57 protein-coding genes and 1 tRNA gene (1 of these 58 running past the window's edge) are annotated in these 57,671 nt (G+C 36.9%); 26 read left to right on the forward strand and 32 right to left on the reverse strand.

Features of this window, described 5'->3' with window-relative positions:
- Positions 1–211 precede the first annotated feature (211 nt).
- From AC3RVG_RS14785 to AC3RVG_RS14810, 6 genes are all read left to right on the forward strand, one after another.
- The gene (locus AC3RVG_RS14785; RefSeq protein ID WP_489692251.1) at positions 212–1,018 is read left to right on the forward strand and encodes a motile sperm domain-containing protein; all 807 of its coding nucleotides are present in this window, start codon (positions 212–214) and stop codon (positions 1,016–1,018) included.
- A gap of 9 nt (positions 1,019–1,027) precedes the next feature.
- Entirely contained in the window at positions 1,028–3,826 is a 2,799-nt protein-coding gene (locus tag AC3RVG_RS14790) for a hypothetical protein (protein WP_489692252.1), read from the forward strand.
- Positions 3,827–3,839: 13 nt separating this feature from the next.
- Positions 3,840–5,240: a hypothetical protein gene (locus AC3RVG_RS14795; RefSeq protein WP_489692253.1), complete on the forward strand. Its 1,401-nt coding sequence runs from the start codon at positions 3,840–3,842 to the stop codon at positions 5,238–5,240.
- A gap of 31 nt (positions 5,241–5,271) precedes the next feature.
- Positions 5,272–8,052, forward strand: coding sequence for a response regulator (locus tag AC3RVG_RS14800; RefSeq protein WP_489692254.1), 2,781 nt, complete (start codon positions 5,272–5,274; stop codon positions 8,050–8,052).
- Between the two features lie 69 nt (positions 8,053–8,121).
- A complete protein-coding gene (locus AC3RVG_RS14805; RefSeq protein WP_489692255.1) occupies positions 8,122–8,856 on the forward strand; it encodes a sensor histidine kinase in 735 nt (244 codons plus the stop codon).
- A 6-nt stretch (positions 8,857–8,862) separates the two neighbouring features.
- The gene (locus AC3RVG_RS14810) at positions 8,863–9,498 is read left to right on the forward strand and encodes a response regulator transcription factor (RefSeq protein WP_489692256.1); all 636 of its coding nucleotides are present in this window, start codon (positions 8,863–8,865) and stop codon (positions 9,496–9,498) included.
- A gap of 312 nt (positions 9,499–9,810) precedes the next feature.
- On the opposite strand, the gene AC3RVG_RS14815 is transcribed toward AC3RVG_RS14810, so the two are convergent.
- The 7 genes from AC3RVG_RS14815 to AC3RVG_RS14845 form a co-directional block, all read right to left on the reverse strand.
- Positions 9,811–9,884, reverse strand: a tRNA-Asp gene (locus AC3RVG_RS14815).
- A 161-nt stretch (positions 9,885–10,045) separates the two neighbouring features.
- A complete protein-coding gene (locus AC3RVG_RS14820; RefSeq protein ID WP_489692257.1) occupies positions 10,046–10,975 on the reverse strand; it encodes a DUF58 domain-containing protein in 930 nt (309 codons plus the stop codon).
- Positions 10,976–10,987: 12 nt separating this feature from the next.
- Complete coding sequence (locus tag AC3RVG_RS14825) at positions 10,988–11,446, reverse strand: copper resistance protein NlpE (protein WP_489692258.1); 459 nt, start codon at positions 11,444–11,446, stop codon at positions 10,988–10,990.
- Positions 11,447–11,451: 5 nt separating this feature from the next.
- On the reverse strand, positions 11,452–11,997 hold the full coding sequence (locus tag AC3RVG_RS14830; RefSeq protein ID WP_489692259.1) for a ClpP family protease: 546 nt from the start codon (positions 11,995–11,997) through the stop codon (positions 11,452–11,454).
- A 185-nt stretch (positions 11,998–12,182) separates the two neighbouring features.
- Complete coding sequence (gene trxA, locus AC3RVG_RS14835) at positions 12,183–12,500, reverse strand: thioredoxin (protein WP_111879009.1); 318 nt, start codon at positions 12,498–12,500, stop codon at positions 12,183–12,185.
- Positions 12,501–12,652: 152 nt separating this feature from the next.
- Positions 12,653–17,083, reverse strand: coding sequence for a DNA polymerase III subunit alpha (dnaE, locus tag AC3RVG_RS14840; RefSeq protein WP_489692260.1), 4,431 nt, complete (start codon positions 17,081–17,083; stop codon positions 12,653–12,655).
- A 214-nt stretch (positions 17,084–17,297) separates the two neighbouring features.
- Complete coding sequence (locus tag AC3RVG_RS14845) at positions 17,298–18,092, reverse strand: DUF6252 domain-containing protein (RefSeq protein WP_489692261.1); 795 nt, start codon at positions 18,090–18,092, stop codon at positions 17,298–17,300.
- Between the two features lie 136 nt (positions 18,093–18,228).
- On the opposite strand from AC3RVG_RS14845, the gene AC3RVG_RS14850 reads away from it, so the two are divergent.
- The 5 genes from AC3RVG_RS14850 (at position 18,229) to AC3RVG_RS14870 (ending at position 22,256) form a co-directional block, all read left to right on the forward strand.
- On the forward strand, positions 18,229–18,816 hold the full coding sequence (locus AC3RVG_RS14850) for a 30S ribosomal protein S16 (protein ID WP_489692262.1): 588 nt from the start codon (positions 18,229–18,231) through the stop codon (positions 18,814–18,816).
- 11 nt (positions 18,817–18,827) lie between these two features.
- The gene (gene rimM, locus AC3RVG_RS14855) at positions 18,828–19,352 is read left to right on the forward strand and encodes a ribosome maturation factor RimM (RefSeq protein WP_489692263.1); all 525 of its coding nucleotides are present in this window, start codon (positions 18,828–18,830) and stop codon (positions 19,350–19,352) included.
- Positions 19,353–19,448: 96 nt separating this feature from the next.
- Positions 19,449–20,159, forward strand: coding sequence for a tRNA1(Val) (adenine(37)-N6)-methyltransferase (locus tag AC3RVG_RS14860; protein WP_489692264.1), 711 nt, complete (start codon positions 19,449–19,451; stop codon positions 20,157–20,159).
- Between the two features lie 50 nt (positions 20,160–20,209).
- Entirely contained in the window at positions 20,210–21,388 is a 1,179-nt protein-coding gene (locus AC3RVG_RS14865; protein WP_489692265.1) for an acyl-CoA dehydrogenase family protein, read from the forward strand.
- 175 nt (positions 21,389–21,563) lie between these two features.
- Positions 21,564–22,256: an SGNH/GDSL hydrolase family protein gene (locus tag AC3RVG_RS14870; RefSeq protein WP_489692266.1), complete on the forward strand. Its 693-nt coding sequence runs from the start codon at positions 21,564–21,566 to the stop codon at positions 22,254–22,256.
- Here AC3RVG_RS14870 and AC3RVG_RS14875 read toward each other — a convergent pair.
- The 7 genes from AC3RVG_RS14875 to trmB form a co-directional block, all read right to left on the reverse strand.
- A complete protein-coding gene (locus AC3RVG_RS14875) occupies positions 22,253–22,582 on the reverse strand; it encodes a 2Fe-2S iron-sulfur cluster-binding family protein (protein WP_489692267.1) in 330 nt (109 codons plus the stop codon). The two genes, AC3RVG_RS14870 and AC3RVG_RS14875, sit on opposite strands and share 4 nt — an antisense overlap.
- Position 22,583: 1 nt before the next feature.
- Entirely contained in the window at positions 22,584–23,636 is a 1,053-nt protein-coding gene (locus tag AC3RVG_RS14880; RefSeq protein WP_489692268.1) for an NAD(P)/FAD-dependent oxidoreductase, read from the reverse strand.
- A gap of 64 nt (positions 23,637–23,700) precedes the next feature.
- The gene (locus tag AC3RVG_RS14885) at positions 23,701–23,946 is read right to left on the reverse strand and encodes a NifU family protein (protein WP_489692269.1); all 246 of its coding nucleotides are present in this window, start codon (positions 23,944–23,946) and stop codon (positions 23,701–23,703) included.
- Position 23,947: 1 nt separating this feature from the next.
- Positions 23,948–25,087, reverse strand: a complete 1,140-nt coding sequence (locus AC3RVG_RS14890; protein WP_489692270.1) for an Mrp/NBP35 family ATP-binding protein — start codon at positions 25,085–25,087, stop codon at positions 23,948–23,950.
- A gap of 222 nt (positions 25,088–25,309) precedes the next feature.
- The gene (locus AC3RVG_RS14895) at positions 25,310–25,636 is read right to left on the reverse strand and encodes an MGMT family protein (protein WP_489692271.1); all 327 of its coding nucleotides are present in this window, start codon (positions 25,634–25,636) and stop codon (positions 25,310–25,312) included.
- 1 nt (position 25,637) lies between these two features.
- A complete protein-coding gene (locus tag AC3RVG_RS14900; protein WP_489692272.1) occupies positions 25,638–26,264 on the reverse strand; it encodes a LysE family translocator in 627 nt (208 codons plus the stop codon).
- Between the two features lie 38 nt (positions 26,265–26,302).
- Positions 26,303–26,977, reverse strand: a complete 675-nt coding sequence (trmB, locus tag AC3RVG_RS14905) for a tRNA (guanosine(46)-N7)-methyltransferase TrmB (protein ID WP_489692273.1) — start codon at positions 26,975–26,977, stop codon at positions 26,303–26,305.
- Positions 26,978–27,044: 67 nt separating this feature from the next.
- On the opposite strand from trmB, the gene AC3RVG_RS14910 reads away from it, so the two are divergent.
- Positions 27,045–28,112, forward strand: a complete 1,068-nt coding sequence (locus tag AC3RVG_RS14910; protein WP_489692274.1) for a glycosyltransferase — start codon at positions 27,045–27,047, stop codon at positions 28,110–28,112.
- On the opposite strand, the gene AC3RVG_RS14915 is transcribed toward AC3RVG_RS14910, so the two are convergent.
- Together AC3RVG_RS14915 and AC3RVG_RS14920 are read right to left on the reverse strand one after the other, a co-directional pair.
- Positions 28,086–29,123, reverse strand: a complete 1,038-nt coding sequence (locus AC3RVG_RS14915) for a sensor histidine kinase (protein WP_489692275.1) — start codon at positions 29,121–29,123, stop codon at positions 28,086–28,088. The two genes, AC3RVG_RS14910 and AC3RVG_RS14915, sit on opposite strands and share 27 nt — an antisense overlap.
- Before the next feature lie 5 nt (positions 29,124–29,128).
- Positions 29,129–29,809: a response regulator transcription factor gene (locus AC3RVG_RS14920; protein WP_489692276.1), complete on the reverse strand. Its 681-nt coding sequence runs from the start codon at positions 29,807–29,809 to the stop codon at positions 29,129–29,131.
- A gap of 242 nt (positions 29,810–30,051) precedes the next feature.
- Between AC3RVG_RS14920 and AC3RVG_RS14925 the strand changes: the two genes are divergently transcribed.
- Positions 30,052–31,026 (forward strand): T9SS type A sorting domain-containing protein, encoded by a 975-nt coding sequence (locus AC3RVG_RS14925; RefSeq protein WP_489692277.1) that lies wholly within the window; start codon positions 30,052–30,054, stop codon positions 31,024–31,026.
- A gap of 90 nt (positions 31,027–31,116) precedes the next feature.
- Entirely contained in the window at positions 31,117–32,091 is a 975-nt protein-coding gene (locus AC3RVG_RS14930; RefSeq protein ID WP_489692278.1) for a LuxE/PaaK family acyltransferase, read from the forward strand.
- Between the two features lie 152 nt (positions 32,092–32,243).
- Here the strand turns inward: AC3RVG_RS14930 and AC3RVG_RS14935 are convergent, their stop codons facing one another.
- Genes AC3RVG_RS14935 through tyrS form a run of 3 tightly spaced genes read right to left on the reverse strand, consistent with a single transcriptional unit; the run spans position 32,244 to position 34,114 of the window.
- Positions 32,244–32,549 carry a type II toxin-antitoxin system RelE/ParE family toxin gene (locus tag AC3RVG_RS14935; protein ID WP_489692279.1) on the reverse strand — a complete coding sequence of 102 codons (306 nt, stop codon included), beginning with the start codon at positions 32,547–32,549 and terminating at the stop codon, positions 32,244–32,246.
- Entirely contained in the window at positions 32,550–32,783 is a 234-nt protein-coding gene (locus tag AC3RVG_RS14940; RefSeq protein WP_489692280.1) for a hypothetical protein, read from the reverse strand. It abuts the gene before it with no gap.
- Positions 32,784–32,815: 32 nt separating this feature from the next.
- The gene (gene tyrS, locus AC3RVG_RS14945; RefSeq protein ID WP_489692281.1) at positions 32,816–34,114 is read right to left on the reverse strand and encodes a tyrosine--tRNA ligase; all 1,299 of its coding nucleotides are present in this window, start codon (positions 34,112–34,114) and stop codon (positions 32,816–32,818) included.
- Between the two features lie 172 nt (positions 34,115–34,286).
- Between tyrS and AC3RVG_RS14950 the strand changes: the two genes are divergently transcribed.
- The gene (locus tag AC3RVG_RS14950) at positions 34,287–35,282 is read left to right on the forward strand and encodes an NAD-dependent epimerase/dehydratase family protein (RefSeq protein ID WP_489692282.1); all 996 of its coding nucleotides are present in this window, start codon (positions 34,287–34,289) and stop codon (positions 35,280–35,282) included.
- Positions 35,283–35,288: 6 nt separating this feature from the next.
- On the opposite strand, the gene AC3RVG_RS14955 is transcribed toward AC3RVG_RS14950, so the two are convergent.
- The 3 genes from AC3RVG_RS14955 to AC3RVG_RS14965 all read right to left on the reverse strand — a co-directional run bounded on the left by AC3RVG_RS14955 (position 35,289) and on the right by AC3RVG_RS14965 (position 37,881).
- Complete coding sequence (locus AC3RVG_RS14955; protein ID WP_489692283.1) at positions 35,289–35,723, reverse strand: DUF4296 domain-containing protein; 435 nt, start codon at positions 35,721–35,723, stop codon at positions 35,289–35,291.
- Entirely contained in the window at positions 35,720–37,060 is a 1,341-nt protein-coding gene (locus AC3RVG_RS14960; protein ID WP_489692377.1) for a dihydroorotase, read from the reverse strand. The genes AC3RVG_RS14955 and AC3RVG_RS14960 overlap by 4 nt, the downstream gene beginning before the upstream one ends.
- 71 nt (positions 37,061–37,131) lie before the next feature.
- Complete coding sequence (locus tag AC3RVG_RS14965) at positions 37,132–37,881, reverse strand: polyprenol monophosphomannose synthase (protein ID WP_489692284.1); 750 nt, start codon at positions 37,879–37,881, stop codon at positions 37,132–37,134.
- A 115-nt stretch (positions 37,882–37,996) separates the two neighbouring features.
- Here AC3RVG_RS14965 and AC3RVG_RS14970 point away from each other — a divergent pair, with 115 nt between their 5' ends.
- Positions 37,997–38,650 carry a DUF4271 domain-containing protein gene (locus AC3RVG_RS14970; RefSeq protein ID WP_489692285.1) on the forward strand — a complete coding sequence of 218 codons (654 nt, stop codon included), beginning with the start codon at positions 37,997–37,999 and terminating at the stop codon, positions 38,648–38,650.
- A gap of 30 nt (positions 38,651–38,680) precedes the next feature.
- A complete protein-coding gene (locus AC3RVG_RS14975) occupies positions 38,681–39,430 on the forward strand; it encodes a uroporphyrinogen-III synthase (protein WP_489692286.1) in 750 nt (249 codons plus the stop codon).
- A gap of 71 nt (positions 39,431–39,501) precedes the next feature.
- Here AC3RVG_RS14975 and pckA read toward each other — a convergent pair whose 3' ends face one another.
- Entirely contained in the window at positions 39,502–41,103 is a 1,602-nt protein-coding gene (gene pckA / locus AC3RVG_RS14980) for a phosphoenolpyruvate carboxykinase (ATP) (RefSeq protein WP_489692287.1), read from the reverse strand.
- 69 nt (positions 41,104–41,172) lie between these two features.
- Entirely contained in the window at positions 41,173–41,571 is a 399-nt protein-coding gene (locus tag AC3RVG_RS14985; RefSeq protein ID WP_489692288.1) for a DUF423 domain-containing protein, read from the reverse strand.
- Between the two features lie 69 nt (positions 41,572–41,640).
- Between AC3RVG_RS14985 and AC3RVG_RS14990 the strand changes: the two genes are divergently transcribed.
- Positions 41,641–43,014 carry a saccharopine dehydrogenase family protein gene (locus AC3RVG_RS14990; RefSeq protein WP_489692289.1) on the forward strand — a complete coding sequence of 458 codons (1,374 nt, stop codon included), beginning with the start codon at positions 41,641–41,643 and terminating at the stop codon, positions 43,012–43,014.
- Positions 43,015–43,090: 76 nt separating this feature from the next.
- Here the strand turns inward: AC3RVG_RS14990 and AC3RVG_RS14995 are convergent, their stop codons facing one another.
- Both AC3RVG_RS14995 and AC3RVG_RS15000 read right to left on the reverse strand, forming a co-directional pair.
- The gene (locus AC3RVG_RS14995) at positions 43,091–43,786 is read right to left on the reverse strand and encodes a zinc metallopeptidase (RefSeq protein WP_489692290.1); all 696 of its coding nucleotides are present in this window, start codon (positions 43,784–43,786) and stop codon (positions 43,091–43,093) included.
- Between the two features lie 166 nt (positions 43,787–43,952).
- Positions 43,953–47,003: a leucine--tRNA ligase gene (locus tag AC3RVG_RS15000; protein ID WP_489692291.1), complete on the reverse strand. Its 3,051-nt coding sequence runs from the start codon at positions 47,001–47,003 to the stop codon at positions 43,953–43,955.
- Between the two features lie 120 nt (positions 47,004–47,123).
- Between AC3RVG_RS15000 and AC3RVG_RS15005 the strand changes: the two genes are divergently transcribed.
- The 6 genes from AC3RVG_RS15005 (at position 47,124) to AC3RVG_RS15030 (ending at position 51,222) form a co-directional block, all read left to right on the forward strand.
- On the forward strand, positions 47,124–48,002 hold the full coding sequence (locus AC3RVG_RS15005) for a cell division protein FtsX (protein WP_489692292.1): 879 nt from the start codon (positions 47,124–47,126) through the stop codon (positions 48,000–48,002).
- 58 nt (positions 48,003–48,060) lie between these two features.
- Complete coding sequence (locus AC3RVG_RS15010) at positions 48,061–48,324, forward strand: DUF3098 domain-containing protein (RefSeq protein WP_489692293.1); 264 nt, start codon at positions 48,061–48,063, stop codon at positions 48,322–48,324.
- Positions 48,324–49,118 (forward strand): undecaprenyl-diphosphate phosphatase, encoded by a 795-nt coding sequence (locus AC3RVG_RS15015; RefSeq protein WP_489692294.1) that lies wholly within the window; start codon positions 48,324–48,326, stop codon positions 49,116–49,118. Before AC3RVG_RS15010 ends, AC3RVG_RS15015 begins: the two co-directional genes overlap by 1 nt.
- Positions 49,118–49,807 carry a tRNA pseudouridine(55) synthase TruB gene (truB, locus tag AC3RVG_RS15020; protein WP_489692295.1) on the forward strand — a complete coding sequence of 230 codons (690 nt, stop codon included), beginning with the start codon at positions 49,118–49,120 and terminating at the stop codon, positions 49,805–49,807. Before AC3RVG_RS15015 ends, truB begins: the two co-directional genes overlap by 1 nt.
- 71 nt (positions 49,808–49,878) lie before the next feature.
- Positions 49,879–50,598 (forward strand): hypothetical protein, encoded by a 720-nt coding sequence (locus tag AC3RVG_RS15025; protein WP_489692296.1) that lies wholly within the window; start codon positions 49,879–49,881, stop codon positions 50,596–50,598.
- Positions 50,599–50,652: 54 nt separating this feature from the next.
- Entirely contained in the window at positions 50,653–51,222 is a 570-nt protein-coding gene (locus tag AC3RVG_RS15030) for a DNA-3-methyladenine glycosylase I (RefSeq protein ID WP_489692297.1), read from the forward strand.
- On the opposite strand, the gene AC3RVG_RS15035 is transcribed toward AC3RVG_RS15030, so the two are convergent.
- The 5 genes from AC3RVG_RS15035 to AC3RVG_RS15055 form a co-directional block, all read right to left on the reverse strand.
- On the reverse strand, positions 51,223–51,570 hold the full coding sequence (locus tag AC3RVG_RS15035) for a hypothetical protein (RefSeq protein WP_489692298.1): 348 nt from the start codon (positions 51,568–51,570) through the stop codon (positions 51,223–51,225). It lies immediately after the preceding gene.
- Positions 51,571–51,748: 178 nt separating this feature from the next.
- On the reverse strand, positions 51,749–53,497 hold the full coding sequence (locus tag AC3RVG_RS15040) for an agmatine deiminase family protein (RefSeq protein WP_489692299.1): 1,749 nt from the start codon (positions 53,495–53,497) through the stop codon (positions 51,749–51,751).
- A 127-nt stretch (positions 53,498–53,624) separates the two neighbouring features.
- Positions 53,625–54,266 (reverse strand): leucyl/phenylalanyl-tRNA--protein transferase, encoded by a 642-nt coding sequence (gene aat, locus AC3RVG_RS15045; protein WP_489692378.1) that lies wholly within the window; start codon positions 54,264–54,266, stop codon positions 53,625–53,627.
- Between the two features lie 97 nt (positions 54,267–54,363).
- The gene (locus AC3RVG_RS15050) at positions 54,364–54,741 is read right to left on the reverse strand and encodes a DUF3127 domain-containing protein (RefSeq protein WP_489692300.1); all 378 of its coding nucleotides are present in this window, start codon (positions 54,739–54,741) and stop codon (positions 54,364–54,366) included.
- Positions 54,742–54,812: 71 nt separating this feature from the next.
- A complete protein-coding gene (locus AC3RVG_RS15055) occupies positions 54,813–55,688 on the reverse strand; it encodes a flavin reductase family protein (protein WP_489692301.1) in 876 nt (291 codons plus the stop codon).
- A 119-nt stretch (positions 55,689–55,807) separates the two neighbouring features.
- Between AC3RVG_RS15055 and AC3RVG_RS15060 the strand changes: the two genes are divergently transcribed.
- Positions 55,808–56,962, forward strand: coding sequence for a sensor histidine kinase (locus tag AC3RVG_RS15060; RefSeq protein WP_489692302.1), 1,155 nt, complete (start codon positions 55,808–55,810; stop codon positions 56,960–56,962).
- A gap of 2 nt (positions 56,963–56,964) precedes the next feature.
- Positions 56,965–57,309 (forward strand): hypothetical protein, encoded by a 345-nt coding sequence (locus AC3RVG_RS15065; RefSeq protein WP_489692303.1) that lies wholly within the window; start codon positions 56,965–56,967, stop codon positions 57,307–57,309.
- Here the strand turns inward: AC3RVG_RS15065 and AC3RVG_RS15070 are convergent.
- A protein-coding gene (locus AC3RVG_RS15070; RefSeq protein ID WP_489692304.1) for an HIT family protein crosses the window boundary here: on the reverse strand, positions 57,306–57,671 show its 3' portion. Its footprint extends 30 nt past the window's final position; 366 of the gene's 396 nt are visible here — the last part of the coding sequence; its start codon lies beyond the right edge, outside the window; the stop codon is at positions 57,306–57,308. The two genes, AC3RVG_RS15065 and AC3RVG_RS15070, sit on opposite strands and share 4 nt — an antisense overlap.

Genomic DNA, 57,671 nt, shown 5'->3' on the forward strand with positions numbered 1-57,671 from the left:
CGCATTGACACTTGATTTAAACTACAAAATTCCTGCAGCTAAATCATCATCAACAGATATCTTAGGAAAACCAGCTGCTGCATATACACAAGATGTAATTTATACTGCAACTGCTCTATAAACTTCGGTTTTAACTCTTAAAGATTCCCTAAGTTACTTTTTTAACGTAATTTTGGGAATCTTTTTTAATTCTAAACCCATACAACCTACTATGCATACCTCCTGGCTTTATTTTCTAGTATTAATAGTTTCTACTTGCTTCGGTCTTTCTGCGTTTGGTCAAGGTATATCAATGTCGCCAACAAGACTTTTTTTTACTGGTGAGCCTGGAGCAGTTGTAAGTCAAACCATTACTATTAGCAATAGTTCTGATGCTGAATACGTATTTAATATAAATACCAAGGATTGGAAAAGAGAAGAGAATGGTAATAAAATTTATTTTAACGCTGGAAGTATAGAAAACTCAAATGCATTTTGGATCTCTACGTCAGAATCATCTATAAGTATTCCTGCAAAGATGACCAAGGATGTTGTAGTTACTATGGAGATACCTAAAAACGGTTCAACTTCGGTAGTTACAAATAGCATGCTATTCTTTACTCAAATTGGTAAGCAACAAGATAAAGCCGCTCAGCAAACGGGTATTGGTATTATTACTTTATTTGAATTTGGTATACACGTTTATCATACGCCAGAAGGCAATGAAAAACAGAGCTTAGACATTGTGAATTTTGAAGATGAAACTGATGACAAAACGAATCTTCAAAAAGTGGCTATTGGTATTTTAAATGATGGCAATCTAATAAATGATGCTACTGTAGAACTGGAGTTTACAAATACTAATACGGGCGAGGAAATTAAATTGGAGCCAATTAATATCTCCATGCTTCCTGGCGCTAAACAAGTTGTAAAATTTCAATTGCCCGAAGGCCTGTCAGGTAATTATCTTGGAGTTACTATTGTAAAAATGGCCGGTATTAACGACCTGCGAGTCGGAGAGAAAGACTTCGAGTTTTAAATTAATAAATTGATATTCCCAATCCGCATAACGTTACCTACATTAAAAAACACAATGCCACTTTTGGTGCTTGCGCTTCTTGGTGTTTTCAATAGTTACGGACAGCAAGTAAACAAACTAGATTTCTATTTTGAATCAGATTCTCTTTCGGTTAAACAGGGAAACAGTTTTATCAATTTTATTGTTCTAAAAAATAATAGCAATAAAGAAATAACTATTGAAAATATAGCGCCAAAAGAAATCTATCCAGGATTGCTTCTTTCTCCAAAAGGTACTTATATACTATCAAGTGGTGAGCAAAAAAGATTGCCTATCAAATTTTTAGTTAATACAGATTTTATGAAAATAAAATCGCAAAAAATAAACTATCAACTGTCTTGCACGACTGAAGGTAAAACAGAAAATTTAGAGGCTTCGTTTTTTATAGATAGAAATGAAGAGAAACATATCGCATTATATTCCTTCACACGCGAAAACTATATTGATCCTTCGCAAACAGAATCAACACTATCATTATATGTTGAGAATAGAGGGTTTTCTCAGCGCTCAATAAAACTTACTTTTCAAGCGGAGCCAGATGGTTTGATAATAAAACCTAGAGAAATTATACTTTCCTTAGAAGGACAAGAAAAAAGATTGGTTGAATTTCAAGTAGCATTACGACCTCAAGGTAATTTTTATCCCGATTATAATATTAATGTAAGAGCTACAGATTTAATTGACAATGAAAAAGTAGGGAATACCTATTTAAAATTAATCATCTTATCTAACAATCGCCAGTTAACACGGGGACCGGGAGCGGAAATGGGTAAAAATTTTGTTGAATTAGGCTATAATGAACAAAGTAGTGGACTTCAATATTCACAGTTAAAAGCGAACTCCACATTTGCATTAGGCAGCGATACGCAAGCAACTTTCAATTTAGCAGCAGATTATTATCTTTCTGAAAACCAATACAATATTAACGATACTTGGTTTGAGTTGGAGAAAAAAAATTCTTTGTACCGAATAGGTAATGTTAATGCGAATGATTACGATTACTCTGTGTCGGGAAGAGGGGTGTTGATTAATACCAACTTCGGAGAAAATAAATCTGTGGAAGGTTTTGCATTAGAGAATAATTATAATTTATACGGTACTTATTTTCCCGAGAATGAGGGTTCAAAATTAGCCGGGGCTAAATACAGCTTTGTAAGTACAAAAGGTTTTAACGGCAAAGTTTCTTATGTTTTTGCCCATAATCCGCGATTAGAGATAGATACTCAGGTTGCAAACTTTGCTAGTTCATTTGCATTAGATTCAATTCATAACTTTAGAGTAGAAACGGGGCTAAGTCATGAAAAAGGTCTAATAAATAATGACGAAAATATAGGAGTAAGAGCTAGTATAAATTATCAAACCAAATTTGGTAATTGGGAATTTAATTCTTTAAACGACGTAGGTAGTAGAAATTATGCGGGATTCAATCGGGGTTCTTTAAACTTCACACAGAATCTAGGATATAGAGTTGCTAATTTTGGACGCTTGTTTTTACAATATCAAAATACCCAATCGCAGCCAGAATATTTAAGTTATCAAGAATCTGAATATAGTATTAACCCAAGGTATTATCCGTATTATTTTTATAGCACACAATCTGTAAAAACAGGAACTCAATTTGCACTTTCCAACTGGAATTTTACAATCTCGCCACAAATAGAGAAACAAAAAAGTACAAGTAATTTGTTTGCTCACGCATTACTTTCATATCGTTTTCACACTAGTGTTGGAACAACCTTTCGTGGACACGGGATTAATCTTTCATCGGAATATTCATATTCTACTCCCTTAAACAATCAATGGTTTCATAGCTTAAAAGCTAATCTTTCATATAGATATGGAAGCTTTTCACTTAATGGTTCTGCCCAAATTAATCCTAGTACTATAACAGACTTAAATAATTTTGAAGCAAACAGCGAGAATTTTATCAATTATAGTGGTTACGCTTCCTACAATTTTCAGACTATAAACAATACCTTGACAGGCGCAATTGCGGCAGGAATTAATTTTTCCGAACTTTACAGCAACACAAATAAAACAATCAATGGAACTGTAGAATATAAATTCTCAAGAAGTTGGTCTGCAACAAGCTATGTTAATTACACCCAATATAATTCAACAATGAATTCTGGGTTTAGGGGAGATAATTATCAGTTGAGAGTAGGTATTAAAAAATATTTTATAAAAGCGACTGCTATAGGCAATCATAATATTAACTTACAATTATTTCACGATAAAAATTTTAATGGAGTTTTAGATTCAGATGAAGTCCCTTTAGCAAGCGAAACAGTTCAATTAGATGGTTTTGTAGCTATAACAGATTCAAAAGGTAAAGTTCGCTTTTCTAATGTACCTAAAGGAAAATATACTTTAAGAGTTAATGAATCTGCTGGCTTACGAATGGCTGCCGACCCAATTATTATTGTAGATAGCAATATTAAATTGAAAGTTGGTTTGGTGAAAAAGAATAAAGTAGTTGGAAAATTAGTTGAAGTTATACAGCAATACGATAAGCTAGCCACCTCGGTGCGGGGTGTTGTAGTTTATGCTAAAGATAGTAATGGCCAAGTTATAAGTACGGTAGTAGATCAAAACGATACATTCGAATTTTATTTAGATAATGGTGCTTTCGAAATTTATATTCAAAACAATAAGTACGATTATTTAAATGCTTCGCAAAAGGTTAATCTTGAGAACGAATCGCTTCCAAAAACCTTAACTTTTGAATTCAAAAAGAAGAATACAGAAATAAAGGTGAAGAAATTTTAAAACGGAAAAAAGGATGAAATTAATAAGCTACATTTTTTTATGTTTTCTTTTATTGGGAAGTACATTTGTAATGAAAGCACAGGATGTTATTTTTACGCTGCCATCTGATGATATTTTTGCCCGTAGAGAAGTTTCAAAACAATTAACGGTAATGATTTCAAATGGTTGGAAATTTAGTGGAGACCCTACGTTTAATGCCATTAGTAGTTCTGTTTTTTACAATACTAATGCTGGAGCCTCGTTATCAAGTAATTTACTACTCTGGCAACTTTATAAAATTGGTAATGATTTCCCGCTTTTTAATCCTAGTAAAGATTATATGCCTGGTTTTTTATCTTTTACGCAAAGTGCACAAGCGTGGTATTATCCACATAATTCAACCTGGGCGCCTAGTGGCAATGTAGTTTTTGCTTTTAAAATGCCAGCCACAGCTTTTTCAAGCAATGCTTTCTATTCAGGAGATTATAAATTGGAAGTTAATCAAAACTCCAATAACGGTTTCACTCCCTCTGCTTTTAATGTACTAATTTCAGTTCCTAAAGCAATTAAATGGATAACAGCTGGCACCTCTATTACGCAATCAATTACATCTCTTGATAATTACAGACTGGCAGCTGCACAAGTAGAAACTAGTTTGGGCAGTTTTACTCTTGGCAATACTGTTAATTATAAATTGAATGCCAAAAGTTCTTCTGCCACAATTCAGTTTACATCTTCAAAAGGAGTACAAGGCACACGAAATGTTTCTTTAGTAAAATTAGGAGGGAGCGATCCCAAAATCACTTCATTATCACTTACGTCAAGCTATCAGGATTTTACTCCGGGAAATAACTTTACCGTTACAACCGGTAATAGAAATAGTTTTCAGCTAAAAACCTTAATATCCAAAGACGATTTTAAGGCATACTTTTTTGAGGCTGGGACCTATAAATTTCAATTAAATCTGAATGCAAAAAGCACTGATAACACGACCTCTGCAATTCACAATTTAGATTATACTATTAATGTGGCGCCGCTTTCCGAAATTATAATGCCTACTTCTGGGAACGAGGTAAATTTTATGTTCAATACGGCATCACATTACCAAAATGGACAAACAAAAACCGTTGCCAATCAGTTAAAGATTTCTAATAACGAGACGTACGAACTCAATGTTAAAACAGATGCGGCGTTCTTTAAAAAAGCGGGCGTACAGTCTGATGTGCCTTCAAATATATTGCAGGTTGGTGTAGATGGTATGTCGCAAGTAGCTTTATCTACAACTTCACAAAAAATTATTACCAACGGAACTCCCGTATTAGATAGAAATTTAAATATTAAATACACCATATCACCCACAGCAGCACAAACGTTAGTTTCTAAAGAAAGAAATACCTACACTATTAACGTTATTTACAGTTTCACCGCCCTTTAAGGGTAAGCCCCCAAATTAATAAATCAAGAAGATGACAGTAATTAATCCAAAAGAAAATCCAGAACAAGATCAATCAATTATAAAACTTAACGTACTCAACAAGCGCTACGTAGATGTGTTTGATTTTGTAATTTTTTCAGTTTCAAAAATGATGGACATGGCAACATGCACTATCACCTTATTTGATGAAGACGAATCTTTTGTAGTTGCAAGCAGCGATGATTCCATCGAAAAAATATGGCCACTTAGTTCTGCACAAAAAAATAACTTAGAGAAAAATAAGAAAAACACAGAATTTAATCTGGCGCCTCATACCATAGAAAAATTTGAAGTAAAGTTTTATGAATCTCTTCCCGTTTTAGAATCTAAGGGAACCGTTTTGGGAAGCCTGAACATCTTTGATAACAAGGAAAGAGTTCTAACAGATTTCGAAAATGAATTCTTGCAAAAATCTGTTCAGCAGATAAAAAGATGGTTAGTAAGTAAAGGAAAAGAACTTCGATTAGAAAAACACGATAATTTATTTCAACTCTCTAATGATTTAATTGGAATTTGCACTTTTGAAGGTAGTTTCGTTAAGCTTAATCCCGCATTTTCTAATACCTTAGGATGGACCAGTGAAGAATTCATGGATACTCCTTTTATTAATTTCATTCACGAAGATGACGTGAAAGCAACTACACTCGTGATGCAGAAGCTTATTAGAGGTAGATCGGTTGTTAATTTCACAAACAGGTATAATACTAAAAACAAAGGAATCAAGTGGATAGAATGGACTTGCACTCCTGAAGTTGAAACAGGGCTGATATTCGTAATTGGTCGTGATGTTACGGAATTTGTTGAAAGGGAAGCACTAATCAAAAAGAGCGAACAGAAATTCCACAATTTATTCGATAACGTACAAGGCATATTAAGTATTCACGACTTAAAAGGTAATTTCATAGATGTGAATCAAGCGGGATTGAACGCTACTGGATATTCTAAGGAAGAAATGCAAAATGCCACCCTTTATCATCTAATAGATCCTGAAAGACACGATGAAATAAATGAATACTTAGCCGCCGTTCAGGAATTTGGAAAGGTTTCGGGTGAATTGTCGATCAATAAAAAATCTGGCGAAAAGGCCGTTTGGTACTTTATGAGTACGCTGGATGAAAATTCGACAGGAAAACAACAAATTATAACGAATGTTCTTGACATCACGGAGCGGAAAAAATTGAGTAACGAACTAAAGCAGGCCAAGATTGAAGCCGAAGAAGCATTTAAAGCCAAGTCTGAGTTTGTGGCAAATATGAGTCATGAAATTCGCACGCCATTAAATGGGATTATTGGTTTTACAGAACTCGCACTAGCAACAAACTTAGACGAAACCCAGAAGCAATATTTAAATATTATAAACCAGTCTGGCGTATCTCTTTACAGTATTATAAACGATATCCTCGATTTTTCCAAAATGGAAAGCAACCAGATGAAGTTGGCGATTGACCGAATTGAAGTTGAGGAAGTAGTTTCAGAAGCATTCAATATTGTTTCCTACGGAATAAATAAAAAAGGCTTGGAAATGTTGATGGATATTGATCACGAAATTCCAAGGTTTATCTGGGCAGACGCAATGCGCCTAAAACAAATTTTGGTGAATTTATTAGGTAACGCCTTAAAATTCACGGAGCAAGGTGAAATTAAACTATACGCAACAATTTTAGAAGACTACGGTAACGGAAAAATGCGCCTTCGTTTTGGTGTTAGCGATACAGGAATAGGGATTCACAAAGACAAACAGGTAGAAATTTTCAACGCATTTTCGCAAGAAGACGGAAGCATTACCAAACGCTATGGCGGAACAGGACTGGGATTGTCTATTTCGAATAAATTATTGGCATTGGCAAACAGCAAGCTGCAATTAGAAAGCGAACAAGGAAAAGGAAGTGATTTCTTCTTCGATCTTGACTTTAAAGTAGAAACTGAAGAATTAGAAAATGGATTGCAGGAAATAAAAAAAGTGCTAATTGTTGATGACAATGAAAACAACAGAAAAATCCTGCGACGCATGCTAGAAATTAAGGACATTAAAGTGGAAGAGGCAGATAGCGGCTTAAAAGCTTTACTAGTTATGCTAGACAACCCTGAATTTGATGTGATAATTATGGATTACCACATGCCTATAATGGATGGCATTGAAACCATTCGGAAAATAAAGGGACTAAAACCTTCCGAAACCCACGAGCAGCCTTTTATCGTGCTGTATAGCTCTTCTGATGACGACCAACTTCAAACGGCTTGCGATGAGTTAGAAATTGAAAGTAGGCTTGTAAAACCAATCCGAATGAAACAGATGTACCAGATGTTATCAGGGCTCAAAAATCTTTCGACAGCGAAAACTTCCATTCCCAATGAAGTAGTTTCGGCATCCACCATTACCGATTTAAAGATTTTAGTGGCGGAAGATAATGAGGTAAATATGCACTTAACAAGGCTCTATCTACAAGATCTTATTCCAAATGTCATAATTATTGAGGCATTAAATGGAGAGGAAGCGGTAACAAAATATATGCAAGAACAGCCAGATATTGTTTTTATGGATGTGCAAATGCCTATACTTAACGGATTAGATGCCACCCGAAAAATTAGAGCTTCTGAAACGCATGTGGAAGTACCAATAATTGCCTTGACCGCTGGTAGTCTTCCCGGCGAAAAAGAAAAATGCCTTGATGCGGGAATGACTGATTTTCTTACCAAGCCGCTGTTAAAACAAACCTTGGGCAACATGCTTTCAAAATGGTTGGGAGTACAGATGATTGGTGGAGGAAATTAATAAAATTGTTGACACATTTTGATATGAACGAAAAAGTTAAGGAATAGAATTTAAAGAATATTTAATTAAATGAAGACGGAAAATAAAAAACTCACTGCGGAAATCGGAAGATTACAAGAACAGGATGAATTAAAAACGGGGTGGATTTCATTGATTACTCACGATTTTAAAGAGTTTTTTGGCAGTTTGTTATGGTTAATTGAAGCAGTGGAAAATGAAACGATAAGCAAAGACGACTTTTTTAAGCTATTAGCCCGATCAAAGCAAGATGCTAAAAAAAATCTTCAAACCGTAACTGATACAAATGAATGGGTTAAAACTCAATTAAATGATTTTGAACTTAAGAAATCACAAATATTTGTGCTGGATTTGTTTATCCAGCTTCGTAATGAATTTGAAGTAAAACTGAGCAATAAGAAAATCGATTTTCAATTTAAAGGAAATGAAAGCTTGGCTTTTGAAAATGATAACTTACTGATTTTCTTTGTGTTAAAGAAATTTTTAAACAATGCCATTAAGTATTCACATTCACAAAGCGATATTTATTTCGAAGCTATCGAAGTGAATAATACTGTTATTTTATCTATAATCGATCAAGGCTTGGGAATGGCCCAATCCACTCAAGAATTGCTATTCACTTTCCAAAGTCCAGTCTTTCAAGGTACTGAAAAAGAAATAGGTGCAGGATTAAGTTTGAAGATTGCAAAAAATTTCGTATACTTGATGCATGGAAAAGTAGAAATTGATTCCACTGAAAATGTGGGTACCAAAATTTCTATGATCCTGCCCCTAATCGAAAAATAAAATATTATGCACACGAACACTCGCATCTTAGTTGCGGATGATCATGGTATAGTGCGAATGGGGCTGGTGCAAATTATAAAGCAGCTCCGGCCACACGCTCACTTATCAGAGGTAGACGACTACAAATCGCTCTCATCTCTCATCTCTCGCGAAAATTTTGACCTTGCAATTTTAGACGTTAACATGCCCAATGGTACCTTACAGCAGGCAATTGACTTTATTAAACTCAAGCAACCGGAATTAAAAATTCTTATTTTTTCCTCTCAAGATGAAAATCTTTACGCCCTACGTTACCTAAAAATGGGTGCTGATGGATTCTTGAATAAACTTTCATCTAAAGAGAAAATAGATGACGCTCTTACTGCAATGCTTCAGAAAGGACGATTTATGAGTGAAGAAGTAAAGGATTCTATTCTATCAAGCTCATTAAACAAACAGCCGACTTCTTCGCCTCTAGAGACCTTGTCTAATAGAGAACTTGAAATTGCTAACAAATTAGTGGAAGGCCTACCTTTAAAGGAGCTTTCTAACCGATTAAATCTCCACTCCTCAACTATAAGCACGTATAAAAATCGTGTGTTTGAAAAGCTGAAAATTCAGTCTATTCCGGATCTAGTGGAAGTTTTGAGGATGTATGCCTGAGAAATTTAGTTAGTATTTCACTTCTGTAACTTAGCCTTATCTTTCAAATATGATGAAAGTAGGGCTTATTCCTATGTGGTATTGGCAAATAGCTGGGCAACTTCTGACCTAGCTTACTCCGCTTTTTGAATTAGGAATAAAAGTAGATATTTCCAAAAACAAAAAAAGCCCATCCTTTAGGATAAGCTTCTCATCGGTCTATTTCTAAACCACAAGCCACCTTTAAGTGACTCAACACAACATCTTCATTCCTGCGGAGGCAGGAATCTCATCTCTGTTTGGATGAGACACCCGACTTCTCGGGTGTTTAAGCGGTCTGGACGAGACTCGAACTCGCGACCCCCTGCGTGACAGGCAGGTATTCTAACCAACTGAACTACCAGACCAAGTTTTTCAATCTACCTTTCGGCAAACCCCAACAACAGTTGGGCAAAGTGAAAAATTGTTACCAATACATTTTAGAACAAGTTCCTTGCTGTATTAAGCGGTGGCAAATATACCACTCCATTTCATTTTCACAAACTATTTTTTTAAAAAATATAAAAAATTATCCAAACTTCTGACGCTCCACTAGATACGTAGTCAAAATCTTATTGAAACTCTCATTAATATCGGTCAGAACGTACTTAATTCGGTATTGGGCACATCGCAATTGCAATTCTGTGAAGTAATTTTGCACTGCTTCGGCATATTGCTCCTTAATATTGTCTGCATAAAGATTAACATGTTCGCCTGTTTCAACATCTACAAATCGTTTTGGACGATTGCTAAAATCGAAAGATACTTCCCTTTTTTTATCAAATGTGTGGAAAAGTATTACTTCGTGTTTGTTGTAATTTAAATGTTGAAGCGCTTCAAAAAGCTTTTCCGCCTCTGCATCACTTTGAAGCATATCCGTAAAAAGGAAAACCAACGAACGCCGTTTCAACTTTTCAGCAATTAAATGAAGATGCTCGTAGGTTTTAGTTTCTGTTTTCTCTTTTGAAGAAAGCAAAGCTTCGTTCAACTTTTGAAGTAACATCTGGTGATGACGCTCACTGCCCTTTTCTGAAGCATAAAATTCATATTCGTCACTGTAAATACTCATTCCTACCGCATCGCGCTGGCGTCTCATTAAATTCATAATGGCTGCGGACGCCAATACAGAAAAACCTATTTTGTTTAAGGAATTTATATTGAATTGCTTCAACTTTGGGTAATGCATCGAACTGCTGTTATCTATAATTATATGGCAGCGTAAATTTGTTTCCTCTTCGTAGCGTTTGGTATATAGTTTATCGGTTTTTGCGAAAAGCTTCCAATCTATATGCTTTGTACTTTCACCACTATTGTAGATTTTATGCTCGGCAAATTCAGCCGAAAAACCATGAAACGGACTTTTATGAAGCCCAGAAATAAAGCCTTCCACCACTTGTTTTGCAAGTAGCTCGAGGTTTTTGAAACCTGTAATTTCATTTATTTCATTTTCTATGTTCAAAAGCTGAAATTATTATAGTGTCTTTTTAAGAATATACAAATCTGCCATATCACCAGAAATTACATTTCCAGATTTATCCAGCATCCACAATTGGTTTTCACCAACCTTGTATTGAAAAGTATCGTTTTCAGACTGCAATAGCACTTTAGAGCCTGTTTCATCCCATGAAAAATTTCCGGACAGCTGGAACATATTTTGCCCCTCAACCTTGCTTAAATAGGCTTGTGATAACGTATAAGTGTTGTCAGCTTTAAGTTCCAAAACTATTTTAATGCCTTCGCAGTCTGCACAGGGCGTAGTGCCTTCATAAACACCAGCCCAATCCAATGAATTTTCTGAATTATGCGCATCTACAACAGTTGAATCAACATTTTCTATAGTTTCCTCTAAAGTTGTTTCGTTCTTTTCGCCGTTTTTGCATCCTACTAAGAGGCTAGCTGCAATTACAAAAGCAAGTGAAACGCTTTTCATAACTTCTATTTTGAAATCTTATCTACGATGCCGTATGCTACAGATTCTTCAGCGCCCATCCAATGGTCACGGTTAAAATCTTTCATTATTTTTTCGAAAGATTGTCCCGTATTTTCCGCTAAGATTCGAGCACTAATTTCTTTTGTTTTCAAAATTTCTTGAGCAGTTATTTCAATATCGCTTGCAACGCCTCTTGCACCTCCACTTGGTTGGTGAATCATCACTCGAGCGTGCGGCTGAATAAAGCGTTTACCCTTCTCACCAGCAGAAAGCAAAATACTTCCCATAGAGGCTGCTAGGCCAGTACAGATTGTAGAAACAGGACTCTTTATTTCTTTAATCGTATCGTAAATTGAAAACCCTGAAGTAACGTAGCCTCCTGGACTATTAATATAAAATTTAATTTCGTCGTGGCTAATTGCGTCTAAATACATCAATCTGTCTACCACGTGGCGCGCGCTTTTGTCGTCTACCATTCCCCAAAGGAAAACTTTGCGTTCCTCTAGTAATTTATCGTCAATTTTATCCTGTACTTTATTTGTTTTTATCATAATCTTGGTCTGTTCCCGCGTGCACAGTCGCGTGGGTTTTAAGCAATTATTTTAAAGCAAAAGGTCTCGACTGTGCTTCGACTGCGCTCAGCATAACACGTCTGACCAGACATTTTACTAATATAGAAAAAGGCCTAGCAATACGCCAAGCCTTTTTGTTTTTAATTTTTCTTTTTCAAATATTTTTACAAAAGCGAATCAATTGCTTCAGCGTAAACATTTTTAGGAGCAACACCTACTTGGCGGCCCACTACTTCGCCATTTTGGAAAACCAAAACGGTTGGAATGTTACGTACACCATATTTTGCGGCAAACTCTTGATTTGCATCTACGTCTACTTTACCTACCACGGCTCTGCCGTCGTATTCTTTTCCTATTTCTTCAATAATCGGTCCTACCATTCGGCAAGGTCCGCACCAGGCTGCCCAAAAGTCAACCAATACCGGCTTGTCACTTTTTAAAACCGTTTCTTCAAATGTTGCGTCTGTTATTTCTAATGCCATAATCTATGTTTTTTTAATGATTTCACAAAAGTAGTCATATTTTTTACTAAAACTTACGGGGTTAATATATGTTTAGGAAATGTAGGTATTGTTTATTTCTATCAATACTTTTTATTCACATTTATTGCACCTTTAACATTATTAGCCACTCATTAATTCAACTTATAACTCAATTGTTCCCTGTCCAGCTCGTCTAGTAATTCCTTCGAAATATTTATTTTATGTTTTTTGCTGGGCATCGTAAGATGAATTTTTTCCTCGTTTTCATATACCACAAAAAACAATTGCTTTTCACCTTTATGCGTTTTTACGAGATCTTTCAGCGCATTTATTTTACCATCTTCTAAAGAATTTAAAGGAAATGTAAGCGTCAATTTTTTTCCGTGAATTTCCATCACATCGTGCAATAATAAGAAGCTATTATACTGAAGTCGCGGTTCACCTTTTTTACCGGTATCGCGATTTGTCCAACCTTCTTTCACAAAAACACGGCCGTATATAAAACTGTTTGGAACTAAGAAATGGCGCCACTTTAGATATTCTTCCCCGAAAATTTTGAAGTCGTAACTGTCTTCATAATCTTCAACGGTAAAAATAGCCCAACCTTTTCCAGCTTTTGATTCTCGGTGCTGTACATCGCTCACAACACCACCAAAACACATTTCTTTATTGAGAAATTTTTCAAGATTGTTGAAATCTGAAACTTTGCAATTGGTGAAACTGTCCATCTCTATTCTGAAATCGTCCAGCGGATGTCCCGAAATATATACACCAACTACTTCTCGTTCCTGTTTCAGCTTCTTCATCGTGCCCCATTCTTCACAAGGTGGAACTTCTGGCTCGGGAATCTGCACGTCACTAGCGTCTCCAAAAAGACTTACTTGCGAAGAGTTCTGCGTTTCTTGATATTTTGCGGCATAACGAAGTACTTTTTCAATAAACATTATTCCATCGCCATCGTCGTGCAAATATTGCGCGCGATGCGTATCGAAGCTGTCGAAACCACCAGCCAAAGCTAAGTTTTCAAAAGCCTTTTTATTTGCAGATCGCAGATCGATTCGCTTAGACAAGTCAAAAACCGATTTGTATTTACCGTCTTTTCTATGTTCCACTATTGTTGCCACCGCACTACTACCAACCCCTTTTACAGCGCCCATCCCAAAACGTATAGCACCTTGATCGTTTACCGTAAACTTGTGAAAAGATTCGTTCACGTCTGGGCCCAAAACAGTAAGGCCCATCCGCTTACATTCGTCCATAAAAAAGGTAACTTGTTTTATGTCGCTCATATTATTGCTCAGTACCGCAGCCATATATTCTGCTGGATAATGCGCTTTTAAATAAGCTGTTTGGTACGCAATCCAAGCGTAGCAAGTAGAGTGCGATTTATTAAAGGCATAACTCGCAAATGCTTCCCAGTCTTTCCAAATTTTTTCGAGCTTTTCTGCGTCGTGGCCTTTTTCTGCAGCTTGAGCAACAAATTGCGGCTTCATTTTATCGAGCACCGATTTTTGTTTTTTACCCATCGCTTTTCGCAAAACATCGGCTTCACCTTTTGTAAAGCCAGCAAGTTTTTGCGACAGAAGCATCACTTGCTCTTGATAGACTGTAATTCCGTAGGTTTCATCTAAATATTCTTCCATCGCCGGAAGGTCATATTCAATCTCTTCTTCGCCGTGTTTTCTACGCACGAAACTTGGAATATATTCCATCGGACCCGGACGGTACAGCGCGTTCATTGCAATTAAATCTGCAAAAACCGTGGGCTTTAATTCCTTCATATATTTCTGCATTCCTGCAGATTCATACTGAAAAATCCCTACTGTATCTCCTCTTTGGAAAAGCTCGTAGGTTAGTTCATCATCCAGCGGAAAAGCATCCGGATCTAGATCAATATCGTGTTTGTGCTTTACAAGTTTTACCGTGTCTTTTATAAGGGTTAATGTTTTCAACCCCAAAAAGTCCATTTTTAAAAGACCCGCACTTTCCACTACCGAGTTATCGAATTGTGTAACGTATAAATCGGAGTCCTTTGCCGTAGCAACAGGCACGAAATCTGTAATATCGCTGGGGGTAATAATTACACCACAGGCGTGAATTCCGGTATTCCGAACGGAACCTTCCAGAATTTTTGCTTGGTTTATAGTTTGCGCTTCAAGATCATCTCCTTCCGAAAGATTTAAAAGTTCATTCACTTTCGGCAGCTCATCACTTCGGAAACGGCTTCGCAATTCCGCAGGAGTCAAACCGAAAATTTTGTTCAGTTTGGTCATATTCGGAATAAGCTTCGAAATTCTATCGGCTTCATTCAAAGGCAAATCCAAAACTCTTGCCGTATCGCGAATAGACGATTTTGCCGCCATTGTTCCGTAGGTAATAATCTGCGCTACTTGGTTGCTTCCGTATTTATTAATTACGTAATCCATTACCCTGCTTCGCCCTTCGTCATCAAAATCAATATCGATATCGGGCATACTCACACGATCCGGATTTAGGAAACGCTCAAAAAGCAGATCGTACTTTATGGGGCAAATATTCGTGATTCCTAAGCAATAGGCCACCGCACTACCAGCCGCCGAACCACGGCCCGGACCAACGGAAACGTCCATTTTTCGAGCTTCGGCAATAAAATCCTGTACAATCAAAAAGTAGCCAGGATAGCCTGTTTTTGCAATTACATTCAACTCAAAGTCTAATCGTTGTTTTATTTCCTTTACGCGCTGAGATGCACCTTCGGGAATTTCGGCATCAGTGAGCGCTTCATAGGAAACTTCAATTAATTCTGGGTAGCGTCTTTTTGCGCCTTCATAAGTTAAATAGCGCAAAAATGCATTCTCCCCGCGTTTGCCACCATCAATATCTTCAGGATCTAAAAATTCTTCTGGAATTCCGAAATTAGGAAGCAAAACATCGCGATGCAAACTGTAGGGCACTACTTTGGCAACCACTTCCTCAATGTTCAAAATCGCTTCAGGAAGATCTTTAAACAGCAACTTCATTTCGTCCTGTCCCTTGAAATAATATTCTTGATTCGGCAAACCGTATCTGTAACCTCGGCCGCGACCTATTGGCGTTGCTTGCTTTTCGCCATCCTTAACACAAAGTAAAATATCGTGGGCGTTGGCGTCTTCTTTCTTTATATAATAGGTATTGTTACAGGCAACCAGTTTTACGTTGTTGCGCTTCGCCATATCAATCAAGACACTATTTACACGCTTTTCATCTTCTTGATCATGGCGCATAATTTCCACATAAAGGTCATCTCCAAACTGGTCTTTCCACCAAAGTAGCGCTTCCTCTGCTTGGTTTTCGCCAAGATTTAAAATTTTCCCGGGTACTTCTCCGTAAAGACTTCCAGTTAAAACAATGATATCTTCTTTGTACTTTTCGACTATATTTTTATCAATTCGCGGTACGTAATAAAACCCTTCTGTGTAGGCAATAGATGCCATTTTTGCCAAATTATGATAGCCATTTTTGTTTTTGGCAAGCAATACAATTTGGTAACCATTGTCTTTATGTGATTTATTGAGATGGTCTTCGCAAACAAAAAATTCGCAACCTACAATTGCTTTTAGTGGTTTTGGAGGCTGTTCATCTTCATCATTTTTAGGTAAATCTGCGAGCGTTTTATTGTAATTGCTCACGGCCTGGACAAAATGAAATGCACCCATCATATTTCCCGTATCAGTCAATGATATCGCAGACATATTATTTTCGACAGCGGCATTCACTAAATCTAAAGTGCTGGAAGTAGATTGCAAAATAGAAAATTGCGAATGGTTGTGAAGATGCACAAATTTTGCTTCTTCAAGAGTTGCAATATTTTCTTTTATTTCTTCTGAAGAAATCTGTTCCGTTTCCGAAGCGGCCAAGATTTGCTTTCTGATATTTTCAGAAGCTTTTTTCAGGTTTATATGCTCTATCCCAATTAACTCAATAGTTTTGGGGTTTTCTTCAGAAAAATTTTCGAAATATTCTGGCTGTACGTCTAACTCCTCTTTTGTGAAAATTTGACGACGAACTAATTCGAAAAAACAACGCGTAGTTGCTTCAACATCTGCAGTTGCGTTGTGCGCTTCGGCAAAAGGTTGGCTGAAAAGATACTCGTGCAGCTCGGTTAACGTTGGCAATTTAAACTTGCCGCCACGACCACCAGGAATTTGGCAAAGTTGAGCAGTAGTTTCTGTACAGGTATCCAAAACTTGAAGATTGGGCAGCGGATTTTCAATTCCCAGTCGAAAAAATTCTGCACCCATTATATTTAAATCGAAACCTACATTTTGACCAACAACGAATTTCGTTTTTGAAAGTGCAGTTTGAAATTTTTCAGCAGCTTCTTCTAAGGAAATTCCTTCGGCCATTGCCAAATCTGTTGAAATTCCGTGAATTTTTTCGGCATCAAAGGGTATATTGAAACCTTCGGGTTTAATTAAATAATCTTGATGCTCTAAAAGTTTTCCATTAGCATCGTGCAATTGCCAAGCAATCTGGATACAGCGCGGCCAGTTATCGCTATCGCTAACGGGGGCGTTAAAGCGTTTGGGAAGACCTGTTGTTTCTGTATCGAAGATTAAATACATTGGGATTTCTTATTGATTGTTATTATTTACAGCGGATTTCGGCTCCGCGTAGGAATCATTTTTGGAAAGGTAAAAATAGAAAAATCAACCCCTTTTGGGTAGTTAAATTATTAGTAGTTGTTCACAATAAAAAACCGCCTTTGGAGAATTCCAAAGACGGTTTCACAAATTAATAAGATTTAACTTTAAGGCTATTTATTGAGCGAATAACAAATTAATATCCCACATCAAACTGACCTTCAGTAATTACAGACAAATCTGTCACGAAAGAAAAGGTAGCTTTGAGAGTCGTTGCAGGAATATTGTGTTCAAGAATTTTTACTAATCCTTCAACTGTTGTTTCTAGCCCATCGACACCTTGGTATCTTGCTGTAAAACCTGCTCTTGGCAAAGTATATTCTCCCGGTTCCACATTAATTGGTACCGAAATCATAAGCGTGGCATTGTCTGAGCTTGCAGAAGTAATTATTGCATTATTTGTGCTACGTGATGATACAGTAAGTGGCATAAATGTATTGCCATTAACTTTAGCACTAAATGAACCAGCATTGTTGGGATCGTCTATATTTACACCAGAATAAGGAACATCATAAAGCACACCTTTAGATACATATACCGTATCTATCCCCGCAAGGAAAGCGTTAAATTTAAAAGTACCGGTAAGTGTTTTATTAGTTTCGTTAACTTCGGAAATAGTAATTATACCTGTTCCATTTGGATCTGTAGTATAAAGGTTCCCGCCCATATCTGCATAGATTGCATAATTTCTGGCACCTTCTTCAATTGTATAATTCCCCTCTCCCAAACGCGAAATATGTAGCGTAATAGATTCATCTTGATCAAAACCCTGAATAGTAACCGTACCATTTGGGTTTACCGCGGCACGAGCGTCTGTAGAAATGTATAAATTATTGTCTACTTTTGCTTGCAATGCAACTATATTGGTTTGTGTATCATCGCAAGAAACCAGCGACATTATGGCTACGAGTACAAAAAGAAAGTTTTTCATCAGCAAAAGTTGGTATAAGTGATTTCTTACAAATGTAAAGAAAAACTTTAATTGATTGAATTTCAAAACGAAAATATACTATCTTTGCCGTCCTTAATTATAACCGGAGTCGAGAACTCCAAAAATTAATTTAAACATGCCTGTAAAAATCAGACTACAAAGACGCGGAAAAAAAGGGAAACCTTATTTCTGGATTATCGCTGCCGATGGCCGTAGCAAAAGAGATGGTAAATACCTTGAAAAAATAGGCTTTTACAATCCAACAACAAACCCTGCACAGATTGATCTTGACGTAGACAGCGCTGTAAAATGGCTTCAAAATGGAGCACAACCTACAGATACTGCACGTGCGATTCTTTCTTATAAAGGAGCTTTAATGAAAAATCACCTTGCTGGTGGTGTTCGTAAAGGTGCTTTAACAGAAGAACAAGCTGAAGCAAAATTCAATGAATGGATGGAATCTAAAACAGGTTCAATCGATCACAAAAAAGCAACACTTTCTGAAGTAAAAGAAAAGGCGAAAGCTGAAGCTCTTGCTGCTGAAAAAGTTGTAAACGAAAAGCGCGCTGCTGAAGCTGCTGCCGCTGCTGCTCCTGTAGTAGAGGAAACAACTGAAGAAGTAGTTGAAGCAACTGCTGAAACTGAAACTGAAGAAGCTCCAGCTGCTAAATCTGCAATTGAAGAAGCTGCAGACGAAGCAAAAGAAAACAAAAAAGAAGCTTAAATCTAAAGACGATGCAAAAGGAGAATTGCTTCTACTTGGGCAAAATCGTTAGAAAATATAGCTTTAAGGGGGAACTGCTTATTAAGTTAGATACAGACGAACCTGAACTTTTTACTGAAATGGAATCGGTTTTTGTGCAACAGCGCAAAAACTTGATTCCATTTTTTATTGAAGAAAGTTCGCTACATAAAAGCGAACTACTTAGAGTACGCTTTGAAAATGTAAATAACGAAGATGAAGCAAACGCACTTATTGGCGCACATCTTTACTTACCTTTAGAATTTCTTCCAAAACTCACTGGCAACAAATTTTATTATCACGAAATTATCGGGTTTTCTGCTGAAGATGAATCTTTCGGGAAAATTGGCGAAATCACCGGCGTTAACGACACTACTTCGCAAGCCTTATTCGAAATTGATCGGGACGGAAAACAGATTTTAATACCGATGATTGACCATTTCATTAAAAAAGTGGATCGGGAAAATAAAACCATACTTTTGGATGTGCCAGATGGACTGATTGAAATGTACCTTTAGAATTGAAATCCCAAATTTCAAGAACCAAATTCCAAATACATTTCAAAAAACAAATTCCAAAAATCAGCAATCAGCAATCGTAAATCTAAAATCCTTTTGAAACCTTTCAAATTCAAACAATTTACCGTTGAACAAGACCGCTGTGCGATGAAAATTGGCACGGACGGCGTACTTTTAGGAGCTTGGGTTTCTGTAAAAAACAAACCGTATTCCATTTTAGATATTGGTGCAGGCACCGGAATTATTGCACTTCAACTTGCACAACGATCGCACGCAGAAATGGTGGATGCTATCGAAATTGACGAAAACGCTTATGAGCAGTGTGTAGACAATTTTGAAAATTCGCCGTGGGGAGACCGACTTTTTTGCTATCACGCCTCTTTGGAAGAATTTGTTGAAGAAATTGACGACAAATACGATCTCATAATTTCCAATCCACCGTTCTACTCTGAAGATTTCAAAACAACCGACGAATCTCGCGATGTGGCACGTTTTAACGATGCACTTCCTTTTGATGAATTGATTGAAAGTGCTTCACTTTTACTTTCAGACGAAGGGGTTTTCGCAGTTATTATTCCACGTAAAGAAGAAGAAGGTTTTATAAAAATGGCTTCGGAAGTAAATTTGTTACCAAACAGAATTTGCAGAGTTCGCGGCAATAATACTTCCGAAGAAAAAAGAAGTATGCTCGAGTTTTCCTTTGAAAAAACTGCTGTAAAAAATGAAAATCTCACCATTGAAACTTCCCGTCATAATTACACCGAAGACTACAAAAAACTGGTACAGGAATTTTACCTTAAAATGTAGGTCTTTAAGCTTGTGATTTCTACATTTGTATTCCTTTAAATTACTTATAGATGAAACCAGATTTATTTGAAGCTCCAGATTATTACAATCTCGACGAATTACTTTCCGATGAACACAAATTGGTACGCCAAGCTGCCCGTGATTGGGTAAAGCGCGACGTATCACCGATTATAGAGGAATACGCTCAAAAGGCGGAATTTCCAGAACAAATTATCAGCGGTCTTGCTGAAATTGGCGCTTTTGGCCCATACATTCCCGAAGAATACGGTGGTGCTGGCCTTGACCAAATTTCGTACGGATTAATTATGCAGGAAATAGAACGTGGCGATAGTGGCGTTAGGAGTACCGCATCTGTGCAATCTTCATTGGTTATGTATCCAATTTATAAATACGGAAACGAAGAGCAACGCAAAAAATATTTACCAAAACTTGCTTCTGGCGAATGGATGGGCTGTTTCGGACTTACAGAACCCGACCACGGAAGTAACCCGAGTGGAATGACCACCAACTTTAAAGATAAAGGCGATCACTATCTTTTAAACGGTGCAAAAATGTGGATCAGCAATGCTCCGTTTGCACAAGTTGCCGTTGTTTGGGCTAAAAACGAAGAAGGTAGAATCCACGGTTTAATTGTAGAACGTGGCATGGAAGGCTTCTCTACTCCTGAAACACACAATAAATGGTCGCTTCGTGCTTCGGCAACGGGCGAGCTTATATTTGATAACGTAAAAGTTCCGAAAGAAAATTTACTTCCGAATAAATCTGGATTGGGTGCGCCGCTCGGCTGCCTAGATTCTGCACGTTACGGAATTGCTTGGGGTGCAATTGGTGCCGCAATGGATTGTTATGATACGGCACTGCGTTATTCAAAAGAAAGAATGCAGTTTGGAAAACCGATTGGTCAATTCCAACTACAGCAGAAAAAACTTGCTGAGATGATTACTGAAATCACCAAAGCACAATTACTTGCTTGGCGTGTAGGCGTAATGCGAAATGCAGGAACCGCAACAAGCGCACAGATTTCTATGGCAAAACGAAACAATGTAGATATGGCGATTACTATTGCTCGTGAAGCAAGACAAATGCTAGGCGGAATGGGTATCACTGGCGAATACAGCATTATGCGCCACTCCATGAACCTAGAAAGTGTGATTACCTATGAAGGCACACACGACATCCACTTGTTGATAACTGGTCTTGATATTACTGGGCTGAACGCTTTTCAATAAACCGACGGACATCCTTTAAAAAACCACGAATGCTCGAATTATAAAATATTCGTGAATTCGTGGTTTTAAATTTTCTCAATATTTTTCTTTGATAAACGTTTAACAGCCAATATTTCACTGGTTATAAAACTGAGTACACGCTTTTATCGTATTATTATAAACTGAAATTACGAAAATGATGACTTTCAAAAATTTTATAGTATTACTAGCGCTCCTACCAATTTCATGTGGGGTTTCAAAAGAGAAAGTTTCTTCGGAAGAAACAACTTACAAATACTTAGCCCTCGGCGATAGCTACACTATTGGCGAAAGTGTTTGTGGCGACTGCAACTATCCGAAGCAATTGACCGATAGTTTAAACAATACTTCAAAGAAAAAAACTTCCGTAAAAATAATTGCAAAAACGGGCTGGACTACAACAAATTTAGTGTCGGCAATCGCGGCAGAAAATCCTTCAAAAGAATATGATTTAGTTACTTTGCTAATTGGTGTAAACAACCAATACCAAGGTAAACCGTTTTTACTTTACGAAGAAGAATTCCCAAAACTGTTGGATATGGCAATAGCTTTTGCAAAAGGGAAGAACGAAAACGTGATTGTACTTTCTATTCCAGATTATGCTTATACGCCCTTTGGACAGAAATCAGGCAAAGCCGAAAAAATAACTTCAGAGTTAATTAAATACAATGCTTTCGCAGAAAAAGTAACTTCAGAAAGAGGCGTCAAATTTGTGAATATTACACCAATCACGCAAAAAGGCATAGATACCCCAGATTTAGTTGCAGCTGATGACTTACATCCTTCGGAAGTGGCTTATAAAAAGTTTGTTGAAATGCTATTTGAAAAAGTTTTGAAAATACTTCGCTAAATTTCGGGAGCTAATTCTATTTCTAAACCGTCGAGTTCTTCTTTAATAAAAATTTGACAACCCAAACGGCTATTTTCTTTCACATTATAAGCTTCAGAAAGCATTAAATCTTCGTCATAACTCATTTCGGGAAGTTCGTGTTCGCTCAAAACATAACATTGACAGGAAGCGCACATTGCCATCCCGCCACAGATACCTATTGTGCCTTCGGGAGCTAATTCATACGAACGAACTATTTCCATTAGATTCATATTCATATCTGTTGGAGCATCGACATCGTGCTTCACTCCTTCGCGATCAATAATCGTAATTTTTATATCAGTCATTTTAATTAATCGACTTAATTACTGCTTTAGGAGCTTCTTTTTTACTTCCATCAAAACCTTCAACACCTCCAACAGTGGTATATTTCATAACATAACGCTTGTTAGGGAAAATGCGTTGGTAAGCACTTTGGCACATTAAAGTTGCCTCGTGAAAACCGCAAAGAATTAGCTTCAGCTTTCCGGGGTAGGTGTTAACATCGCCAATGGCATAGATTCCGGGAATGTTAGTTTGGTAGTCTAAAGTGTTATCTACCTTAATTGCATTTTTCTCAATTTCAAGACCCCAATCGGCTATTGGACCGAGTTTTGGCGATAATCCGAAAAGTGGAATAAAATGATCGCATTCTCTATTAAAAACCTCAGCACCTTGTTTAATTACTACTTCTTCTAAACCATTATTTCCAACCAAACCAATTACTTCGGCGGGAGTTAGCAGTTCAATCTTTCCGAGGTTTTTTAATTCTTGAACTTTATCAACACTGTCCAACGCGCCACGGAATTCATTTCTGCGATGAACCAATGTTACACTTTTTGCCACATCTGTTAAGAAAATACTCCAATCCAATGCTGAATCACCACCACCAGAAATAACCACATCTTTATCGCGGTACAATTCTGGATCGCGGATAATGTACTCTACGCCTTTATCTTCGAAATTAGCGAGATTTGAAATAGGTGGTTTTCGTGGCTCAAAACTTCCCAATCCGCCTGCAATTGCAACTATTGGCGCGTGATGCTTTGTACCTTTATCTGTGGTAACTATGAAAGTACCATCCTCTAATTTTTCAATAGTATCTGCGCGTTCCCCTAAAGTGAAACCAGGCTGAAACGGTTCAATTTGTTTCATTAAATTACTAACCAAATCGCCCGCCAATACTTCTGGGAAACCTGGAATATCGTAAATAGGTTTTTTAGGATATATTTCTGTGCACTGTCCGCCAGCTTGTGGAAGTGCGTCAATTAGATGACATTTCAACTTCAGTAATCCGGCCTCAAAAACAGCGAAAAGACCCGTAGGTCCCGCACCGATTATGAGAATATCTGTTTTTATCATGAAAGACTATTTCTTAATTAAGTTCAAAAATAATTTAGAAATTGGTTCAAAAAAATGACGGTTGTCATTGGTGGGAAATACTCACAACTTTTTCAATTTGTGGAGCATACTTTTTAATGGTCATTTCAACCCCACTTTTCAAGGTCATTTGATTTACCGAACAACCCACGCATGCGCCTTCCAACTGTACATTTACTACTTTTCCGTCTTCAATAGAAACGAGCGAAATATCTCCGCCATCACTTTGTAAAAACGGTCTAATTTCGTCGAGCGCCTCTTCTATTTTTGTTGTAAGTTCTTGGGTTGTCATATTATTGTTTTACGGCGCTGCAACCTGCCATTGTTGTAATTTGTATTGCTTCTGTTGGAGGAAGGTTTTCGTTTCTTCGAACGGTTTCTTCAACAACATTTCTAGTAATTGCTTCAAAGGCTTCCTCGGTTGGTGTTGTAGTTTGCAATACTGCTGGTCTGCCCACATCACCCGATTCACGAATACTTTGTACCAAAGGAATTTCGCCTAAAAATGGTACATCCAAATCTTCAGCTAAATGTTTTGCGCCTTCTTTTCCAAAGATATAATATTTATTCTCAGGGAGTTCCGCTGGAGTAAAATAGGCCATATTCTCGATAATTCCCAAAACAGGAACGTCAATATTTTCTTGGCGGAACATTGCCACTCCTTTTCTAGCATCAGCCAAAGCCACATTTTGAGGTGTGCTAACTACAACCGCTCCAGTTATTGGCAACGATTGCATAATACTTAAATGTATATCGCCCGTTCCAGGAGGAAGGTCAATTAGCATAAAGTCTAAATCTCCCCAAGCAGCATCAAAAATAAGTTGGTTTAAGGCTTTTGAAGCCATTGGCCCACGCCAGATTACGGCTTGGTCGGGTTGTGTGAAAAAGCCAATAGACAGTATTTTCACCCCATAATTTTCAACTGGCTTCATTTTACTTTTTCCGCCGACGTTTATAGAAAGTGGTTTTTCATTTGCCACATCAAACATAATTGGAATGGATGGTCCGTAAATATCAGCATCTAAAATACCGACTTTAAAGCCCATTTTTGAAAGTGTAACTGCTAAATTTGCCGTTACAGTAGATTTTCCAACACCACCTTTTCCAGAAGCTACGGCAACAATATTCTTAATGCCAGCAATTGGTTTTCCCTTTATTAAGTTTGGATTTTGTGGTTTTGCTGGTGCTTCAATTTTTATATTTACTTGCACTTTAGCATTTGCATCCACTTTATCGTGAATAGTTTTAATAACATCTGCTTCGGCGCGTTTTTTTATATGAAGTGCTGGTGTGGAAAGTTTCAGATCTACGATAACTTCATCTGCAAATGTTACCACATTCTGAACTGCACCGCTCTCTACCATATTTTTACCTTCACCTGAAACCGTAATAGATTCAAGGGCTTGAAGGATATCTTGTTTTGAAATGCTCATTTTTTACTTGTAATATTTAGATTCATTCTAAAGTGCAAATATAGTGGGAATACTTCGGAAAACGAAGCAGTAAGATTGAAATGATTTATAGTTTGATAATTGAATTTTAGGATGGAGAGATATTTTGAATACGAGCTTGAAGTATTTCCTAATATTTGTAAATTTTTAAAAAATTAGGAAATCTACACGTTCTTGAAAATGTGAAGTATTTAAAGTAATTATTTATTCGAGCTCTTTCATTGGATCCCAAAAGTGCTTTTCGAAATTCTGGATTTGGTTGTCAACTACTTCAATTCCTTCATTTTCTAATAACTGTTGCATTAGGCTAGTTCCTTGAAAGTGATGTTTGCCGGTTAGCAAACCCTTTCGGTTTACTACTCTGTGTGCAGGTACTTCTTGCTTCTGGCTTACATTCATTGCCCAACCAACCATTCTAGCGCTTCCTGCAGCGCCCAAATACTTCGCAATTGCACCGTAAGAAGTTACCTTTCCGTAAGGAATTAGCTTTACAACTTGATAGACTTTATCAAAAAAACCTTCGTTGCCCACCTTACATTTGCTTTAAAATTTTCAAGAAAGTGATTACAGAAATTATGGCGGTAATTGTTCCTATTACATAATTCATATTCAGCTTTAACTTGCGCGAATCTTCCTTAGGTCTGAAAAATTGGACGTATAAAGCCAAACTAGCAAATGTGCCCAATCCAGATGCAATGACTGCGAAAAAAATTGCAGGCTGCGAAAAAGAAAATGCGCCAAATGATGAAAAGGTTATACTTAAATACATCCAATAAGGCAGTGGAAGCAGGTTTAACATCGCAATAAAAATTCCTAAGAAGAAACGGTTTTTCTTAGAGTTTTCTCCGTGATCCCGTATTTCTCTGCTAGTTTCTTTCGCAATAAAAATAAAGTAAAAAGTAAGACTTATAAATATACCTAACGCCACCTTTTGAAGCAGGTTAACAATTTCAGGATGTTTGCCTATATAACCTGCAAAAATTAACGCAATATAGGTTTGAATCATTACCGTAATACAAACACCAATAGCAAACAGGAAGCCTCTTTTTCGGCCTTCTCTCATACTTATTTTTGCCGCATACATATTTATTAATCCAGGTGGTAGCACCCCAATAAATGACCCTAGTAAACCAATAAGTAAGTTGTAAAAAATCGCCATTTAGGGCCTTAGTTTCTGTGAATATACTGAATTTATATCTAACGGAATTTAAACCTAACGTAGGTTATTTTTTTCCCCTTTTCAAGATATTGATTTTCGTAGAATGTTTGAATATCTGTTACTGCCGCGGGCGCTCCCTGGCTTCCATAAACATCGTGGTGAGCGTATTCAATAGTTTCACCTAAACCGTGAAGCAGACCAAGCGTATAGCCGTGCATAAATTCACTATCGGTTTTAAGGTGCACAACACCGTCTGGCTTTAATATTTTTTTGTATTTCTGAAGAAAATCTTCGTTAGTTAAACGGTGTTTTGTACGCTTGTACTTTATCTGTGGGTCGGGAAAAGTAATCCAAATTTCATCAACCTCGTTTTCGTCAAACATATGATCAACGAGTTCTATTTGGGTACGCAGAAAACCTACATTATTTAGATTTTCTTCCAAAGCTGTTTTTGCACCACGCCAAAAGCGAGCCCCTTTTATATCAATACCTAAAAAGTTTACTTGTGGATACGCTTGTGCCAAACTTACCGAATACTCCCCTTTACCACACCCCAGTTCCAAAACAAGGGGGTTTTCATTTTTAAAGAATTCTTTGCGCCAGTTTCCTTTTAGTTTCAGTGAATCGTTTAGCACATCTTCTCTTGATGGTTGCACTACATTATCAAAAGTTTCATTCTCTCTAAAACGTCTCAGTTTGTTCTTACTTCCCAAAATTTTTAAATTTTTGGTAAAATTAAGGAAATAAAATCCCGCAGCAATTATTGCTACCTTTGTTTTTATGCCGAAAAAAAAGTTGATTTTGGTTGCTCCTCTAAATTGGGGTTTAGGCCACGCTACACGCTGTATTCCTATTATTCGCGCATTACTTGAGCAAAACTATAACGTTTTGCTTGCTTCTGACGGTCCCGCATTACTACTGCTTCAAAAGGAATTTCCTGAATTAGAGTCCATTGAATTACCTTCATATAACATTACATATCCAAAAAAAGGTGGTCTTTTTAAGTGGAAAATGTTGCTGAAATTTCCACAGATTAAACGCACAATTTTAGCTGAAAAAGAACAAATTGAAGAAATTCTTACCCAGAGAAAAATACACGGAATAATTAGCGACAATCGATTTGGGGTCAGGAATCCCCCTGTGCCTTCAGTATTTATTACGCACCAACTAAATGTTTTAACAGGAAATACGACGTATTTCAGTAGTAAAATTCATCAGAATATTATTAAAAAATTTGATGTGTGTTGGGTGCCTGATGTGGACAATTTATTAATCAACCTCAGCGGAAAGCTGGGTCATTTAAAAAAGAATTCATTACCAGTTAAATATATTGGTGTATTAAGTCGAATGAAGAAAATCGAACTACCTAAAACAATAGATATTCTGTTGTTACTTTCAGGGCCAGAACCGCAACGCACCTTATTTGAGGAGAAACTGAAAACCGTTTTTAAAGGAAGTGAAAAAAACATTTTAATGGTTCGAGGTGTCGTTGAAGAAATACAAAACTGGCAAAACTTCGGAAATATTAAAACGGTAAATTTTATGAAAACTGAAGAGCTGGAAAAAACTATTAACGAAAGTGAATTGGTAATTTCCCGACCGGGTTACACTACTATCATGGATTTAACCATGCTTGAGAAAAAAGCCATTTTTGTGCCCACTCCCGAACAATACGAGCAGGAATATTTGGCAAAGCGATTAACAAATCTTGGAATTGCTCCTTCTTGTAAACAAAAGAAATTCAAAATAAATGAGTTGGACAAAGTTGCGGATTATAAAGGTTTGAAAACACTCTCTAATCCGTCTATAAATTTTACAGAATTATTTTCCCTTTTCGAGGGTGAATGAAAATTCGGAACCTATACCAAACTGACTTTCAACGTAGATTTTATCGTTGTGCGCTTCCACAATATGCTTCACGATGGAAAGGCCCAAACCGCTGCCACCTTCTTTTCTAGAACCGCTTTTATCTACTCTATAAAAACGTTCAAAAATTCGCGGCATATTTTCTTTCAGTATACCTTCCCCATTATCGGTAACGCGCACCAGAAGTTTCTTTTCTAAAATATTTTCAATACTTACTTCGGTGGTACCATCTTGTTTTCCGTATTTCAAGGAATTCACAATAAGGTTTGTAAGAACTTGCTCCACTCTAGCGCGGTCTGCATATACCAGTATTTCTTTTGTGTAATCTTTGTCAAAAACTAGCGAAATATTCTTCTTCGCAGCTCTCATTTCCAGCGCATCAAAAATATTTTGAACCAAAACAATTATGTCGAAATTTTCTTTGTTCAGAACCAGACCACCCACTTCAAGTTTAGCTATCATATCTAATTCTTTTACAATATAAATGAGTCTTTCCACCCCTTTACTTGCACGACGAAGGTATTCTTTGCGCACTTTTTTATCTTTCATTGCGCCATCCAGCAATGTTAGAACGTAACTTTGCACTGTAAATAATGGCGTTTTTAACTCGTGAGAAATGTTTCCCATAAACTCCTTTCTATAATTTTCTCGGACGTTAAGGGTTTCTATTTCAAGCTTTTTTACGTTTACGTAGTTCTCAACTTCGCGAGTTAGCACTTCCATATCTGTAGTAATGGAAGGCTTTTGAAAATCTTGCTCGTTAAGAATACGAACGTCCTTGTAAATTTTCTTTATTCGCAAATAAATAAATTTTTCTAACCTCTGTTGAAGTATGAAAAAGGAAAGTAAAAACGTGAACACAAAATAGAGAAGTAGCCAGGCAGAAACGGTTTTTAGCAAAAAATACATGAAAACACCCATTGCCAGTGTTGAAAACAGAGCAATGAATAGCGATGTGGAAAAAGCGAAATTATATTTTTTAGAAAATTTCATTTCAGCTAAACTACAAACTTATAGCCAACCCCTTTCACGGTTTTAAATTTATCGTCGCCAATTTTTTCGCGCAGCTTCCGAATGTGTACGTCTATTGTGCGTCCGCCAACGATTACATCATTGCCCCAAATGCTGTCTAGAATATCTTCGCGTTTAAAAACTTTTCCTGGTTTAGAGGCAAGAAGCGCCAATAATTCAAACTCTTTTCTGGGGAGCACCATTTCCTCTTTACCCAGAATAATTTTATATTCCTCACGGTTAATGGTAAGATTGCCCAGTTTAATTTTTTCGTCTTCTTCCTCTTCCTTAAATCTTCGCAACAATGATTTTACTTTGCTTACAAGAACTTTTGGTTTAATTGGTTTGGTAATATAATCATCGGCACCGGCTTCAAATCCTGCCATCTGAGAATAATCTTCGCCTCTTGCAGTTAGAAAAGTAATTACAGTTTCAGAGAGTTCAGGGATGCTTCTTATTTTTTCGCAAGCTTCCATACCGTCCATTTCTGGCATCATCACATCCATGATAATTAGTTGTGGCTTTACTTTTTTTGCTTGCTCAATGGCCTCTAATCCGTTCTCTGCTATTTCAACAGTATAACCTTCAGAAGTTAGATTGTATCTCACTATCTCAAGAATGTCCGGTTCGTCGTCTACCAACAAAATTGTAATATCTTTTTTCTTCATTATTTATGGCTATTTACGAAGTAACATTTCTTTTTTTAACGTTTCAAAGATAGCATTATTTAACGTGAGCATATGTTTAGCACGCTTATTGTTAACCATTAGATAACCTTTACATAACATGTTCAATATTTTGACACTAAAGCAGGTGAATTTTCCTTTATCGAAATTCAATTTCACTCATTATCAGTATTTTACAAAAAAATAATTAATTATATTTGTATAACAACTTATAACTTAATCCGATGAAGAAAACTACTTTATTTGTGGCTCTTTTAGTAGGTACCGTAGCTTTTGCTCAAATTGCCGGAACCAGTTTTGAGGAGCCAGACGCACTTTCAGGGAAATATACGGATACTGGCGATCCGAATGTAGCACACGATTTAATCAATAATGCTGGGCAACCTTTTGTGGACTACACAAGTGTTGGCGCAGAATTAGGTTTTAATGCTTCTTACGCTCCCTATGACACTCCAAATGTTGGGCTCACCGATGGTGACGATGTAGGGGTAACAGACAAATCACCTTCTTCATCTGTAAATTTTACAAATGGAGCAAAGGGGTATAGAATGAGCGACATTGATGGAAACTATATTCTTGAATTCGATCAGATAGATTTAACAGGCATTTCTTTGCCCGGTATTTCAGTAGATTTTTTAATATCCATAAATACTAATCCTGCAAATGGTAATTACGAAGGTGATGGAACCGTTAATGAATCTGGTTCAGACAGATTGCGCATCTATGTTAAAGATATTACCAATAGTACTGAAACCGATATATTCAACTCCACAGGAACAGACCTTGACGATTTAGTGCCTTTTGATACTGGCACTGGCGAATATCAGTTAGAATGGCAAAATGTTGTGGTACCTGTGCCCTCGAGTATTGTGCAACTTGTAATTGAAGGCAGAAACAATGCAGGGGGCGAATCTTTTTGGTTTGACAATATTATGTACGTTGGTGCAATTGGTGTGACGGAACAAACTACAACAAAGTTTGCTTTATATCCCAATCCCGCAACAAGAGGTTATGTAAATATTACCTCAAATGTTAGCGGACCAAAAAACATTTCAATTTTTAATATATTGGGCGAACAAGTTATAAAAACCAGGCTTATTGGTGATAGATTAGATATTTCAAGATTGAACAGTGGTGTTTATATTCTGAAAATAGAGCAAGGCAATAGTTCCGTCACCAATAAATTGGTTGTAAAGTAATTCACCGAAAAAACACTTTAAAAGCTTCTGTTTCGACAGGAGCTTTTTTTATTTAACTATTTTTGAAGAAAAATTTGCAGCTTGTTAAAAATGCTTGAAAAAGAAATTTTCAATATTAAAACCTCGGAAGATTTTGAGCGTCTTGCCCTTGAAGTCTTTCGTTTTCAATATGAAAATGTTGATGTATATCGCGATTTCTGTGATCTTCTGAAAACAAATGTTTCAGAAGTAAAATCTACAGAACAAATTCCTTTTCTGCCTATTCAGTTTTTCAAAAGCCATAAAATAATGGCTTACGAATTAACTGAAGAAACCATATTTACAAGTAGCGGCACGACCGGAAGTATTACGAGTCAACATTTTGTTTCAAATTTAAAACTTTACGAAACTAGTTTTCAAAAAGCATTTCAGCTACAATATGGCAAACCCGAAAACTTTGCGATTTTAGCACTGTTGCCCTCCTATTTGGAACGCGATGGCTCCTCATTAATATATATGGTGGAAAACCTAATTGAAACAAGCAAAAACCCACACAGCGGCTTCTATTTATATGAAATGGACGAGCTGATTGAAAAGCTGAACGTCTTAGAAAACAGCAATCTAAAAACCCTCCTAATTGGTGTTTCCTATGCTTTATTAGATTTGATTGAAAAAAGAAATTTTCAGCTAAAAAACACAATCGTGATGGAAACCGGCGGAATGAAAGGTCGCCGAAAAGAAATGATAAAAGAAGAACTGCACGAGATTTTAGCTAACGGTTTTGGAGTAAGTAAAATTCACAGTGAGTACGGAATGACCGAACTGCTTTCGCAAGCATATTCTGTAGGCGATGGAATTTTTAATTGCCCGCCTTGGATGAAAGTTTTAACGCGCGACACCGAAGATGCGTTAACCTATACTTTTAGAAAGACTGGCGGAATAAATGTAATAGATTTAGCAAACCTCTATTCCTGTTCTTTTATTGCTACACAGGATCTGGGAAAAACTTCTGAAGACGGTTCGTTTGAGATTATAGGACGCTTTGATAGCAGCGATATTAGAGGCTGTAACCTAATGGTTTTTTAGGGAAATATTTAACATAAACTACTGAAATACAGTGTAAGTATAATGCAAATGTACCGACCAAATAACCGTGAGAAGATGATTACTTTTCATAATTTGGTTGGTTAGTTAATTGAGAAATCCCCGTGCAAACTTTGCCGGGGATTTTTTTTATTTTATTCTTTGAGGAATTTTTCAAATTCTCGTGGATCTCTTTTGTTGTTCCAAAATAGTAACAAATCTATTCTACGTTCATTTTCAAAAACTTTATAAACTAAAGTTGTTTGTTTAGATATAACAGAAACACACACATTTTTCACTTTATAAGGTCTGCCAATAAGCACTCCAGATTGCAGTGTTGAGATATAATCGAACACTAAATCTCTAAAATCTAACGCTTGTTTTTTATTCCACTTTTTTAGAATAAAATCTATCTCTTCGGCGTACGTGATTTCAGAAGTTTTTGTCCAAAAAACGTCCATCTATTTAGAGATTTCATTGCTTTTTAAACGGTCCATCACCTCGTTATGAGGTCTTACAATGCCTTGTTCACTCTCCTCCATGGCTTGTAGAATTAATTTTTCAGCAATTTCAGGAAGTTCATATTGGTTTGTATATTCATAACGCTCAAAAACTGCATTCACAATTCGCAAAGTATCGTCATCTGCTTCATTTATATAAGCAATCACCTTTTTTCTTAGCTCTGTCGTTTCCATATCGCAAATAATTTCAACCTAAAGATACATAATTATACCGCTTTTATAATAAAATAGTTCTTCTTACCACGTTGCAATAACACGAATTGCCCGTTGATTAAATCACTTTCTGTAATATTAAAATCTTCAGAAATCTTTTCTTTATTTACCGAAATTGAATTTTCCTTCAAGGCACGTCGCGCCTCTCCATTAGATTTTAAAAATCCTGTTTTTCCCGCTAAAGCAGTAATAATCTCAATGCCGTCTTTTATTTCCTCTTTTGAAATTTCGGCTTGTGGAACGCCATCAAAAACATCAAGAAAAGTTTTTTCATCTAGCGTTTTTAAATCTTCGGAAGTAGAGTTTCCAAATAAAATTTCAGAAGCTTTAACAGCTTTCTCAAATTCTTCGGCACTGTGCACAGTAGTTGTAACCTCTTGCGCTAATCGCTTTTGAAGCAATCGCATATGTGGCGCTTCTTTGTGCGCTATAATTAAACTATCTATTGTTTCTTTATCGAGAAAAGTGAAGATCTTGATATATTTTTCGGCATCATCATCGCTACTGTTTAACCAGTATTGGTAGAATTTGTAAGGTGAAGTTTTGTTGGCATCCAACCATACATTTCCCCCCTCGCTCTTACCAAACTTGGTTCCATCACTTTTTGTAATCAATGGGCATGTTAGCGCGTAGCCTTTACCACCGTCTATTCTTCTAATTAATTCGGTACCAGTAGTAATATTTCCCCATTGATCGCTTCCGCCCATTTGTAGGGTGCAATCTAAATTTCTATAAAGGTGCACAAAATCATACCCTTGTATTAGTTGGTATGTAAACTCTGTAAATGAAAGTCCATCTGAGCTTTCACCGCTCAATCTGGTTTTTACAGAATCTTTCGCCATCATATAGTTTACGGTAATGTGTTTGCCCACATTTCTGATGAAATCTAGAAATGAAAACTCCTTCATCCAGTCGTAATTATTTACAAGTACGGCTTGGTTCTCGGCTCCCGAAGAAAAATCTAAAAATTGAGAAAGCTGGTTTTTAACACATTCCTGATTGTGGCGTAAGGCTGTTTCATTAAGCAGATTACGCTCGGCACTTTTTCCAGAAGGATCGCCAATCATTCCCGTAGCTCCACCCACCAAAGCAACTGGCCTATGTCCGGAGCGCTGATAGAAAGACAATAGCATTATCGGCACCAAGTTGCCAATGTGTAATGAGTCTGCGGTAGGGTCAAAACCTACATAAGCAGAACGCATTGTTTCCAAAAGGTGTGCTTCAGTTTCGGGCATTACATCATGTACCATGCCTCGCCATTGTAATTCTTCAACGAAATTTTTAAGTGCCATTTTTTTGCTTTATTTTTCCGCTGCCATCAAGGCTTCGGACTATGAGGATGCAAAGATAAGGTTCTCCTTTAAAGATTCAAGGTTGAAATTTTAAAATTCAAGTTTCAATAGAATACAAGTTTCATTTTGAATTCTAGTTCGGTTTCGATTTCAATTTCAGTATTTTCGCAGTATGATTTTAGTAACTGGCAGCACAGGCTTAGTGGGTTCGCACCTTTTGTATTTTCTGTTGAAAGAAAATACCGCAGTGCGCGCTATTCATAGAAAAAGCAGCGATATACAATCTGTAAAAAAAGTGTTTGCGCTTTACACCGATGATGTAGATTCTCTCTTCAAAAAAATTGAATGGGTCGAAGCAAATGTGACAGACATTCCAGCTCTTTCCGAAGCTTTTAAAAACATTACAAAAGTTTATCACTGCGCAGCTATTATAAATTTTGACCCTTCAAAATATTCACTTTTAAAAAAGATTAATGAGGAAGGCACAGCAAACATTATAAATCTTTGCCTCTCCAACAACATTGAAAAACTCTGTTACGTAAGTTCGATTGCCACTTTAGGAGGAAATGCAAACCACCAGTCAATTAACGAGAAAACTCCTTGGAATCCTTACGAAAAAAACAACGTTTACGCACTTACAAAATACGCTGCCGAAATGCAAGTTTGGCGCGGTACACAAGAAGGCCTTAATGCTGTAATTGTAAATCCAGGCGTTATTTTGGGCACATCACCCAATGGCGGTGGAAGCAATGTAATTATTAAGTTGGGCAGACGGGGTATACCATTTTATCCCCCTGGAGCAATGGGTATTGTTGATGTTCAAGACGTGGTGAAAGCAATGAAAACACTGATGGATTCTGATGTCACGAACCAAAATTACGTATTGGTTGGAGAAAACATTTCATTCAAACAACTACTTTCAAAACTAGCGATACTTGCTGGTAAAAAACCTCCAACGAAAAAACTTCCGAAAGGTTTGATGTATTTTTTAATAGGAATAGATTGGCTTTCGAATAAGCTTTTCAATACAGAAAGAAGAATTGTAAAAACTACTGTTAACTCAATGTTTAAAACTTCGCATTATGATGCTTCCAAAATAATAGAAGATCTTAATTTTCAATTTACACCAACAGAAGAAACACTAAAACGAGTATCCGAAGAAAGCTGAAACCCTCTAAATTAAGCTGTCTTTTAGAGGTGCTATATTTGTTTTTTCTTCAATTTCTTGCTTGCCAATCGAGTCTTTTAAATCTCTCTCTATTTCGCGAATACTGTCCATTTTTTGCTGCATTGCAGTAAGTCTTGCTTCTACAATTTGAAAAATTTCTATATAGCTATTTACATTAGCCGCATAGTAATCATTGCTATTTGCAAATTGCAGACTATCCACACCAAAATTCTTATAAATCAAAGAATCCAGTATCACCCCTTTTTCTATAATAATTTGATTGCTCACACTTCTGGCAGCGTTTGCCATATATGTCTCCGTTAAGATATCGACCATTTTGTCTTTTGAAATAAGATTGTCTGGCTTTTTAGGTTGCTCCACATTTTGGCAACCAGAAAAGCTTAAAATACATACAAAAACAAAAAGGCAATATTTCATCATCTGTTAAAGGTTAGTCTTTCAGGAATACTTTTGTTTGGGAATTTAAAGTTTTCATAAACTACAACTCCGTTAACAAGGGTGTGAGTTATGCGCGATTTAAAGATGGTTCCGTCAAACGGCGACCATTCACATTTATAAAGTAGATTCTCTTTTTTTACCGTCCAAGGCGAGTTAAGATCTACTAAAACTAAATCTGCTTTATATCCTTTTCTAATGTAGCCACGATCCTTTATTTGAAAAAGAATAGCAGGATTATGAGCAAATTTCTCAACAATTTTTTCCAAAGAAATTTTACCTTTATGATACATTTCTAAAAGCGCTACCAAGGCGTGTTGCACCATTGGCCCACCCGAAGGTGCGCTTAAATATTTATTGTTTTTCTCTTCTAAAGTATGCGGCGCGTGATCTGTAGCAATAACATCAATACGGTCATCGAGCAGTGCTTTTAACAATCCGTCTCTGTCTTTTTGCGTTTTAACTGCGGGATTCCACTTTATTTTTGTGCCTTTTGCTTTGTAGTCTTCTTCTGAAAACCATAAATGATGAATGCAAGCCTCGGCGGTTATTTTCTTTTCGGCAAGTGGCTTTTTATTGCTGAAAAGATGCGTTTCCTTTTCTGTAGAAACATGAAATACATGAAGACGTGCCCCCGTTTTTTCTGCAAGCTTTACCGCTTTTGAAGAGGAAATATAACAAGCTTCTTCACTGCGTATTTTTGGGTGAAGTGCAATTGCGATGTCTTCGCCAAACTCAGCTTCATATTTCGCTAAATTCTTTTTAATTGTGCCTTCATCTTCACAATGAGCCGAAATAAGCAATTTGGTTTTGCTGAAAATTTCTTCCAAAGTCTTTGGATCGTCTACTAGCATATTTCCTGTAGATGAGCCTAAAAACAATTTCAAACCCGCCACTTTCTGTGGATCTACTTTTAATATTTCATCTAAATTATCATTGGTACCACCAAACATAAAAGAATAGTTGGCCCAAGAAGTTTTGGATGCAATATCAAATTTTTCTTCCAAAAGCTCAATAGTTGTAGCTTGTGGAACGGTGTTCGGCATTTCGATGAAAGAAGTTATTCCGCCCGCTACCGCTGCTTTAGATTCAGTTTCAATAGTGCCTTTGTGTGTTAATCCTGGTTCGCGAAAATGAACTTGATCGTCTATCATTCCCGGTAATAAATAGCTTCCGTCGGCATCTATCACTTTCGTTTCAGCAGATTTCATGCTGATGGTTTCAGAAATTTCTGCAATACGGCCGTCTTGAACTAGAACGTCTCCTTTTATTATCCTTCCCTCGTTTACTATGTTTGCGTTCTTAATTAAAACTGCTTTCATCTGTATTTTATCTTCTTTTTTATAGGACATTTAGAACATTATTATTCAATATTCTACGCAACATTATTATTTTAATGAAACGATTTTTCATTAAATCTTTTTCTATTAAATACACTTTTAAATTTCATTGCAATCACTCCAAAAATGGCTTCGGAAATAATGCCCGAACTCATTTTAGACTCCCCCTTGGTACGATCTGTAAAGATTACAGGTACTTCTTTAATTTTGAATTTGCTGATGTAAGCCTTAAATTTCATCTCAATCTGAAAAGCGTAGCCCACAAAACGAATATTGTCTAGGTTTATTCTCTCCAAAACAGCTCTTCTGTAGCAAATAAATCCTGCCGTTGTATCGTAAATATTCATCCCCATTACAAACTGCACATATTTTGAAGCAAGCCACGATAACAACACCCTGCTCATTGGCCAGTTTACAACGTTTACTCCTGTAACGTAGCGCGAGCCAACGGCTAAATCATGACCGTCTTTGTGGCAAGCATTAAACAACCTAATAAGGTCATTTGGGTTGTGAGAAAAATCGGCATCCATTTCAAAAATATAGTCGTAATCTTTCTGTAATGCCCATTTAAAACCAGCTATATAGGCGCTTCCCAAACCATTTTTCTCAGCTCTTTTCAGCAAAAAGAGTTTATTAGGGTAGGTTTCGAAACTGTTTTCTACAAGATTTGCAGTACCATCTGGTGAGTTGTCGTCCACAACTAAAATGTGAAACTCACGCTGTAATGAAAAAACATTTCGCAGTAACCGTTCTATGTTTTCAATTTCATTATAAGTTGGCACCACCACTACCGCCTTGGACATACTGCTATTTTAGCGCAAATGTACCCTTTTTTGAATAAATAAATGTGAAGTAAAATCTAATTCATGCCTCAAAAAGCAATTATATTTTACTGTACCTTTACCAAAAATATTAAAAGTGGATTTTAGCCAAAGACTTATAGAATCTAACGATTGGGCTACATATTTGCTGCTTGGATGCTTTGTTCTTTACGCACTCGCCAAGTATTATTACCCCAAAAGATTCCACGAATTTTCGTTGTTGCCGTTAACCAACCAGTACTTTTTTGTACACGGCAAAAATGATGAATTGAATCATCCCTTCAATATGATTCTCTTTGTAGCCCAGATAATCTGTGTTTCTATCTTTATATTTTTACTTTTCCAAGTATTCAATCCAATTAAAGTAGCGCAAAATGAATGGCTGTTTATTCAAATTTGTACCGCTTACAGCATGTTTGTCTTAATTAAATTTTCGCTCGAGAAAATTGTGGCTAATATTTTTTCAATGGATATTGTTATCAATAATTATCTCTATCAAAAATTAAGTTATCGCAATTTTTTAGGCATATTATTTTTTGCAGGTAACCTCTTTTTCCTTTATATATATCCGCCCACACCAATGGGAATGCTTCTATTTGGTGGGTTCGCTATGCTACTTAACGCTATTGCACTGCTTTACAGCTATAAGAAAAATGGAAAATTGATATTCCGCAATTTCTTCTATTTTATTTTGTATCTTTGCGCACTTGAAATTTCACCTTATATTATCCTTTACAAGAGCTTTGTTTAAGCATAATATTTAAAAAAATCTGGTCTATCTATGAAAGTGAAAACTATACTGGTTTCTCAACCCGAGCCTAAAATTGAAAACTCCCCTTATTTCGATTTAATTGAAAAACAAAAGGTAAAAATAGATTTCCGTCCCTTTATTCACGTTGAGGGCGTTCCAGGCAAAGAGGTAAGAGCCCAGAAGGTTGATCTTGCAAAATACACAGCCGTTATTCTTACTAGCAGAAACTCTGTGGATCATTATTTCAGAATTGCAGAAGAGCTGCGTTTTAAAGTGCCAGACACGATGAAATATTTTTGTTTAAGTGAAGCCGTGGCTTACTATCTTCAAAAATACGTGGTTTATAGAAAAAGGAAAATCTATGTAGGTAAAAGAACATTTCCTGAACTTGCGCCAATCATTAAAAAATATAAAAACGAAAAATTTCTACTTCCAACTTCCGACAAACTTAAGCCAGATGTTCCAGCTGTATTAAACGAGTTAAAAGTAGATTGGAAAGAAGCTACATTCTACAAAACAGTAGTAAGCGATCTTTCAGACTTACGCAATGTGTATTATGATATTTTGGTGTTTTTCAGTCCAAGCGGTATTCAATCACTTTTTGAAAACTTCCCAGATTTTGAACAAAAAGATACCCGTATTGCAGTATTCGGAAACACTACGGTAAAAGCTGCTACAGATCAAGGTTTGCGTGTAGATATACAAGCGCCAACTCCAGAAACACCTTCTATGACAATGGCTTTAGAAAAGTACATTAGAGAGGTTAACCACAAAAAATAAACTCAATTAATTGCAATAAAAAAAGGCTTGCCATCGTGGCAAGCCTTTTTTGTTTTATACTATTTCTGCAATTATTCTGAAGCAGGAGCTCCGGAAAGAATTTCTTCATTTGCGTAAGATTCATACTTGGCAAAATTCTCTTTAAAAGAGTTTGCCAATTCCTTAGCCTGAATATCATACGCCTTTTTATTCTTCCAAGTTTCCTTTGGGTTTAATATATCCGAAGGAACGTTCGGGCAAGATTTTGGCATCATTAGGTTAAAAATTGGATGATTTTCAAATTCAACATCTTTCAGTTTACCTTCCAATGCAGCGGCAATCATTGCACGAGTGTATTTAAGTTTCATTCTACTACCTATGCCGTAAGGACCACCGGTCCATCCTGTGTTTATTAGCCAAACATTTACACCAGAATCTTTCATCTTCTTGCTCAACATTTCGGCATATTCAGTTGGGTGGAGCAGCATAAATGGTGCGCCAAAACAAGCTGAAAAGTTTGGAGTAGGTTCGTTTATTCCTTCTTCCGTTCCTGCAACCTTCGCAGTGTAACCACTTATAAAGTGATACGCAGCCTGCCCCGGAGTAAGTTTTGAAATAGGAGGCAAAACACCAAAAGCATCTGCAGTTAAAAAGAAGATGTTCTTCGGGTTTTCGCCTATAGAAGGCACTTGAATATTCTTAATATGATAAATAGGATAGCTTACACGTGTATTTTGTGTAATTGAAGTGTCGGCAAAATCAACTTCGCCATTTTCATCCATTATTACATTTTCTAGAAGCGCGCCTGGTTTTATTGCATTGTAGATATCGGGCTCATTTTCTGCTGAAAGATTTATTACCTTAGCATAACATCCACCTTCAAAATTGAAAATTTTGTTATCTGCCGTCCATCCGTGTTCGTCATCACCAATTAGTTTGCGACCTGGATCTGCAGAAAGTGTTGTTTTTCCAGTTCCAGAAAGTCCAAAGAAAATAGCTGTTTCTCCATCATCGCCTACGTTTGCCGAGCAGTGCATTGGCATCGTATTTTTATAAACCGGAAGTATAAAATTAAGTGCAGAGAAAATTCCTTTTTTAATTTCTCCTGTGTAACCTGTACCACCAATTAAAGCAATTTTTCTGGTAAAGTTCAAGATAGCAAAGTTGTGTTGTCTTGTTCCATCAACTTCTGGATCTGCTGTAAATCCGGGAGCATTTACTATTAGCCATTCTGCGTCAAAAGACGCTAATTCTTCTTCCTTAGGACGAAGAAACATATTGTGTGCAAAAAGATTACACCACGGTGTTTCATTAATTGCGCGAATGTTTAATTTGTAATCGTCATCAGCACAAGCATAACTATCGCGAACGTATACTTCTTTCTCAGAAAGATAGTCAACAACCTTATCATAAAGCTTATCAAACATATCTGGTGGAAATGGAATATTCACATTCCCCCACCACACTCTTTCGCGGGTAACATCGTCTTTTACAATAAACCTATCTTTTGGAGACCTTCCGGTAAATTCTCCCGTGTTTACTGCCAAGGCACCGCTAGCGGCTTCTGTGCCTTGTCCTTTTTGCAATGTTTCGTTGTGTAGCTCTTGTGAAGAAAGTTGATATTTAACTTTTGCATTTTTGATTCCGTATTTTTCAACCGAAATCGATTTCGTAGCTTGGTTTTTATCGACCATACCTTTTTTAGATTTTGTAGACTGCAAAAGTAGCAAATCTTCTAGAGATTGAGGAAAAATAAAAAAAATTTATCGCTTCTTTAAAGAAACCATTGAATAGCCAAACCTAAACCAGCCAATTATAAACAGTAATCCACCTATTGGAGTTATAAAACCAATTTTTGCAGCATTAAATGGTAAGATTTCGTTTAGCGCAAGCAAATAAATAGATCCTGAGAAAAAAAGAATCCCGATAATAAAGAGCCAAAATACCGTTTTCTTTGTTTTTATTGGAATTGATGGCACCAATCCTAAAGCTAAAAGAGCTAAGCAGTGGTACATTTGATAGCGCACTCCAGTTTCAAAAGTAACTAACGCCGTGGCGTCTACCATATTCTTTAAACTGTGTGCTCCAAAAGCACCAATTGCAATAGTAATAGCTGATAGAAAACAAGCCGTCATCACTATATTTTTATCGAAAACCGTCATTTTTGAAATTTGGAATTAGTAATTTCGTCCCTTACAAAATCTATTTCCAAAGTTAAAAAAAACTCTCCAATGAGAAACATATTAATTATAGGCGCAGGAAGATCGGCCGCAAGTTTAATTCGTTATTTGCTAGACAAAAGTGAAAAAGAAGACCTTTTTATTACAATTGGTGATATCTCTATTCAGTCTGCGCAAAAGTTCACTGCCGAACATCAAAATGCTCGCGGAATAATGCTCGACGTTTTTAATGAAGCGCAAAGAAGAGAAGCAGTTCAAAATAGCGATTTAGTAATTTCAATGCTGCCAGCACGCTATCATATTGAAGTGGCCAGAGAATGTATTGAATTTGGAAAGCATATGGTTACCGCTTCATACGTAAGTAAAGAAATGCAATCGCTAAATCCTAAAGCCGAATCTAAAGGTTTGGTTTTTATGAACGAAATAGGCCTCGATCCAGGAGTGGACCACATGAGTGCTATGCAAGTGATTGACAGAATTCGTTCAAAAGGCGGGAAAATGCTTCTTTTTGAATCTTTTACAGGTGGCTTAATAGCTCCCGAAAGCGATGACAACTTATGGAACTATAAGTTTACGTGGAACCCTCGAAATGTAGTTTTAGCAGGCCAAGGTGGCGCTGCAGAATTTATTCAAGAAGGAAAATTTAAATACATACCATATCACAGATTATTCCGAAGAACAGAATTCATTAATATTGAAGGCTACGGAAAATTTGAGGTTTTAGCAAATAGAAATTCTCTTGAATACCAATCTGTTTACGGACTAGAAAGCATTCTAACCCTATACCGCGGAACTATTAGAAGAGTTGGATTTAGCAAGGCTTGGAATATGTTTGTACAACTGGGAATGACCGATGATACCTACACAATTCCAGATTCTGAAAACCTTACGTATCGCGAATTCGTGAATTTATTTTTGGCTTATTCTCCAACAGATTCTGTGGAGCTTAAACTTCGCTATGCGCTAAAAATCGATCAAGATGATTTAATGTGGGATAAACTTGAGGAACTAGAGATTTTCAGCAAAGAAAAAACCATTGGCATCAAGAATGCTACACCAGCGATGGCACTTCAAAAAATATTGGAGGAAAAATGGACATTAGCGCCAGAGGATAAAGATATGATCGTTATGTACCACAAATTCGGTTATGAATTAGATGGGAAAAAATATCAAATTGATAGCCAAATGGCTTTAATTGGTGAAGATCAAACGCACACTGCAATGGCGAAAACAGTAGGACTACCCGTTGCAATAGCCGCCATTAAAATTCTAAATGGTGAAATAAAAACGCCAGGAGTTCAACGACCAATTGCTAAAGAGGTTTATGGACCAATCTTAAAAGAACTCGAAGAAAACGGCGTCTTTTTTACAGAGGAAGAAGTTCCATATTTGGGATATAATCCAGAGAATCTACACCTCGGCTAAAAATAATTCCAAAGAAATTATATATGTAAAAACCCGCGAATTCGCGGGTTTTCTATTTTATAAATTTTAAATCCTTTTATCTTCTTCCCATAAAAATAGAGATGAAATATAATAAAGTAGCTAACGATCCAAGCGCTGCAACTACGTAAGTTCGAGCAGCCCATTTTAACGCATCTTTTGCTCCATCGTGTTCCTGTGGAGTAACCATTTTACTGCTTTCCAACCAAGCTAATGCGCGATTACTAGCGTCGTATTCCACGGGTAAAGTAACAAATGCAAAAACAGTGGTTGCAGCAAAAAGTATAATTCCTATAAAAAAGATAGTATTTCCCAATGCACCCATAATATTCATCGTCGTCATTATCAATCCCGCCATAATCACAAAGTTTGATAATTTACTGGCAATTCCTACCGCAGGAACAATAGCCGAGCGCATTGTTAACCAACTGTAAGCCTTGGCGTGCTGAATTGCGTGACCGCATTCGTGGGCTGCAACTGCTGCGGCTGCCGCGTTACGTTGCATATATACACCTTCGCTTAAGTTTACTGTTTTATCTGCTGGGTTGTAATGATCTGTTAATTGACCAGCAACCGAAATTACTTTTACATCTGTAATTCCATTGTCAGCGAGCATTTTTTCAGCAATTTCCTTTCCGCTCATTCCATTTTGAAGGTGAACTTGCGAATATTCTTTAAACTTGCTTTTTAGCTTGCGGCTTACGTACCAGCTTACCAAAAAGAAAATTCCTGCAATTATATAGTATCCAAACATTTTTTTCTATGCTCGCGACGGCGGGCATCTCCTTTTTTTAGTTAATAATTTTCTATTTTAAAACTAGCAAATATTGTGCAAAAAATATCTATTCTGAAATAAGTTTTGCAAAAATTTAAAGATAATTTGTTTTTTCAAATCATTGGGATTCCCGTCTGCGCGGGAATTAACCTACAATATTCACAATTTTTCCGGGCACGATTATTACCTTTTTCGGCGTTCTTCCCTCTAAATACTGGGCAGTTTTCTCGTGTGCCATTACGGCAGATTCAATTTCTTCTTTTGAAAGATCTAACGGAAGTTCCAGTGTAAAACGCATTTTCCCGTTGAAAGATATTGGATATTCTTTACTGCTTTCTACCAAATATTGCTGTTCAAACTTGGGGAAAGGCGCTGTGGAAATACTTTCCGAATGCTCCAATTTTTCCCAAAGCTCTTCTGCAATGTGCGGCGCATAAGGCGAAATAAGAATTGCCAACGGTTCCAAAACTTCGCGCGAATTACATTTTTGCGCAGTAAGCTCGTTCACCGCAATCATAAATGATGAAACCGAAGTATTGAAACTGAAATTCTCAATGTCGTCCTGCGTTTTTTTAATGGCTTTGTGAAGCGTTTTTAAACTGTCTTTAGAAGCAGCTTCGCCTGAAACATTAAAACTTTCGTTTTCACCCGAATGGTATAATTTCCAAAGTTTTTTTAGGAAACCGTGCACGCCAGAAATTCCAGACGTGCTCCACGGTTTTGCTTGCTCAAGCGGACCGAGAAACATTTCGTACAATCTTAAAGTATCAGCGCCGTATTGACTGCAAATATCATCGGGGTTTACTACGTTGTATTTGCTTTTGGACATTTTTTCAACTTCGCGTGAAACTTTGAAAGTTCCATCTTCTTCAGTAATAAATTCTGCGTTTTTATATTCCTCTCGCCAGTTTTTGAAGGCTTCGATATCTAATTCGTTGTGAGTGTTTACAAAAGCCACATCAGTATGTAAATCCAAAGTCCCCATCGTTACTTGAATTTTTCTGTTTTCACCTAAATATTTATCAAATAATTTTGAAAACTGAAACTCATAGTCCACGATGCTTTTCTCTTCTTCCTTGGCTTTACTTTCTTTTAAAAACTTTTTATTGGAGATGAAAATTGGAGGAACTTCAGAATCATTGTAATTAAGTTTTCTGACAAAAGCACTCTCCCCCAAAATCATCCCTTGGTTAATCAGCTTTTTAAATGGTTCTTCTACTGGAACCAAGCCCCGGTCGTGCATAAATTTCACCCAAAAACGGCTGTATAATAAATGGCCCGTTGCGTGCTCGCTTCCGCCAATGTATAAATCCACGTTTTGCCAATAGTCCATCGCTTCTTTTGAGGCAAAAACCTCGTCGCGCTTTTCGCTTTCCATATATCGGAAAAAGTACCAACTACTTCCCGCCCAGCCCGGCATAGTGTTTAATTCCAAAGGATATATTCCGTTTTCATTAGAAGACCCCTCGACTGCGCTCGCGGAGACATTTTCATTGGAAACAATTTTTTTGTTTTTTTCGTCCCAACTCCAATTATCGGCGCGGCCCAAAGGCGGTTCACCTTCTTCGGTTGGTAAATATTTTTCTACGTCGGGAAGGTGTAACGGCAAACTTTCTGTTGGGATTGCGTGCGGCATACCGTCTTTATAATAAATTGGGAAAGGCTCGCCCCAATACCGCTGGCGACTAAAAACAGCATCGCGCAAACGGTAGTTTATTTTGCCTTTGCCAATGCCTTTTTCTTCTAAAGCCGCGACAATTTTGTCTGTAGCTTGCTTATAATTTAAATCGTTTAAGAAATCGCTGTTGGTGATGATTGTATTTTCCTTATCGGAATACGCTTCCTCAGAAATATCTGCATCCTTAAAAATATTCGGGATTGGTAAGTTGAAGTGTTTTGCAAAATCATAATCGCGCTGATCGCCACAAGGAACACTCATTACAGCTCCTGTGCCATAACCCGCCAAAACGTAATCGCCAATCCAAATTGGAATAGCTTCACCCGAAAATGGATGCTCTGCATATGCTCCTGTGAAAACACCCGTAATGGTTTTTACATCTGCCATTCGTTCGCGTTCGCTGCGTTTTGCGGTTGCTTCAATATAATTTTCAACAGCTTCTTTTTGTTCAGCAGTTGTAATTTTTGAAACCAAATCGTGTTCAGGCGCTAAAGTCATAAAACTTACGCCGTAGATTGTGTCGGGACGGGTTGTGAAAACGTCAATAGAATAAGACTTCTCGACTGCGCTTGAAGGGATATTCTTAACTTTAAAAGTTACGGTCGCTCCTTTGCTTCTGCCAATCCAATTAGTTTGCGAATCTTTCAACGGTTGCGGCCAGTCTATTTTATCGAGTCCGTCAAGCAAGCGTTGGGCGTAAGCGGTGATACGCATACTCCACTGCTTCATTTTTTTGCGGATAACGGGATAGCCGCCACGTTCGGAAACGCCGTTTACTATTTCGTCATTTGCCAAAACGGTACCTAATTGCGGACACCAGTTTACCTCGGTTTCGGCTAAATAGGTTAATCTATATTTTAAAAGAATTTCCTGCTTTTCCATTTCTGAAAAACCAAGCCATTCTGAAGCTGTAAAATGTGCTATTCCTTCATCGCAAGCGGCATTCACGTGTATATTTCCTTCCGAAGAAAAAATAACTCGCAATTCTTCAACGGAGCGTGCTTTGTCTAAATCTTTATCGTACCAACTATCAAAAAGTTGGAGGAAAATCCACTGTGTCCATTTGTAATATTCGGGATTTGAAGTGCGCACCTCGCGACTCCAATCGAATGAAAACCCAATTCTATCTAATTGTTTGCGGTATCCGTCAATTTCATTTCCGTTTTTATCAACGCCACCTTCAATATTTACCTTTGTAGTTTCGGCTGGATGTTGCCCAGTTTGAATTGCATATTGTTCCGCCGGAAGTCCGAAAGAGTCATAACCCATGGGGTGCAAAACATTGAAACCTTGATGGCGCTTAAACCTTGAATACACATCGCTGGCGATATAACCGAGCGGATGCCCTACGTGCAAACCTGCACCGGAAGGATAGGGAAACATATCCAAAACATAATATTTTGGCTTTAGGTTCTCCCCGCCGTTGGAGGAATCGGGGGAGGATGCTTTAAAAGTTTGGTTTTTAGCCCAGTGTTTCTGCCACTTTGCTTCTATTTCGTTGAAGTGATATTTGCTCATTGCTAACTTTTCTTGAAAAGCGCAAATTTACGCCTATTGTACGAAAGTTAAAACTTTAAACGTTGTTTAGTGCAAGATGCAAAATTACTTGTATTTTTACGCCAAAATTCCGCTAACCCTATGAGTTCTTCTTTTGAAAAATATCAAAAACGCAGATTAATTTCTTCCTATTTTTCAGTTGTTATTAGTATTTCTTTAGTGCTCTTTCTGCTAGGATTGCTCGGACTACTGGTTTTAAATTCGAAAAAAGTAGCCGATTATTTTAAGGAACAAATAGCGATAACCGTCTTTTTGAAGGACGGCGCAAAAGAAGTTGAAATAACACAACTAAAACAAAGCCTCGCTTTAGCCGAATATACAAAGTCTGCTAGCTTCGTTTCAAAAGAAGAAGCAGCCAAGGAACACCAAGAAACTTTAGGTGAAAATTTTATAGAATATTTAGGTGAAAACCCGCTGCAAAATAGCATAGACGTTTACATTCTGGCAGATTATGTTACCCCAGAAAAAATGGAGGAAATAACAAACGAGCTAAAAAGTAAAGGTTTTGTAGACGATGTAATCTACGACAAACCCTTAATTGCACAGCTTACCGAAAATGTAAAACGCATTAGTTTTTGGGTTTTAGTAATTAGCGGAATATTTACTTTTATTGCTGTATTGCTTATTAATAGTAGCATTCGATTGAGTATTTATGCAAAACGTTTTACCATAAAAACGATGCAAATGGTGGGCGCGACCAAAAAATTTATTCGCAAACCCTTTGTTTGGAATAGCGTTCGCTTGGGCATTATTGGCGCAATCGTGGCGATGTTGGGGATGGGCTTAGTGCTTTACTACCTTAACCTAAGTTTCCCGCAATTACAATTGTTGAGTGACCCAGTGCTATTAGCTGTGCTTTTTATATTCATATTTTTAATGGGCGTTTTAATAACTTGGATAAGCACTTTTATAGCTACACAACGATTTTTAAATTTACGCACAGACGATTTGTATTATTAGTCCCTCTAACCGTTAAGCGGGAATTGGAACAAATTATAAACTAACAAAAACTTCAATAATGGGAGAGAAAAAACGAAAAGAAGATTATAAACCTGCCTTTGTTTTTGAAAGAAAAAACTACAAATTCATGCTTATTGGCTTGGCGTTTATAGCATTTGGTTTTATACTAATGACGGGTGGTGGAAGCGATGACCCAAACGTTTTTAATCCTGAAATTTACAACTGGCGCCGGATTCGTTTAGCGCCTGCCATGGTACTTTTAGGGTTTGCTATTGAAGTGTACGCCATTTTATTAAAACCAGATCGTAAAAAAGAAAATTAGTGGATTATCTTGACGCCATTATCCTTGGAATTATTCAAGGATTTACCGAATTTTTACCCGTTTCATCCAGCGGTCACCTTGAATTAGGAAAAGCAATTTTAGGAGATACTTCTGTCCCAGAAGAAAGTTTACTTTTTACAGTAATACTGCATTTTGCAACTGCTTTAAGTACAATTGTGGTTTTCAGAAAAGATATAATTGAGATTGTGGGAGGGCTACTTAAATTTAAGTGGAATGAAGAAACTCAATTTGCAGTAAAAATTATAATTTCAATGCTGCCAGCAGTATTTATTGGATTGTTTTTTGAAAAAGAATTAGAATCGTTTTTTGGTGGTAATATAGCTTTTGTTGGCGCGATGCTTATTGTAACAGCCATTTTACTATGGCTGGCAGATCGTTCAAAAAATACTGGAAAGCCAGTAACGATGAAAGATTCACTTATTATAGGCGTTTCTCAAGCCATCGCAATGTTGCCTGGTATTTCTAGAAGTGGAGCAACAATTTCCACTTCTGTGCTTTTAGGAAATGATAAATCTAAAGCTGCTCGTTTTTCGTTTTTAATGGTTGTTCCGTTAATACTCGGAAAAATTGCTAAGGATATTTTAAGCGGTGATATTTCTACCCATAATACACATCTCGGCGTAATGAGCGTAGGCTTTATAGCTGCATTTATATGTGGAATAATTGCCTGTACTTGGATGATTTCTCTAGTTAAAAAAAGTAAACTTCGCTACTTCGCTATATACTGTTTAATTGTTGGTATTATTGCAATAACAGTTAGCTTTTATATATAATGACCGGAGAAGACTACAAAGAAGGCCAAGTAATTTTAATAGATAAACCTTTAGAATGGACATCATTCCAAGCGGTTAATAAGGTTCGTTGGCTGATTAGAAAAGCCTTCGACATAAAAAAAATAAAAGTCGGTCATGCGGGTACGCTCGATCCTTTAGCAACAGGTCTTTTAATTATCTGCAGCGGAAAATTGACTAAGAAAATTGACACTTTTCAAGCGCAAGAAAAGGAATATACCGGAACGTTTACCTTGGGCGCTACTACGCCAAGCTACGATTTGGAAACTGAAATTGACCAATCTTTTGATATTTCAGAAATTACTTCAGAACAAATACTGGAATCTACTAAACAATTTACTGGCGAAATACAGCAACAACCACCCGTTTTTTCAGCTTTGAAAAAAGACGGAATTCGTTTATATGAATATGCCCGAAGCGGTGAAGAAGTTAAAATTCCGTTTAGAACGGTTACTATTTCAGAATTTGAAATAACGAGAATCGATCTTCCAATCGTACATTTTAGAGTAGTTTGCAGCAAAGGCACTTACATTCGCTCATTGGCAAACGATTTTGGGAAAGCCTTAAATAATGGCGCACATCTTTCTGCCCTGCGCCGAACAAGAATTGGCGAATTTTCTGTGGAAAATGCAGTAGGAATTGAAGCCTTTGAAAATTCACTACCAAGTTAAAATATCATTAATACTACCTTAATTTTCAGGAGTTTTGTGGATTTTTGCGCAAAATTTCGGTACTTGCATTAATGAATTTCAACTATTCATATAGAGCTTTTCTAATTACATCCTTACTTTCAGGATGTTTAGTGCTATTTCTTTACAGCATGAAACTTTCTGGCGAGCAGCAAGAAAGCAATGAAGAAAGTTACGATGTGGTTATGGCGCCCGATGAATTACTTCCCGAAGATCTAGCTATTGCAGAACTTACGCCCGAAAAAGTAAAAATTGAAACTAATCGTGCATACAACTCTGCGGAAAAATTTATTTCTACCTTCGATAACCAAAATCAAGAAATTACAGAAACTACAGAAGGCAAGCTACAGGAGATGAACGAGGCTATAGCGAACTCTAACAGCGATAACGGCACAGGAAATTCGGTTATTACGAAACCCGAAAAGGAGAAAAAAAAGAAGTTCTCCAACAGCGACAGTGATAAAAAAGGAGAAGCGGTTGTAAAAGGTGGAAACAGAAATACAACTATAAGTTACCAATTAATAAACCGGAAAGATATTGATCTTCCAAACCCCGTGTACACATGCTACGGATCTGGAAAAGTGGTAATAAATATTGAGGTGAATAATCTCGGAAAAGTAGTTAAAAACTCATACAATAAAACGGCCTCCACAACATCTAATGAATGCTTAATTGAAGCAGCTTTAGATTACTCGGAGCAAGCTCGTTTTAATACGGACGCTTCAAAAGACAAGCAATTAGGCACAATTTCATTTAACTTTCCGGGTCAATAATTCAGTAGTCAATCGGCTTGCGATTTATAGCGCCCAATTTTCAAAACAATAAGTATGGATTCAGAAAAAGTACGTTGTGGCTGGTGCGGAACCGATCCTCTTTATGTGAAATATCACGATGAAGAATGGGGCGTGCCTGTGAAAGATGATAAAATTTTATTCGAATTTCTAATCTTAGAAACCTTTCAGGCTGGATTAAGTTGGATTACTATTCTTCGGAAAAGGGAAAATTTCAGAAAAGCTTTTGATGAATTCGACTATAAAAAAATAGCGAAATACGATCAAACAAAAATTGATTCGCTACTTCAAAATGCAGGGATTATTCGAAATAAATTAAAAGTAGATTCCGCAGTTACAAACGCAAAGCTCTTTATGGAATTACAGAAGGAATTTGGTAGTTTCAGTAACTATATGTGGCAATTTGTGAACAACAAAACAATAAAAAATGTCTGGAAAACGCATAAAGATGCACCCGCAACAACTACTGAAAGTGATGCACTAAGTAAAGACCTAAAAAAACGCGGTTTTAAATTTGTAGGCAGCACAGTTATTTATGCACATATGCAAGCTACAGGAATGGTAAACGATCACATTGAAGATTGCTTTCGCTATAATGAGCTGTAATTACTTCAGCAAAATATCTTTTTCAGAATTATTTGAATTTGCAAAGGCAACAGCTTTTAAAGCTTGAGTGTATTGATGAGCAAGTGCCGGATCTGTATTTTTCTGTTCAGAATATAATTTCTGAAACCAACCAACCGCTTTATCATACTCACTTTTAAAATAGTAAGCAGTCGCTAATTTCTCGTAGATAAAAGGAGTTCCGTAGCCTTCTCGAACAACTTGTTCGTAAACACGCACCATATCAATGTTTTTATCTACCGACGTTACATTGGCTTTAGATTGCGAAAAAGATAAAGTTGAAATACTAAAAAATATAAGTAAGGCAAGTAGGTTTTGCTTTCTAATCATTGGGGAATATTAGGTTTACGAAAAACGTAATTTAAAAGTGAATATAGCAGTTCTGCGTGGTTCGTCGCGCAAAAAAACTAAAAAAATTTCAATATATTGTCTAGGCGGAATAATTTAACAAATTTACGCGCGGCTTTTACTTCCGTGAACTAAATATCTTTTTTGAATTTACAGATTTTTAAAGTTTAATTACCTTTTTATGAATTTGTCCAAAGTCACCTTCAAAAGTGACTAATAGTGTTCCCTGCCAGTTTTGGTTTAGGTCTAAAGTTATAATCCCATTACCATTATCAATATTTGCTTGGTATATTTTCTGACCCAAAAGGTTGTGAATTTTTACAGTTACAGCGCCCTGAATTTCATTCATTTTAAAAGATACTTTGCCAGTAGTAGGGTTAGGATATGCAGCTGAAATATGGTTTTGCGCCCACTCTTCGACAGAAAGCAATTGTGCTTCAATGGTCCAGTATCCTTCGGGAGCTACAATGGGTCGGTTCATTTCTTTTCCAGAATTTGCTTTCGCCCAAATGTAATATTCAATATTTACAGGATAGCCAGGAATGGTTAAATCTGCAGCCCAGTTATCGCCATTTGAGGGAGCCATTGTAATTTCATTATAGGTACTAGCACCTTCTTCTCTCCAAAAAACTTTTGCCTGTTCAACGCCGGAAATATGTTTTACCATAGCTTCAATCGTTATGGTGCTGCCTGAACTGGCATCGTCTATGGGTTGATGCACAATCCAAAGTGGATCTGAAACGCCAATGGTATGTGTTATGCAATGAATAGCGCCTAATGAATTGATTAAATTTTCACCTGGGTTATCCACGTCTATGCCCACAATATTGTAACCTGGCATCATTTCCTGATACTGTGCTAAGGCCGGGGCATCAACTTCTGGGCGGTAGGTAGGAACCATAATTGTTTTATTTACAAAAACCGCATTACTATATGTGTTGTACGGACCACCATTATTAGGATAATTTCCACCTGTACTCGGAGGTGCGTCAATCCATTCAACATTGTAAGGTGTCCCAAAAGGCGATTCAAAATTGTCTAATACATATTGAATATTAGCTTCAATCTGCGGACCATCGGCAACTCCGGGAGGATATTTACTTACAAGAATGGTTTCTTCGTCAAGCAATTTCATATGCATATCTATATGATGAATTTGATCGTACGGAAGTGTATTCATCTTCACAAAACGGTTAATACCCATATATTCCTGCATAATTCCGTCAATTTGCGCTTCAGATTTAACGCTTACTCCGTAAGGATTTCCGGGTGCATTTTCATTCAAAATTAAGTTTGAAGCAAAGGCATTACCCAGTCCGTCGCTCATATAATTTCCTCCAGTGTTCACCAAATCGTTGGTGCCAGAATTAGTAGTATAAAGTGGAATACCTGCTTGAGCGGCGTGCGCAATTGGCATAACGTCGTCATTTGGGCGTGGGCGATTGTAAATCCAATCTGTTAATGCAAGTTCACCCACATCGTTGGAATATATAGTGTTTCCTGCATAATCGCGAATCCAAATACTATCCCAATTAACATTCAAGAAAATTACGTTTGTAAGATCTACCCCATTCGTAGTTAAATAATTAGCTACGGAAGCTTCATTTTGAGTGGTTATCATCACTTTACATTCTTGCACACCAGCTTGTACAATTTGGCGAAGAATATTTGGATATGAAGGATTCCAGGTTACCATCAAGTATTCTACCTCTTCCCACTCTGCTGCAGCGCGAACCGAGCCTGAGGGGGGCGGCGAAAACCGCTGACTTGCAAACTGAAATTCAGAAACCAGACCTTTCTCGGCTTCGGTTAAGTTGTGTGGTAAGTTTGGTTTTTCCTGTGAAATGGCAAAAGAAGTCTGTAATGCCAGCAATAATACCAATAGGTATTTTATGTAGTTGTTTTTCATGCGATTAGCGAATTGAGAAATACGAAGGTAGTTTTTTAGTCGGTTTATTTTCAAATACAAGCAAAATTGTTTTTCTATCCCTTCAAAAGCTATCAAGTTTGATTAAATAATTCCAACTAAGAAAATGCTACACGCTAAGAATTTCCAAAAACTCGGCTCTTCCAATCTCCTCTGCCCCTAAACTTTCCAAATGTTCATTATAAATCTGACAGTCAATAAATTTATAATTTTTTGTTTTTACATATTCCGAAAGATGATAAAAAGCCACTTTTGAAGCATCGCTAACCAAGCTAAACATACTCTCGCCACAAAACACTTTTTTCTGTGGAAGGTCTATTCCGTAGAGTCCGCCAACTAATTTTTCGTTTTCCCAAACCTCAATAGAAACTGCAAATCCAGCTTTGTGTAAACCAGTGTATGCATGCTGCATATCTTGAGTTATCCATGTTCCGGGTTGTCCTTTCCGCAAAACGGTAGCGCATTTTTTAATGACTTCTATAAAATTTTTGTTGAATGTGACTTTAAATTTTTCACTATTTATCGTTTTTCGGAGACTTTTAGAAACCTTGAATTTTTCAGGAAATAAAACCATTCGTGGGTCTGGGCTCCACCAAAAAATGGGCTGATCTTTTTCAAACCACGGAAAAATTCCTGAATTGTAAGCTAGAAGTAATCGCTGCATCGATAGATTGCCACCAATGGCTAGCAAACCATCATCGGTAGCTTCTGAAGTATCAGGGAACCAAAGCTGTTCAGTTAAATAATGCATCATTCAAAATTGGTGAAAATTTTCACATAAAAAAACCTCGAAGAAATTGTTATTTCTTCGAGGCAATTCAAACCATGGGAATGGTCTACGCCCTTATTTAAAAGGGAAGATCGTCATGTTCTTCTTCGTTAAAATCGTTTGCAGGCTCAAAAGCATCAGCAGGTGGCATTGGCGGCATATCGCCACTTGGGGCTGCTGCAGATAAATTTTCAACGCGCCATCCTTGGATGCTGTTAAAATATTTAGTTTCGCCTTGTGGATTTACCCATTCGCGACCACGAACATTAATGCTAACTTTTACATCTTGTCCCACTTTGTAAGCGTTCAATAAATCGGTTTTATCCTGCACAAATTCTATCATTATAACTTGTGGATATTGCTCTTCTGTAGTAATTACTAGCTCGCGTTTTCTAAAACCATTGTTACCATAGGTTTTAGTTTCATCTATCATTTTAATTTTTCCTTGTAATTCCATCTTTTTATTGTTTATTCTTTATTGTAATTTTTTATTCTACTTTTTTTAATTGCACGCGATTAATCGCGAGCCTACTTCTTGCTTAGCAAAACTTTCCACGCTTCATCAACTTTTCCTTCGCAAAGATATTCTTTTGCTTTTTTATGAATTGCTTCTGAATTGTTAGAAATAACTATTTTTTTAAGTTCTTCCGAAGCATTTATAAAGGTATTAATTTCTTCTGAATTTGGGAAATTTTCTACATTACCCAACATCCCTAAGTCATTTCCGGTTAAAACTTTGCTATTGCGAATTTCTTCGGGAAGCTTATCTACGCCTATCCCCAGAGTTGTTAACGGTTTTGGGACTTCAAAAAGACCAGCTTTTGCACGGCTGTACCAATTGCCGCCTAGTCTGGAAACGGTATCAATTTTGAAAGGATCGATAGCTCCATTTTCATCAAGAATATCTTCTTTTATATGAATTTTTACCACTTCGCAGATAACTAAATTACCCGCGCCACCTTCTTTTCCGAGTGAAATTACCTCGTTTACTTTACATTCTAATTGAACGGGAGCTTCTGCCACACGTGGTGGTTTTATCATTTCGGAAGCTACTTCTGTAAAACCAGCTTTGGTAAATTCGTTTACACCTTTGGCATATTCGGTAGAGGATAATGATACTTGTTGCACCATTTCAAAATTGACGATGTTTATAACCACTTCGGGTACTTGCAAAACATTTTCATACGTATGTTTTGTAGTATTATCGCGCCCACGTCTTGCAGGCGAAAAAACCAAAATTGGCGGTTTTGCACTAAAAACATTAAAAAAACTGAAAGGGGAAAGATTTACATTTCCTTCGCTATCGACGGTACTTGCAAAGCATATAGGCCTTGGTGAGACTGCGCCCAATAGATAGCCGTGTAATTTTGCGGTAGATAATTCGTGTGGTTCAATAGAAATCATTGGCGCAAATGTACCTAAAGAATATAGCTTGTAAAAACTTGATTGTACAATAATATCAACATATTTGCTTTATATTTAAACCTGCCTTCGAGCAGGCAATTTAGAAAAATTTATTCTTTATGCTGCGCAACAAATCACTCTCCCGTTGGGGTTTTATATTTGCTTCTATTATTGTTATTAGCCTTATTTTGTGGAATACGTATATTTTCTTTAATCAGTTAAAAGAGAATGAACGTGCTAAGATGGAAATTTGGGCTGTTGCTCAAGAGGAGTTGGCCCAAAGTCAAGAAGACGACGGCAGACCCGTAAGCGAAACAGCGCTCACTATAATCCGCGGTAATAGCACAACGCCTATGATTCTTCATACTTTAAGGGAAGATAATTATGTAGGTAGAAATATTGATGAAGATATCCTTAACAACGAAAAAGATAGGCAAAAGAAAATCGCTCAATTTATTTCGGAATACGAACCTTTGGAAGTAAAATATAATGACCAAGTTCTTTCTGTAATCTATTTTGGAAATTCTCCATTGATTAATAAATTGAAATACTACCCAGCAGCACTTATCCTAATAATTTTCCTTTTCATTTTAGCTGTTTATCTTTTCTATAAAACCTCTAAATCTTCTGAACAAAACAAGCTTTGGGCAGGAATGGCGAAAGAAACCGCACACCAAATTGGCACGCCACTTTCCTCTTTGGTGGGCTGGACCGAAATTTTAAAAAGCGAGAATGTAAATCCAGAATATATAGTTGAAATGGAAAAGGATGTTTCGCGTTTAGAAACAATTACAGATCGATTTTCGAAAATTGGTTCGATTCCTAAACTGGATCAGCACGATTTAATTGAAGAAACAAAAACTACGTTTTATTACTTGCAAAAGCGATCTTCCAAACTCATAAATTTTCAACTCAATATTCCAGAAACCCCTATCTATGTTCAATTGAATCCACAACTCTTTAGTTGGACGATTGAGAATTTAGTGAAGAACGGAATTGATGCAATGAAAGGGAAAGGCACCATAACAATTTCCATAGAAAAAAATTCAAAATTTGTCTTCTTACGAATAACCGACACTGGAAAAGGACTTACAAAAAGTGAATTCCGAAGAATTTTTACTCCCGGTTACACTACCAAAAAACGTGGTTGGGGCTTAGGACTTTCGTTGGCAAAACGAATTATTGAAGAATACCATAAAGGAAAAATTCGCGTTATAAAAAGCATCCCCAATCAAGGCACCACAATGGAAATAGCCCTAAAGACAAACACCTAAAAATGAGTTCTAAAAACCATACAATACATACAGCGCGCTTAAATAACAACTGCCCAACCTGCTTTGGCACAGACGGTTTAGAATTTACATTTTTGCAAAAGGAAAACGAAACACCACTTTATATTAAACCCTCTACTACTATAACTGAAAAGCTGTATTGCCATACCTGCAATAACATTATTTATCCTGTAAACTGGACGGAAGACATTGAGCGTGTTTTTGATTACAACAAAAAAATAGCGGAAACCAATAAACTTTATTTAAAGGTAAAACCGCTATTTTATATTTTAATCTTGGCAGCAATTGTAGTGGTTGCTGTGTTAATTTATGCTTTAATTCCGGCTTAAGATTTTAGTTTTTCGCTAATTTTTTCAGCTAATGCTTCAAATTCTTCCGAAGTCATTTTTACTTTTTTGGTAAAACGCATATCGTCCATTTCATTTAAAGGAATAAGATGTACGTGCACGTGTGGCACTTCTAAGCCTACAACGGCCATTCCAACGCGTTTGCACGGTACTGTTTTTTCAAGGGCACGAGCTACTTTTCGAGAAAATTGCATTAATTGTAAATACATATGCTCGCCCATATCAAAAATCTTATCGATTTCTTCTTTTGGAACACAAAGGGTGTGGCCTTTTGAATTTGGATTTATATCCAAAAAGGCAATAAAATTATCGTCTTCAGCAACTTTGTAGCAAGGAATTTCTCC

It is taken from the genome of Aequorivita sp. IT1282, from assembly GCF_058068205.1.

Excerpts from the sequence above, each read along its gene's own strand:
- truB (WP_489692295.1), top strand. The coding sequence starts at position 49,118 with ATGACCGGAGAAGACTACAAAGAAGGCCAAGTAATTTTAATAGATAAA.
- pckA (WP_489692287.1), bottom strand. The coding sequence starts at position 41,103 with ATGGTCGATAAAAACCAAGCTACGAAATCGATTTCGGTTGAAAAATAC.
- AC3RVG_RS14985 (WP_489692288.1), bottom strand. The coding sequence starts at position 41,571 with ATGACGGTTTTCGATAAAAATATAGTGATGACGGCTTGTTTTCTATCA.
- AC3RVG_RS15005 (WP_489692292.1), top strand. The coding sequence starts at position 47,124 with ATGAGTTCTTCTTTTGAAAAATATCAAAAACGCAGATTAATTTCTTCC.
- AC3RVG_RS14850 (WP_489692262.1), top strand. The coding sequence starts at position 18,229 with ATGCCTGTAAAAATCAGACTACAAAGACGCGGAAAAAAAGGGAAACCT.
- rimM (WP_489692263.1), top strand. The coding sequence starts at position 18,828 with ATGCAAAAGGAGAATTGCTTCTACTTGGGCAAAATCGTTAGAAAATAT.
- AC3RVG_RS14965 (WP_489692284.1), bottom strand. The coding sequence starts at position 37,881 with ATGTCCAAGGCGGTAGTGGTGGTGCCAACTTATAATGAAATTGAAAAC.
- AC3RVG_RS15060 (WP_489692302.1), top strand. The coding sequence starts at position 55,808 with ATGCTGCGCAACAAATCACTCTCCCGTTGGGGTTTTATATTTGCTTCT.
- aat (WP_489692378.1), bottom strand. The coding sequence starts at position 54,266 with ATGCATTATTTAACTGAACAGCTTTGGTTCCCTGATACTTCAGAAGCT.
- AC3RVG_RS14930 (WP_489692278.1), top strand. The coding sequence starts at position 31,117 with ATGCTTGAAAAAGAAATTTTCAATATTAAAACCTCGGAAGATTTTGAG.
- AC3RVG_RS14935 (WP_489692279.1), bottom strand. The coding sequence starts at position 32,549 with ATGGACGTTTTTTGGACAAAAACTTCTGAAATCACGTACGCCGAAGAG.
- AC3RVG_RS14810 (WP_489692256.1), top strand. The coding sequence starts at position 8,863 with ATGCACACGAACACTCGCATCTTAGTTGCGGATGATCATGGTATAGTG.
- AC3RVG_RS14950 (WP_489692282.1), top strand. The coding sequence starts at position 34,287 with ATGATTTTAGTAACTGGCAGCACAGGCTTAGTGGGTTCGCACCTTTTG.
- AC3RVG_RS14990 (WP_489692289.1), top strand. The coding sequence starts at position 41,641 with ATGAGAAACATATTAATTATAGGCGCAGGAAGATCGGCCGCAAGTTTA.
- AC3RVG_RS14920 (WP_489692276.1), bottom strand. The coding sequence starts at position 29,809 with ATGAAGAAAAAAGATATTACAATTTTGTTGGTAGACGACGAACCGGAC.
- tyrS (WP_489692281.1), bottom strand. The coding sequence starts at position 34,114 with ATGGCACTTAAAAATTTCGTTGAAGAATTACAATGGCGAGGCATGGTA.
- AC3RVG_RS14900 (WP_489692272.1), bottom strand. The coding sequence starts at position 26,264 with ATGGCGATTTTTTACAACTTACTTATTGGTTTACTAGGGTCATTTATT.
- AC3RVG_RS14910 (WP_489692274.1), top strand. The coding sequence starts at position 27,045 with ATGCCGAAAAAAAAGTTGATTTTGGTTGCTCCTCTAAATTGGGGTTTA.
- AC3RVG_RS15025 (WP_489692296.1), top strand. The coding sequence starts at position 49,879 with ATGAATTTCAACTATTCATATAGAGCTTTTCTAATTACATCCTTACTT.
- AC3RVG_RS14830 (WP_489692259.1), bottom strand. The coding sequence starts at position 11,997 with ATGATAAAAACAAATAAAGTACAGGATAAAATTGACGATAAATTACTA.
- AC3RVG_RS14800 (WP_489692254.1), top strand. The coding sequence starts at position 5,272 with ATGACAGTAATTAATCCAAAAGAAAATCCAGAACAAGATCAATCAATT.
- AC3RVG_RS14955 (WP_489692283.1), bottom strand. The coding sequence starts at position 35,723 with ATGATGAAATATTGCCTTTTTGTTTTTGTATGTATTTTAAGCTTTTCT.
- AC3RVG_RS14890 (WP_489692270.1), bottom strand. The coding sequence starts at position 25,087 with ATGAGCATTTCAAAACAAGATATCCTTCAAGCCCTTGAATCTATTACG.
- AC3RVG_RS15065 (WP_489692303.1), top strand. The coding sequence starts at position 56,965 with ATGAGTTCTAAAAACCATACAATACATACAGCGCGCTTAAATAACAAC.
- AC3RVG_RS15050 (WP_489692300.1), bottom strand. The coding sequence starts at position 54,741 with ATGGAATTACAAGGAAAAATTAAAATGATAGATGAAACTAAAACCTAT.
- AC3RVG_RS14940 (WP_489692280.1), bottom strand. The coding sequence starts at position 32,783 with ATGGAAACGACAGAGCTAAGAAAAAAGGTGATTGCTTATATAAATGAA.
- dnaE (WP_489692260.1), bottom strand. The coding sequence starts at position 17,083 with ATGTATTTAATCTTCGATACAGAAACAACAGGTCTTCCCAAACGCTTT.
- AC3RVG_RS14845 (WP_489692261.1), bottom strand. The coding sequence starts at position 18,092 with ATGAAAAACTTTCTTTTTGTACTCGTAGCCATAATGTCGCTGGTTTCT.
- AC3RVG_RS15000 (WP_489692291.1), bottom strand. The coding sequence starts at position 47,003 with ATGAGCAAATATCACTTCAACGAAATAGAAGCAAAGTGGCAGAAACAC.
- trxA (WP_111879009.1), bottom strand. The coding sequence starts at position 12,500 with ATGGCATTAGAAATAACAGACGCAACATTTGAAGAAACGGTTTTAAAA.
- AC3RVG_RS14805 (WP_489692255.1), top strand. The coding sequence starts at position 8,122 with ATGAAGACGGAAAATAAAAAACTCACTGCGGAAATCGGAAGATTACAA.
- AC3RVG_RS14825 (WP_489692258.1), bottom strand. The coding sequence starts at position 11,446 with ATGAAAAGCGTTTCACTTGCTTTTGTAATTGCAGCTAGCCTCTTAGTA.
- AC3RVG_RS14880 (WP_489692268.1), bottom strand. The coding sequence starts at position 23,636 with ATGATAAAAACAGATATTCTCATAATCGGTGCGGGACCTACGGGTCTT.
- AC3RVG_RS14875 (WP_489692267.1), bottom strand. The coding sequence starts at position 22,582 with ATGACTGATATAAAAATTACGATTATTGATCGCGAAGGAGTGAAGCAC.
- AC3RVG_RS14995 (WP_489692290.1), bottom strand. The coding sequence starts at position 43,786 with ATGTTTGGATACTATATAATTGCAGGAATTTTCTTTTTGGTAAGCTGG.
- AC3RVG_RS14915 (WP_489692275.1), bottom strand. The coding sequence starts at position 29,123 with ATGAAATTTTCTAAAAAATATAATTTCGCTTTTTCCACATCGCTATTC.
- AC3RVG_RS15010 (WP_489692293.1), top strand. The coding sequence starts at position 48,061 with ATGGGAGAGAAAAAACGAAAAGAAGATTATAAACCTGCCTTTGTTTTT.
- AC3RVG_RS14960 (WP_489692377.1), bottom strand. The coding sequence starts at position 37,060 with ATGAAAGCAGTTTTAATTAAGAACGCAAACATAGTAAACGAGGGAAGG.
- AC3RVG_RS15055 (WP_489692301.1), bottom strand. The coding sequence starts at position 55,688 with ATGATTTCTATTGAACCACACGAATTATCTACCGCAAAATTACACGGC.
- AC3RVG_RS14925 (WP_489692277.1), top strand. The coding sequence starts at position 30,052 with ATGAAGAAAACTACTTTATTTGTGGCTCTTTTAGTAGGTACCGTAGCT.
- AC3RVG_RS14795 (WP_489692253.1), top strand. The coding sequence starts at position 3,840 with ATGAAATTAATAAGCTACATTTTTTTATGTTTTCTTTTATTGGGAAGT.
- AC3RVG_RS15030 (WP_489692297.1), top strand. The coding sequence starts at position 50,653 with ATGGATTCAGAAAAAGTACGTTGTGGCTGGTGCGGAACCGATCCTCTT.
- AC3RVG_RS14785 (WP_489692251.1), top strand. The coding sequence starts at position 212 with ATGCATACCTCCTGGCTTTATTTTCTAGTATTAATAGTTTCTACTTGC.
- AC3RVG_RS15035 (WP_489692298.1), bottom strand. The coding sequence starts at position 51,570 with ATGATTAGAAAGCAAAACCTACTTGCCTTACTTATATTTTTTAGTATT.
- AC3RVG_RS14870 (WP_489692266.1), top strand. The coding sequence starts at position 21,564 with ATGATGACTTTCAAAAATTTTATAGTATTACTAGCGCTCCTACCAATT.
- AC3RVG_RS15040 (WP_489692299.1), bottom strand. The coding sequence starts at position 53,497 with ATGAAAAACAACTACATAAAATACCTATTGGTATTATTGCTGGCATTA.
- AC3RVG_RS14975 (WP_489692286.1), top strand. The coding sequence starts at position 38,681 with ATGAAAGTGAAAACTATACTGGTTTCTCAACCCGAGCCTAAAATTGAA.
- AC3RVG_RS14885 (WP_489692269.1), bottom strand. The coding sequence starts at position 23,946 with ATGACAACCCAAGAACTTACAACAAAAATAGAAGAGGCGCTCGACGAA.
- AC3RVG_RS14865 (WP_489692265.1), top strand. The coding sequence starts at position 20,210 with ATGAAACCAGATTTATTTGAAGCTCCAGATTATTACAATCTCGACGAA.